Source organism: Microcoleus sp. EPA2, assembly GCA_020882975.1.
Classification (GTDB): Bacteria; Cyanobacteriota; Cyanobacteriia; order Cyanobacteriales; family Microcoleaceae; genus Microcoleus.
In genome coordinates this window covers 72709-113188 of sequence record JAHRFD010000020.1, presented here as the reverse complement: position 1 = coordinate 113188, position 40480 = coordinate 72709, and the positions used below count along the sequence as shown (strand labels likewise).

General features: G+C 44.7%; 35 protein-coding genes and 2 pseudogenes. 17 read left to right on the top strand and 20 right to left on the bottom strand.

Annotation, left to right across the window (positions count from 1 at the left end; genetic code table 11):
- Positions 1-254 precede the first annotated feature (254 nt).
- Entirely contained in the window at positions 255-1460 is a 1206-nt protein-coding gene (locus AAFP14_RS17865) for a glycosyltransferase family 87 protein (RefSeq protein WP_341733576.1), read from the bottom strand.
- Positions 1461-1742: 282 nt separating this feature from the next.
- Here AAFP14_RS17865 and AAFP14_RS17860 point away from each other — a divergent pair, with 282 nt between their 5' ends.
- Positions 1743-2225 carry a flavin reductase family protein gene (locus AAFP14_RS17860; protein ID WP_340525592.1) on the top strand — a complete coding sequence of 161 codons (483 nt, stop codon included), beginning with the start codon at positions 1743-1745 and terminating at the stop codon, positions 2223-2225.
- Positions 2226-2278: 53 nt separating this feature from the next.
- Positions 2279-2476, top strand: coding sequence for a hypothetical protein (locus AAFP14_RS17855; RefSeq protein WP_341733575.1), 198 nt, complete (start codon positions 2279-2281; stop codon positions 2474-2476).
- Here AAFP14_RS17855 and AAFP14_RS17850 read toward each other — a convergent pair.
- Positions 2422-2661: pseudogene (locus AAFP14_RS17850) on the bottom strand (pyroglutamyl-peptidase I family protein); the annotation flags it as partial. The gene AAFP14_RS17855 and the pseudogene AAFP14_RS17850 sit on opposite strands and share 55 nt — an antisense overlap.
- Positions 2662-2927: 266 nt before the next feature.
- Here AAFP14_RS17850 and hisH point away from each other — a divergent pair.
- On the top strand, positions 2928-3560 hold the full coding sequence (gene hisH / locus AAFP14_RS17845; protein ID WP_341733574.1) for an imidazole glycerol phosphate synthase subunit HisH: 633 nt from the start codon (positions 2928-2930) through the stop codon (positions 3558-3560).
- A gap of 72 nt (positions 3561-3632) precedes the next feature.
- Here hisH and glgX read toward each other — a convergent pair whose 3' ends face one another.
- Together glgX and AAFP14_RS17835 are read right to left on the bottom strand one after the other, a co-directional pair.
- A complete protein-coding gene (gene glgX, locus AAFP14_RS17840; RefSeq protein WP_341733573.1) occupies positions 3633-5849 on the bottom strand; it encodes a glycogen debranching protein GlgX in 2217 nt (738 codons plus the stop codon).
- Positions 5746-5964 (bottom strand): annotated as a pseudogene (locus AAFP14_RS17835) (zinc ribbon domain-containing protein); the annotation flags it as partial. The pseudogene AAFP14_RS17835 and the gene glgX, both read right to left, overlap by 104 nt.
- A 369-nt stretch (positions 5965-6333) precedes the next feature.
- On the opposite strand from AAFP14_RS17835, the gene rsmD reads away from it, so the two are divergent.
- The 4 genes from rsmD to hpsO all read left to right on the top strand — a co-directional run bounded on the left by rsmD (position 6334) and on the right by hpsO (position 11047).
- On the top strand, positions 6334-6876 hold the full coding sequence (rsmD, locus tag AAFP14_RS17830; RefSeq protein WP_341733572.1) for a 16S rRNA (guanine(966)-N(2))-methyltransferase RsmD: 543 nt from the start codon (positions 6334-6336) through the stop codon (positions 6874-6876).
- 256 nt (positions 6877-7132) lie between these two features.
- Positions 7133-8596: a phosphoglucosamine mutase gene (glmM, locus tag AAFP14_RS17825; protein ID WP_341733580.1), complete on the top strand. Its 1464-nt coding sequence runs from the start codon at positions 7133-7135 to the stop codon at positions 8594-8596.
- A 266-nt stretch (positions 8597-8862) separates the two neighbouring features.
- Positions 8863-9837 (top strand): hormogonium polysaccharide biosynthesis glycosyltransferase HpsN, encoded by a 975-nt coding sequence (gene hpsN / locus AAFP14_RS17820; RefSeq protein ID WP_341733579.1) that lies wholly within the window; start codon positions 8863-8865, stop codon positions 9835-9837.
- 31 nt (positions 9838-9868) lie between these two features.
- Positions 9869-11047: a hormogonium polysaccharide biosynthesis glycosyltransferase HpsO gene (hpsO, locus tag AAFP14_RS17815; RefSeq protein WP_341733571.1), complete on the top strand. Its 1179-nt coding sequence runs from the start codon at positions 9869-9871 to the stop codon at positions 11045-11047.
- Here the strand turns inward: hpsO and AAFP14_RS26715 are convergent.
- A complete protein-coding gene (locus AAFP14_RS26715) occupies positions 11044-11349 on the bottom strand; it encodes a transposase family protein (RefSeq protein WP_472851066.1) in 306 nt (101 codons plus the stop codon). The two genes, hpsO and AAFP14_RS26715, sit on opposite strands and share 4 nt — an antisense overlap.
- A 169-nt stretch (positions 11350-11518) precedes the next feature.
- On the opposite strand from AAFP14_RS26715, the gene AAFP14_RS17810 reads away from it, so the two are divergent.
- From AAFP14_RS17810 to AAFP14_RS17795, 4 genes are all read left to right on the top strand, one after another.
- Complete coding sequence (locus tag AAFP14_RS17810) at positions 11519-11929, top strand: MAPEG family protein (RefSeq protein ID WP_341733570.1); 411 nt, start codon at positions 11519-11521, stop codon at positions 11927-11929.
- An 85-nt stretch (positions 11930-12014) separates the two neighbouring features.
- The gene (locus AAFP14_RS17805) at positions 12015-12197 is read left to right on the top strand and encodes a hypothetical protein (protein WP_341733569.1); all 183 of its coding nucleotides are present in this window, start codon (positions 12015-12017) and stop codon (positions 12195-12197) included.
- Positions 12166-12477 carry a hypothetical protein gene (locus tag AAFP14_RS17800; RefSeq protein ID WP_341733568.1) on the top strand — a complete coding sequence of 104 codons (312 nt, stop codon included), beginning with the start codon at positions 12166-12168 and terminating at the stop codon, positions 12475-12477. Before AAFP14_RS17805 ends, AAFP14_RS17800 begins: the two co-directional genes overlap by 32 nt.
- A gap of 59 nt (positions 12478-12536) precedes the next feature.
- A complete protein-coding gene (locus tag AAFP14_RS17795) occupies positions 12537-12710 on the top strand; it encodes a hypothetical protein (RefSeq protein ID WP_341733567.1) in 174 nt (57 codons plus the stop codon).
- A gap of 238 nt (positions 12711-12948) precedes the next feature.
- On the opposite strand, the gene murD is transcribed toward AAFP14_RS17795, so the two are convergent.
- Both murD and glyS read right to left on the bottom strand, forming a co-directional pair.
- Positions 12949-14295 carry a UDP-N-acetylmuramoyl-L-alanine--D-glutamate ligase gene (murD, locus tag AAFP14_RS17790; protein ID WP_341733566.1) on the bottom strand — a complete coding sequence of 449 codons (1347 nt, stop codon included), beginning with the start codon at positions 14293-14295 and terminating at the stop codon, positions 12949-12951.
- A gap of 184 nt (positions 14296-14479) precedes the next feature.
- Positions 14480-16810 (bottom strand): glycine--tRNA ligase subunit beta, encoded by a 2331-nt coding sequence (glyS, locus tag AAFP14_RS17785; protein ID WP_341733565.1) that lies wholly within the window; start codon positions 16808-16810, stop codon positions 14480-14482.
- Positions 16811-16955: 145 nt separating this feature from the next.
- Here glyS and AAFP14_RS17780 point away from each other — a divergent pair, with 145 nt between their 5' ends.
- Positions 16956-18089: a HetZ-related protein 2 gene (locus tag AAFP14_RS17780; protein ID WP_341733564.1), complete on the top strand. Its 1134-nt coding sequence runs from the start codon at positions 16956-16958 to the stop codon at positions 18087-18089.
- Between the two features lie 562 nt (positions 18090-18651).
- Entirely contained in the window at positions 18652-19749 is a 1098-nt protein-coding gene (locus AAFP14_RS17775) for an ATPase, T2SS/T4P/T4SS family (RefSeq protein WP_341733563.1), read from the top strand.
- Between the two features lie 171 nt (positions 19750-19920).
- On the opposite strand, the gene AAFP14_RS17770 is transcribed toward AAFP14_RS17775, so the two are convergent.
- From AAFP14_RS17770 to AAFP14_RS17740, 7 genes are all read right to left on the bottom strand, one after another.
- Complete coding sequence (locus tag AAFP14_RS17770; protein ID WP_341733562.1) at positions 19921-20553, bottom strand: ribonuclease D; 633 nt, start codon at positions 20551-20553, stop codon at positions 19921-19923.
- A gap of 144 nt (positions 20554-20697) precedes the next feature.
- Positions 20698-21207 carry a CAP domain-containing protein gene (locus AAFP14_RS17765; RefSeq protein ID WP_341733561.1) on the bottom strand — a complete coding sequence of 170 codons (510 nt, stop codon included), beginning with the start codon at positions 21205-21207 and terminating at the stop codon, positions 20698-20700.
- A gap of 173 nt (positions 21208-21380) precedes the next feature.
- Complete coding sequence (gene trpB / locus AAFP14_RS17760; RefSeq protein ID WP_341733560.1) at positions 21381-22622, bottom strand: tryptophan synthase subunit beta; 1242 nt, start codon at positions 22620-22622, stop codon at positions 21381-21383.
- Positions 22623-23301: 679 nt separating this feature from the next.
- The gene (locus AAFP14_RS17755; protein ID WP_341733559.1) at positions 23302-23688 is read right to left on the bottom strand and encodes a helix-turn-helix domain-containing transcriptional regulator; all 387 of its coding nucleotides are present in this window, start codon (positions 23686-23688) and stop codon (positions 23302-23304) included.
- Positions 23666-24004, bottom strand: a complete 339-nt coding sequence (locus AAFP14_RS17750) for a type II toxin-antitoxin system RelE/ParE family toxin (RefSeq protein ID WP_340517719.1) — start codon at positions 24002-24004, stop codon at positions 23666-23668. The genes AAFP14_RS17755 and AAFP14_RS17750 overlap by 23 nt, the downstream gene beginning before the upstream one ends.
- 4 nt (positions 24005-24008) lie before the next feature.
- On the bottom strand, positions 24009-24386 hold the full coding sequence (locus tag AAFP14_RS17745) for a helix-turn-helix domain-containing transcriptional regulator (RefSeq protein WP_341733558.1): 378 nt from the start codon (positions 24384-24386) through the stop codon (positions 24009-24011).
- Positions 24355-24702, bottom strand: coding sequence for a type II toxin-antitoxin system RelE/ParE family toxin (locus AAFP14_RS17740; protein WP_341733557.1), 348 nt, complete (start codon positions 24700-24702; stop codon positions 24355-24357). Before AAFP14_RS17740 ends, AAFP14_RS17745 begins: the two co-directional genes overlap by 32 nt.
- A gap of 239 nt (positions 24703-24941) precedes the next feature.
- Here AAFP14_RS17740 and AAFP14_RS17735 point away from each other — a divergent pair, with 239 nt between their 5' ends.
- The 3 genes from AAFP14_RS17735 (at position 24942) to AAFP14_RS17725 (ending at position 28324) form a co-directional block, all read left to right on the top strand.
- Positions 24942-25310, top strand: coding sequence for a translation initiation factor (locus AAFP14_RS17735; protein ID WP_341733556.1), 369 nt, complete (start codon positions 24942-24944; stop codon positions 25308-25310).
- Between the two features lie 135 nt (positions 25311-25445).
- Positions 25446-26039: a recombination mediator RecR gene (recR, locus tag AAFP14_RS17730; protein WP_341733555.1), complete on the top strand. Its 594-nt coding sequence runs from the start codon at positions 25446-25448 to the stop codon at positions 26037-26039.
- 122 nt (positions 26040-26161) lie between these two features.
- Positions 26162-28324, top strand: coding sequence for a prolyl oligopeptidase family serine peptidase (locus tag AAFP14_RS17725; RefSeq protein WP_341733554.1), 2163 nt, complete (start codon positions 26162-26164; stop codon positions 28322-28324).
- A 39-nt stretch (positions 28325-28363) separates the two neighbouring features.
- Here the strand turns inward: AAFP14_RS17725 and AAFP14_RS17720 are convergent, their stop codons facing one another.
- From AAFP14_RS17720 to AAFP14_RS17695, 6 genes are all read right to left on the bottom strand, one after another.
- Positions 28364-30049 (bottom strand): mechanosensitive ion channel family protein, encoded by a 1686-nt coding sequence (locus AAFP14_RS17720; RefSeq protein ID WP_341733553.1) that lies wholly within the window; start codon positions 30047-30049, stop codon positions 28364-28366.
- Positions 30024-31136, bottom strand: a complete 1113-nt coding sequence (locus tag AAFP14_RS17715; RefSeq protein WP_341733552.1) for a mechanosensitive ion channel family protein — start codon at positions 31134-31136, stop codon at positions 30024-30026. Before AAFP14_RS17715 ends, AAFP14_RS17720 begins: the two co-directional genes overlap by 26 nt.
- Positions 31137-31208: 72 nt before the next feature.
- A complete protein-coding gene (locus AAFP14_RS17710; protein ID WP_341733551.1) occupies positions 31209-32822 on the bottom strand; it encodes a mechanosensitive ion channel family protein in 1614 nt (537 codons plus the stop codon).
- A gap of 142 nt (positions 32823-32964) precedes the next feature.
- Positions 32965-34524 (bottom strand): Na+/H+ antiporter, encoded by a 1560-nt coding sequence (locus AAFP14_RS17705; RefSeq protein ID WP_341733578.1) that lies wholly within the window; start codon positions 34522-34524, stop codon positions 32965-32967.
- Positions 34525-34689: 165 nt separating this feature from the next.
- Positions 34690-35556, bottom strand: coding sequence for a GGDEF domain-containing protein (locus AAFP14_RS17700; protein ID WP_341733550.1), 867 nt, complete (start codon positions 35554-35556; stop codon positions 34690-34692).
- Positions 35557-35624: 68 nt separating this feature from the next.
- On the bottom strand, positions 35625-37397 hold the full coding sequence (locus AAFP14_RS17695) for a DUF389 domain-containing protein (RefSeq protein WP_341733549.1): 1773 nt from the start codon (positions 37395-37397) through the stop codon (positions 35625-35627).
- Positions 37398-38181: 784 nt separating this feature from the next.
- On the opposite strand from AAFP14_RS17695, the gene AAFP14_RS17690 reads away from it, so the two are divergent.
- The coding region (locus tag AAFP14_RS17690; RefSeq protein WP_341733548.1) for a DUF4347 domain-containing protein at positions 38182-40480 on the top strand (2299 nt) is incomplete at its 3' end.

Below are 40480 nucleotides of genomic sequence, written 5' to 3'. Positions count from 1 at the left end.
TGGGGCGCAACTTATAAACATAGTTTGTCAACAATCTTCCTCACCTCCTTGCTTACATCTTAACGTCTTTCTCTGCTTTTAAATGTTACGAATTAAGAAAGATTCAAGGCGGTTGAAACCGCCCGTGTCGCTTGCATCTCAGGTCTAAAGACTCAGAGTTTTCCGCTTGCCGAATGTTTTTTTATAAGAGTTTTGAGTAGTGAGTTGTGAGTGGAAGTTTAAAATTATCTTCGTCCCTCCCAACTCACTCCAAATCAAGCAATTTCTGGCTGCAACCTTTGATGGGATTTAGCTTTGATGCTGAAGAACAACAGACTAATCAAAAGTATCAAAACCACAATTGTTCTCCAGTGAACTAAAAAAGGAAGACCCGCAGCCAAAAATATGCGTCTGGGAAAAAATAGCAGAAATACTAGACCTATCATGCCGATAGCAGCTTTTTGATTGCCGTAGCAATACAGCCACAGAGATGTCACTATGGGGAGCAAACCAACGTAATCGTAAACATGAGTATACCCTAAAAATGTAAACGATATACCCATAAGTACAGCAAAGATATCTTCTCGGTTGATTTTATTGCGGAATACCCACAACAAAGCAGTTAAAATCAATCCCAAAATCTTGATTCCTGGTAAATTCCAGCCAAAAAAAGCCAACAGACTTTCCATACCGACTTTATCTTGAAACCCTGGCTTATTGAAAGTTACAACTAGGTAACTATCTTGAATTCCTTGACGCCATGCTTCCAGGGTGCCAATTGGCCCGCCGTAGAATACCAAGGGATAAGCACTCATAACTACCACGGTTGCCAGGGATACAGCTAATATTTTCCATTGGCGTTCTAACAAAAACCAAAAACCTAGCAATAAGCAGATTTGTGGCTTAAAGCTAGCTAAACCCAAACAGATCCCCGCTAATACATCTTTTTGTTTTTGGCTGAAAAACCAAGCACCCATGGTAGCAGCAAAAGATATCAAAGAAGTTTGACCCATCCATACCACATGAGTGGTGAATGGGTTGCCAATAATGATGGCAGCCATTACCCAACGGCCGAGTTGATGTCCACGATGATTTGGGGATCTATTTATCGTCTCCAGTGTCATCACCACGATAGCTGCGATCGAGATCAAGTTGAGTCCTAGCCAGACGAATTTGGCAACTGAGTAATCAAAAAGACCTACAAACAGACAAAATATTGCGGATTGAGGAGGATAAAAGAAACCGCCATCCTCAAAGCCTGGAATTTCCTTGACTCCGGCTACACTTTTATTTAAAAGATCGAGCTTGTAGGGATTCAAACCCATCAACCAAGCACGTCCAGCAGCGTAAATCGTGGCACCGTCAAAATTGAGCGGGCTGTTGATATCTCTGCCAATCCCTATTATCCCAAAACAAATTAGAGATAATAGGCTGAATCCGACTATACCTAAACCAAAGTTCCGCTTAAATGATTCTGTCATCAGCATATCTCCGAATTGCTTTAAAATTTGAAGATGGAAAAAAAGCTACAAATTTTAACTTGATAATCTTGCAATTAAGTATATACTTACATTCATCTAATATGCAAATTAATGAAAGTTAATCAAATAAATAGGGATGTAGCAGCAAATTTTGTATCAAAAAAAGCAATATTGGCAGTCTCAGCATTCGTGTCGCTCCGATCGCCCTTGAGACAGTTGGTTTATGGGGTCTCCAAAAGTTAAACTTGGCGGTGTAAAGTTATCGATCGAACAGGTAAGCCCGTGCTAGACGAACAAGCGAAAAAGACCATCCTCCGCAAAATCCCTCATGGACTATACATCTGCGGTGTCAAAGACGGTGAAGAAGTCAACGGCTTCACCGCTAGCTGGGTGATGCAATCTTCCTTTACTCCTCCCTTAGTGGTGAACTGCGTCAAGCAAGACTCCAAATCCCACGCCATGATTAAAGCTAGCGGTGTCTTTGCTTTGAGTTTCCTGGAAGCAGGACAAAAAGAGTTAGCCCAAAAATTCTTTAAGCCCCAGCGCCGGGTAGGCAATAAATTTGAGGATGTAGAATTTTATGCCGGGGCCGAAACTGGTTGTCCGATTATTTCGGATTCTCTGGGTTATCTGGAGTGCAAGGTTGTCGGCGCTGTGGAACACGGCGATCATACGGTGTATGTCGGTGAAGTTGTGGCTGCGGGGGTTCACCGGGAGGGCGAACCCTTGCTGCTAGAAAGCACTGGCTGGAATTACGGCGGCTAGAAAGTTGGCAATTGGCAATTGACTGTTGTCAGTTGTCAGTTGTTATTGGTTAGTTGTTAGTTGTTAGTTGTTATTGGTTATTGGTTATTGGTTATTGGTTAGTTGTTATTTGTTGTTGGTTGTTGGTTGTTGGTTGTTGGTTGTTGGTTGTGAGGCGAGTTAAAAGCACTGAAAAATCGGCGAGAATTTTGTCGGTATTCTTTGGTGTTAATATTGGGACGTGTACGAAAACACATTGGGTGTTCAGTTGAGAGTCAGCAAGGTGTTTTAATACTGCATAATAAAGGGCTTCACACACAAACTTTCCGGCATTATGACTAATTTTAATATTTGGTAAATCAGCAATTAGATATTCGAGATTAACGGCTGTTTTGAGAATATTTTGGTCGCAGCAAGCGCAGGATTCTAGGGTTAATGTTTGGGAACGTTCTGCCATGCCACAGCAGACGATTAGGTCTGGTTGGAGTTGGTTGATTTCGGCGATCGCCAAATTGGGTGCTTCCTGAAAATCTACTGGCAGTTTTCTCAAGAAAGTCAAAGAGTAAGGCAAAGATTTAATCTGGGAAATCCGGGCTAATAAGTCGTCAGAAGAGTTGGATTTTTGATGAGGTTGCCAAGTGTCGAAGGATGTTAGCAAAATTTTGGTATTCATCAATAATTTTGGTAATATAGTTCCATTGATAATATAAGGCAAGTAAGTCAATGTCTGTCATTGCAGTAGTGGACTATGACATGGGCAATCTGCACTCGGTCTGTAAAGGCTTGGAAAATGTGGGTGCAGTGCCAAAAATTACGGACGATCCGGCGATGATTGACCAGGCTGATGCCGTAGTTTTACCGGGTGTGGGTTCCTTCGATCCGGCAATGCAGAATTTAAGAACCCGCGGATTGATAGAACCGATAATCAGTGCGATCGCCTCTGGAAAACCTTTTTTAGGCATCTGTTTGGGTTTGCAAATCCTGTTTGAAAGTTCCGAAGAAGGTGTAGAACCGGGTTTGGGAGTGATTTCGGGAACTGTGCGACGGTTTAGTTCAGAGCCTGGGTTGACAATTCCGCACATGGGATGGAATCAATTGCAATTTGCTCAGGATTTGTCGCTGTGGCAAAATTTGCCGGCTCAACCTTGGGTTTATTTTGTGCATTCTTATTATGTCGATCCAGTCGATCCGAAAGTGCGATCGGCAATGGTGACTCATGGTAGTCAAAATGTGACGGCGGCGATCGCCAAAGATAATCTGATGGCTGTACAATTTCACCCGGAAAAGTCTTCGAGCACGGGATTGCAAATGTTGTCAAATTTTGTGATGCAGGTGAGGGAAAAAGTAGCTGCTTAAAGTCGATTAAAAACCCGGTTTATTGAAGAAACCGGGTTTTTAGGAAAGCTGTAAATTCTTAAGAATCGGAGCCTATAGTGACCGGGGGTGTCCATTTAGACATTTTAAAATCACTATCGCTCGCGCCGTCACAGGAATCTTTTTCCGTTTTGTATAAATTATCCTTTGAGATTCCACAAATTTCGGTTCGGCGGTGTCGAGAACGGCAATCCACTCCAAGCCCTGAAACCGAGGGGGAATCACGAAATCGATCGCCTCCCAGTGAGCATTGAAAAACAGCAGAAAACTATCATCAATAATCCGTTCGCCACGAGCATTTGGGGAGGCAATCTCTTCACCGTTGAGGAAAATTCCGATCGCCTTGGCATACCCTACTTTCCACTGTTCATCAGTCATTTCCCCGCCGTCGGGGTTGAACCAGGTAATATCGCTGACTTGGGAACCGTGAATGGCACGTCCTTGGAACCACTTACGGCGACGAAATATGGGATGTTCGCGCCGCAAACGGGTTAACTGGCGCGTAAATTCGAGCAAGTCAGCATTTTTGTACTGCAATCCCCAATCCACCCAAGAGATTTCGTTATCCTGACAATAGGCGTTGTTATTGCCGCCTTGACTTCGCCCCATTTCATCTCCAGCCACCAGCATCGGAACACCTTGAGACAGCAGTAACGAAGTCAGGAAATTCCGCTGTTGTCGTTCTCGCAGCAACTGGACTTGGGGATCGTCGGTGTCGCCATCCCCAGCAGAGGGGTCAAAACAGGGTGCAGATGCTCCTGGTTCTAGGGCTTGGGTTGCTGCAAGTTCGATCGCCGTGCAGTTCCAGGATCGATTGTAGTTTTCCCCATCGCGACTGTTTTCGCCATTGGCTTCGTTATGTTTCTGGTTGTAACTGACGAGATCCTTGAGCGTAAATCCATCGTGGGCGGTGATAAAGTTGATACTGGCATGGGGTCGCCGTCCGTTACTTTCGTAGAGGTCGGAACTCCCAGTAAAGCTATAGGCAAACTGAGACAGAGTTTCGTTGGTTCCCCGCCAAAAGTCCCGCATGGTATCGCGGTAGCGGCCGTTCCATTCCGACCACAGCAAGGGGAATTGGCCAACTTGATAGCCACCTTCGCCGATATCCCAGGGTTCAGCGATTAACTTGACCTCGCACAAAACGGGGTCTTGGTGGATGATGTCAAAAAAGGCGGCAAAGGTATCGACGCGATCGGTTTCCCGCGCTAAAACCGTCGCCAAATCGAAGCGGAACCCATCGACGTGCATCTCCAACACCCAATAGCGCAAGCTATCCATAATCAGCTTCAACACTTGGGGATGGCAGACATTCAGAGAGTTGCCACAGCCGCTGTAATCCATATAGTAGCGGGGAGCGCCTTCGACGAGGCGGTAGTAAGCGGCATTGTCAATGCCACGAAATGAGATGGTAGGGCCCATGTGGTTGCCCTCTCCCGTGTGGTTGTAGACCACATCGATAATCACCTCAATTCCAGCAGCGTGTAAGGCTTTGACCATCCCCTTAAACTCATTCACCTGTTGACCGGTGTTGCCACTGGCACTGTAGCCGGAGTAAGGCGCGAGATAGTTGATCGAATCGTAGCCCCAGTAGTTTCGCAATCCCTTGGCATCCAGAAAGCCGGGACAGCCGATGAAGTGATGGACGGGGAGGAGTTCGACTGCAGTAATCCCCAAGGATTTGAGATGGTCGATGGCTGCGGGATGGGCGAGTCCGGCGTAGGTTCCCCGCAGGGCTTCAGGAATGTCGGGATGGAGTTTGGTAAAGCCTTTGACGTGCATCTCGTAGATGACTGTTTTGTGCCAAGGGAGTTGGGGGTGAGTGTCACCTTCCCAATCAAAGGATTCATCGATGACAACGGATTTGGGAACTAAGTGAGAATCGTCTAAGGCGCTATAGGATAGGTCTTCCTTTTCGTCGTCCCAGTCATAGCCGAAGATTTCCCGTCCGTGAACCACGTCTCCTGCGATCGCTTTAGCGTAGGGGTCGATCGACAGTTTGGCAGGGTTGAAGCGATGTCCCGCTAAGGGGTCGTAGGGACCGTGGACGCGAAACCCGTACAATTGACCGGGTTTGATGCCAGGAACATAGCCGTGCCAGATGAAATTATAGACTTCAGTCAGTGGCAGTCGAGTTTCCCAACCTTGTTCATCGAACAAGCACAATTCAACCCCTGTGGCATTTTCTGAAAACAGGCCAAAATTTGTGCCTTCGCCATCCCATTTTGAACCCAAGGGATAGGGTTTTCCGGGCCAAAGTTTTAAATCCATAGAATCCAAATCGTAATCCTCTGATACCACAATTAGAGCAATCTTGAGATGTGTAATTGGGCGAAACGGCTGCAACTGCCCGATCCCAGATTTGTGCGTAGTAGTCCAGCTCTAGAGTGAATTTATATTTACTAGCATCATATCACTAACCTCCCGATGTTTACCTCGATCGCTCAAGGACTCAACTTTATGAATCTCTGACTTATCACCAGTTCAGATGAGACTCTCAAAATGTTTTGGGTGCGCTCAAATCAAATCAGCCAACCCATCCGCCAGCAGCATATCCCAAAATCTCTACCCCCATAATGCCATGAATTTTTGCCGATTTTTCGCCGAGATTATTGCTTGATGATTCTTGTTTTTGCTTCAAAAACTAGCCGAATATAGTTGAGATTGAACGCTTATGTGCTATAAGTAAAATTACATTCAAACTTCTGTTTTCCCATCTAAAAAAACAGAATCTACTTTAAGATCGGAATTTTAAATGAGCTTGAGAATCTGTGGCAATCGCCAACTAAAAACCCTGCCCGGACTCGCAACTCGCCCCACACCTGCGCGAGTCAGAGAAGCTTTATTTAATATTTGGCAAGGGACGATCGCCGATTGCAGATGGCTTGACATTTGTACCGGTAGTGGCTCCATGGGTGCAGAAGCTTTGTGTCGCGGGGCTTTGAGTGTCACTGGGATTGAACAGTCGGCGAAAGCTTGTGCCATTATTCAGCAAAATTGGCAGCAAGTGGCAAAGTCATCCCAAGAATTTCACATCTTGCGGGGAAGTGCGACTGCGAAATTGGCGACTCTAGCCCGACAGCAGTTCGATCGCATTTACTTCGATCCGCCCTACGCCAGCAACTTGTACGAGCCTGTCTTGAATGCGATCGCCAGCCAAGAAATGTTAGCACCCCATGGTGAAATAGCGATCGAACACAGTCGCCAGCGCGAGGCTGTCCCCATTTCCGGCCTCGAAATTTGCCGCCAAAAATTTTACGGCAATACAGCCTTAACCTTCTACACTCGCAGTTGTTGAGCCATGCCAATGGTGACTGTTAGTCCGGCGACACCGCCTCCTGCAACTAAACTGGTATCCTAGAACCGGCCGAGCAACCTGAAAGTTTAATTAGATGGCGTATATTCACAGATAATCAAACTTTTGTCAGGGTAGTCTTAAGTCTCAGGTTGCTGGAGCTATTCCAGAAATAAATCGACTTAACGCTGAAAAAACAGACTTTCAGTTGTACCATAAACTGCAAAGTGTGAGTGTGAATATTCCTAAAGGAGTGAATATGGTTCAGACACCTTCGCGCCATCGCGGCAGCGAAATTCAGGCTGCTAACTCAGTACAGCCAGCCAAACGCCCAGAGACTATTTTGGTAGGAAACAACCTCCCCCTGCCAAATACCAAACTGTTCGGCACAGACGGCATTCGTGGCAAAGTAGGAGAATTGCTGAATGCACCGCTAGCAATGCAAATTGGCTTCTGGGCAGGACAAGTTTTACGCCAAAATTCCCCCAACCAAGGCCCGGTGATTTTGGGCCAAGACAGCAGAAATTCCAGCGATATGCTGGCAATGGCACTGTCGGCGGGTTTGACAGCCGCTGGTTTAGAAGTCTGGAATTTGGGCCTGTGCCCTACTCCCTGCGTTGCCTATCTGGCAAGTGTTACCGAGTCCATGGGCGGAGTGATGATTTCCGCTTCCCACAATCCCCCAGAAGATAACGGCATTAAGTTTTTCGGTGCCAATGGCACGAAGCTGTCTCAACATTTGCAAGAACAAATCGAAGCGGGCATCCGAGGGGCCAAGGTTCCCATTGCTAGCTTGGCTTGGGGCCATCATCACCACCGCCCAGAGTTGGTTAAAGATTATGCCACTTCCTTGGAAGGTTCACTGCAAGGAGTGAATTTGCGCGGAATGCGGATCGTGTTGGATTTGGCTTGGGGGGCGGCGGCGCGCTTGGGTGAGGCGGTGTTCGCGCAAATGGGGGCCGATGTTATCTGTTTACACAACTCTCCTGATGGCGATCGCATTAATGTTAACTGCGGTTCTACTCATCTCGACAGTTTGCAAGCTGCTGTTTTAGAGCACAATGCTGATTTGGGATTTGCTTTTGATGGCGATGCCGATCGAGTTTTGGGTGTTGACAACGAAGGTCGATCGATTGATGGCGATTACATTCTTTATCTCTGGGGTAAGAATTTGCGGCAACGCGAACAATTGCCAGAAAATTTAATTATTTCTACTGTAATGGCTAACCTCGGCTTTGAGCGAGCTTGGGAAGAATTGGGGGGCAAATTAATTAGAACTGCGGTGGGAGATCAGCACGTTCATGCTGAAATGGAGCGCACCGGTGCGATGTTGGGCGGCGAACAGTCAGGACACATTCTTTGCCCTCATTACGGTATCGGCGGCGATGGTTTGTTAACTGCTTTGCACATGGCTTCCCTGGTGCGGGAGTCTGGAGAATCTTTGGCACAATTGGTGGATGGCAGCTTTGAAACTTATCCCCAATTGTTGCGCAATGTCCGTGTGGACGATCGGGAAAAACGCCTAAAATGGCATGAATGCGAAGCTTTGCAAGGAGCGATCGCCCGTGCTAAAACTGCAATGGGAGAAGAAGGACGGGTGCTCGTCCGCGCTTCTGGTACTGAACCTTTGATCCGAGTCATGGTGGAAGCTTCCAGCGCAGAATTGGCTAATTTCTGGACTGAAAATTTAGTTTTAGCAGTTCAGAAATACCACACTATTTGATGAAAATTGGGCAGGGGAATAGGGCATGGGGAATTGGTAATTGCTAACACTCTTCCTCTTCCCAGTGTACTTTCCCCATTTCTTATATCAAATCCGTTGACATCGGAATTATTATTTCTCTCTTCTTTTTCTCTGTGTCCTCTGTGTCCTCTGTGGTTTAATCATTCCGATACAACTGGAATTAATATGATTCATCTCTCTCCTTTCATACTCTGTGTTTTCTGCATCCTAGAAAGGTTAAATGATTCATAAAAAAACTTAAAATGATGATGATTTCTGTTGCCATCCCCACCTACAACCGCGAGCAAAGCCTGCGAGAGACGCTGGCTGATTTGATGGGGCAAGATTATCACAATTTTGAAGTCTTAGTAATCGATCAAACTCCCATCCATGAATCGGAAACTCAAGCTTATTTAGAACAATTGGCTAATGCTGGTAGGATTCGCTGGTTTCGGGTAAATTGGGCGAATTTGCCTGGTGCTCGTAATTATGCGGTGCGGCGCGCCGTTGGAGATATTATTTTATTTATTGATGATGATGTACAGTTGCCAAAGGGTTTTTTGGCTGCTCATGCTAGCAACTATTTAGCCCAACCGGATATCGGATGTGTGGCGGGTAGGGTGTTTGACAGAATGAAATTGGGCGATTCTGGGGGTGATTTGGCGATCGAATATTTGCCACCCGAAGCGATGGATGCAGCGATTGGTTGGTATTTTATCGACTTGGTACATACTATACAACCACAGCAAGTGCTGTCGGCTAGAGGTTGCAATATGTCATTTCGCAGGGTGGTTTTTGCCGAGTGCGGTTTGAGCTTCGATGAGCGGTTTGCAGGTAGTGCGGTGCGGGAAGAGTCGGATTTTTGCTTGAGATTGCGATCGACTGGTTTTAAAATTTGGTACGATCCCAATGCTTGTTTAGTTCATTTGGGAGAAGAAAGCGGCGGGTGTCACGACATAAGTACGCGATCGCTCGAATATCAACTCACATTTTATCACAACCACTTCCTAATGGGATTCAAAAATTTAACAGTATTTCAATGCCTAGGATTTTTCACCAAACTGTTTGACTGTCACGTTTTCGGCAATCCACCTTGCTATAAAAGTCGATCGCCCCTTAAAATCCTCACCAGATTTGCATTTTACATTCTCGGTTTTCTCAGCGCTATCAACACCGTAATTCAGTCGATCGCCAGAGACGGACAAATCTACACCCATCAAGATAACATTAACGCTAAATAATTTGTATTCCCCATCCCCCCATTTCCAATAAATGAGAATCCTCGTTGCTAGCCACACCTATATTGTTGACATTAACCGGGCAAAATTCAAGATTTTAGCAAACCTTGAACCGGGCATTCAAGTAACAGTTATAGTACCGCAACGCTGGAAACCCGGAGGCGTACAAAATAAAACCATAACAAGTGAATTTTATCAAGAAGGGTCATTTAAAGTAGTACCAATTTATAACTTTAGTCAAAACAATCAAGGCTTACTCACCTTTGGGAAAGATTTAATTAAAATTTTACACCAATTTAAACCGCAGATTATCCAAGTCGAACAAGGTTCAAAATCCCTAGCCTATGCCCAGTTAATCTTACTAAATAATTTGCTCAATCTCAAAGCAAAAAATATCTTATTTACCTGGTGGAACTTATCCTATGAATTGAAATGGCCTATTTCCCTGTTAGAAAATTGCAATCTGCAAAACACCGATGGAATTATTGCCGGCAACCTAGACGGGGCTAAAATATTGCGCCAGCGGGGCTACACAGGTGCACTGCAAGTAATGCCACAACTGGGAGTAGATGAAACTTTTTTTTATCCCACTTCTAAAGATGCTGATTTATCACGAAAATTAGGGATTAAACCTACAGATTTTGTAGTAGGCTATGTAGGGCGGTTTGTCGAAGAGAAAGGATTGTTAACTTTGGCGACAGCTTTAGCAGGCTTGAAAAAATACCCTTGGAAATGGCTGTTAGTAGGGCAAGGAAAATTGCGATCGCAAATTACCGAAAAATCTCTTGAATGGGGAATCAGCGACAAAATAATCTGGGTAGAAAGCGTTTCCCATGAAGCTGTACCCCCATACATTAACTTGATGGATTGTTTAGTATTGCCATCCCAAACAAGTTATAAATTCAAAACTTTAACAACAGTAGGCTGGAAAGAACAATTTGGTCACGTTTTAATCGAAGCCATGGCTTGTCAAGTTCCAGTAATCGGTTCCGACTGCGGCGAAATTCCCCACGTTATCGGAGATGCAGGCTTAGTATTTCCTGAAGGAAATGTAGAGAAATTGCAAGAATGTTTGCATCAATTAATGGAGCAGCCAGAGTTGGTGTCAGATTTGGCTAAACGCGGTTACGATCGAGTCATGAAGAGTTATACAAACAAAGCTTTAGCTCAACAGTTATTAGATTTTTACCAAAAGTTACTTACCTCAGATTAAAAAATCAAACTATAGCAATCCTTTGCCACTTCTGAAAAAAGGATGGCGATAATCTCAAAATCTAATGATTGAATTATGTTTCTCAAAGTCGAGTCTGACGGAAATCTAACATCGGGTGACAGCTTAAATAATTTGATGAGGGTTGCTCGATGATTTGTGGTAAAATCAACCAAGGGCTTATAGCCCCAATATCCCGTACAACTGCCTAATAAAATTATTGTTAGTATCAGCCATAAAGGATGTCTGATTCCTCTCGGTTGTCGATGGTCGGGAACAGATTTAATTGCTTCAATTAAGTTCATTGTTGATGCACTCCATGACTGATAGTCTTCCAAGTTGTGAATACCCGATCGCCTATTCTATGATACCTTTATCCTGTGACAATTAATCCACCCTGCCTTGGGGGGGGTGGGGGGTGGCTTCTGCTGTTTGCCTTATAATTAAGATATCTACTCCAATCATACCTGAATCATGATCGCAGAAACAAACGCCATACTTTGGCCAAGCCTAGTTACCGCCTCAGCACTATTACTCTATTTTATCGTCACGATTAACGTCGGTAGAGCTAGATTCAAATACAAAGTTTCTCCTCCCCAAGTGACAGGCAATCCCGACTTTGAGAGAGTATTGCGAGTTCAGCAAAACACCTTAGAGCAAATGATATTATTTTTGCCATCCCTGTGGCTCTGCGCGCAATTTATCAGCCCCATTTTTGCCGCTGCCGTCGGTGCAGTTTGGATAATTGGACGCATTTTATTTGCTTGGGGTTACTATCAAGCGGCCGAAAAAAGAGCCGTGGGTTTTGGAATTAGTACCTTAGCCACTGTAGCTTTACTTGGCGGTTCCTTCACTGGCATCATCATGTCGATCCTGAAGCTTTAACAATCGCTTAATCTCGTTTCTACTCGTTCCCTAGCTCAGCCGGGAATTTTCCTGTTACCCAAGCGCCTAAATTTTTGGAGTAAATATGTCAGAAATCAATAAGCCTGTCTTTCAAATTACCCCCCAACTTTTTCAACAACTTGTTGAATGGCAAGAAAAAATTGCCGAAGAAGATGAATTAGCCCTGAACTCAGAAGCAGAAAAATCAACTGAGGTGAAACATCCGAGGGAAAGTCATGAAGAACATTCTCAAACAGATAATTCCTAGCTTGTGGCTGGCTGCATCTTTTGGATTTCCGGTTGCTGTGTCAGCCCAAGTGTTGACACCCAGCCAACTTCAGCAAATCAATAGCGGTTTGTTTCGTTCTAATTCTCAAGATTTTTTTCTCCGGGGAAATCGTCAACTCGAACAGGAACTTAAAGTTTTATCGAAGCAGCGTTTAAATTCGGAGGTGAAAATTTTGGAGATTGAGAAAAAAAAGCGCTCTGAGCGTTGTCACCCAGACTTTAAAATATCATCGCGCAATTTTGACACAATCAAAGAGTAAAAGATGTTTGCAGGTACTATTAAAATGAATGGGAGGCAACTATTCCAGATTTAGTGTTAATGGATCGACAAGTAATGACCAAGTTGAAACAAGCCATGTTGGAAGCGGCAACTGCTGCTCAATTGGCCGCTATCATTATTGATTTCACTCATGAGGAAATGATGGTAGTTTTTCATGGACTCGAATGGGAACAGCAGCATAGGATTAAAGCTATTTGGCTGGGTGTGGCTTAAAATATGTAGTAGCCGCAAATTCGCTTTGGTGATTGCTCCCTTCGACTCCGCTCGGGGAGAAATCACCAAAGTTTTTTATATCAATTCCGGTTGTATTGGAATTATTTAACCACAGAGAACACAGAGGACACAGAGAAAGAAAAGAGAGAAATAATAATTCCGATGTCAACGGGTTTGATATTAACAGCCTTTGCAGTTGCTATACAATCAGGAGGAAAGTCGTGACTACGAAGCCAATCTAAGCTAGGGTATCGAGGCATAATTGCCGGAAATGGTCTCCCCGTTCCTCGAAGTTTTGGTATTGGTCGAAGCTAGCACAGGCTGGGGAAAGTAGCACTACTTTTGCATTATTTTGTTTACCTAATTCTGCTGCTCTTTTAATTGCTCTTTCCATTGTTTCTACGATTTCCCATGCGTTGTAATTTGCTTGTTCGAGCCGATCGCTAAAAATACCCGCAGCATCTCCAATCAACAACACCCCAACAGCTTTTGCTTTGATTGTATCAATCCAAGCGCTATCTTCGCCTTCTTTTGGATCGCCACCGGCAATTAAAATTGCTGGGGCGCTGACTGAGGCTAATCCGACTTGGGCGGCGTCATAATTGGTGGCTTTGCTGTCGTTGATGAAATCTATGCCTTCCCAGGTGCAGATGTGTTCGAGGCGGTGGGCTACTCCGGGGAATTTGCTAATGGCTTGGGCGATCGCACTTTTATCGATTCCCGCTAAATTAGCCGCTGCTACCGCCATCAACAAGTTTTGCAAATTGTGTTCTCCCACCATTTTCAAAGTATCAGCGGGCAGAATTTTCTGGTTTTGAGCGATTACCCAACCGTCTTTAATGTAAGCCCCAAAATCTTTATTTCCTAACAGTTCTGTTTCACCTTTGACGCTTGTCCAACACGCATCAGGCCAGTTGTCAAGTCCTTTTTCCCGCAAATACGGATCGTCACCATTCAACACTTGGAATTGGGATTTTTTCAGCAGTTTGGCTTTAATGTTGTAGTAGTTTTCTAAAGTTTTGTGGCGACTGAGGTGATCGGGTGTGAAAGTCGTCCAAATGCCAATTCGCGGTGCTAGAGATGAGGAAGATTCTATTTGATAGCTGCTGATTTCGGCGATGACCCAATCTGGCTGTTTTTCGGAAGCAGCTAATTCGCACGCAGCATACCCTATATTGCCACAAGCGGGTGCATAGAGTCCAGCTTCGGCAAAAATTGCTGCGATTAAAGCTGTAGTTGTAGTTTTCCCGTTAGTGCCGGTAATTCCTACCCACGGTGATTTGAGATAGCGCCATGCTAGTTCCATTTCTCCGATGGTTTCAATCCCTAATTTTCGGGCTTGGATTAATGCTGGAATGTCCCAGGGAACTCCGGGACTTACTACTATTAGTTGTATAGATTCGTCGGGTTGAAAGGATTGACCTAACTCTACTTTAATGTCTTCGAGAGCTAGTTCTTGTTGCTGTTTGAGTAAGTTTGGGGAAGATGAGCGATCGCTCAATGTTATTTCCCATCCTTGGCGTTTTAGCAGTCTGGCGGCTGCTATTCCTGATTTTCCTAGTCCAATGATATGAGCGATCGGCATAATTTGTGTGATAGAGCGAATTTTGCTGGTTTTGTCCTTTTGTATGGGTTACGGTTTTTTTGGGATTATTTAACCGCAGAGGGCGCAGAGGGCGCAGAGGAGGAGATCAGAGAATTTGATGTTTCCTATGCCAATGGATTTGATATTACATCAAAAGGTTTGGCTACTTTCTAAAATTGGCTATCTAAGATCGATTGACGATCGCGCCAAAGTCTGCTAGGACTCGCGCGTGATTCCGCAACAATCCTAATAAATTCAACCGATTTCGTTTGATTTCGGGGTCAGAATCCATCACCAAAACGCTTTCTGGCCCGTCGAAAAAGTTGCTGACAGTCGGAGCAATTTGAGTTAAACTATCTACTAATAGCTGATAATTCCGAGTTTGCTTGGATAGTTTGGTTTGTGGTACTAATTGGACTACTGCGTCGTAAAAAGCTTGTTCGGAAGATTTTTGAAATAATTCTGGTTTCACCGCTGTTTTTGGTTCCAATTGGATTTTATCCAACTCTCCTTGAGCCGCCAAACGAGTTGAACGATTCACTGTTTCGTAGATTTTATCCAATGTATTGTCATTGCGGATTTGTTGCAAGAAAAGCGATCTTTCTAAAGTGTCCAATAAATCTCGCAATGCTCGTTCGGTATATTCGGGGTCGTTTTCTCCCAAAACAGCATTCACCAAATCGTAATCTACATTCTTTTCTTCTTCCAGCAAAGTCCTAATTCTTTGCAGGAAAAACTCTGATAATTGTGACAGTAATTCCGGGTTTGTTTGTGGGCGAATATCTGTAAATTCTGCTACTACTTGCGCGAGTAATTTGTGTAAATTTACTGGCAACTGAGCAGTCCAAATAATGTTGATAATGGCGTTGGCGGCGCGTCGTAAGGCAAAGGGATCGGAGGAACCTGTGGGCAACATTCCTAAGCCGAAGATGCTGACTAATGTATCTAGTTTGTCGGAGATTCCGACTATTTGACCTGTGAGAGTTTGGGGCAAATTGTCGCCTGCACCTTTGGGCAAATAATGTTCAAAAATCGCTGTGGCTACTGCTTCTGATTCGCCGCTGGCTAGGGCGTATTTCTGCCCCATGATTCCTTGCATTTCGGGCAGTTCGTAAACCATTTGGGTTACTAGGTCGGCTTTGCAAAGTAAGGCTGCTCTGGCGACATCGGCTTGCTCTGTCTCTGGGAGTTGCAGTTGGTTGACCAGGAGACTGGCTATTTTGCACAGGCGATCGACCTTTGCACGTACAGTCCCTAAATCTTCCTGGAAAGTCACTGTTTCTAACTTGGGTAAATATTCTTCTAAAGGTTTTGCCAAGTCTGCTTTGTAGAAAAATTGACCGTCTGCTAATCTGGCGCGCACTACTCGCTCGTTGCCGGCGGCAATGATGGCTGATTTGGCTGGATCGCCGTTGGAAATTGTAATAAAGTAGGGCAGAAGTTCTGGGTATTGAGGATTTTTGAGAATCGGAAAATACCGTTGGTTGGTGACAATAATTGTGGTGATTACTTCGGGTGGCAATATCAAAAATTCGTCGTCAAATTTGCCGACTACGGCGTTTGGCCATTCTACTAAGTCGGTTACTTCTTCTAGTAAATCATCGCTGATGTCTGCGTAACCGCCTTGTTTTGTGGCGGCGGCTTCTACTTGGGCTTGAATTTGATTTTTGCGCTGTTGGCGATCGACTTCAACGTAAGCTGCGCGCAGACACTCGACATAATCCTCTGCTTGGGGAATGGAAACCCCCCCCGTCCCCCCCTTAGTAAGGGGGGGTGTAGGAATCATCGATGTCTCCCCCTGAGTCAGGGTGGCTGTAGGAATCGATGTCTCCCCCTGAGCAAGGGTGGCTGTAGGAGTCGATGTCTCTCCCTTAGCAAGGGGGGGTGTAGGAGTCGATGTCTCTCCCTGAGTCAGGGCGGGTGTAGGGGGGGTGTACAAAACTCGGTGTCCTTGGGAAATTCGATCGCTCTTGACTGTATCCGAACCACTGACTAATGTAATTGGCAGTACATTATCATCAAGTAGCGCTACTAGCGATCGAATCGGGCGCGGAAACTTTAAATCTCCGTCGGCCCACCGCATGAATCTTTTGCCTTCCAATTTGTTAATCCACACCGGCACAAGTTCAGCTAAAATATCCGCTGTCCTCCGCCCCGGAATTTTTTTTAGTACAAATACAAAATCGCCCTTATCTGTGGGGCGAACTTCCAAAGCCTCTATTTCCACACCCTGCTTTTTGGCAAAACCTTCGGCTGCTTTCGTCGGTTTCCCATCTTTAAAAGCGGAACTAGCGGGGGGGCCTTTTATCTCTTCTTCTCTGTCTAATTGTTGAAGTGGCAGTCCTGTTACGAGAACGGCTAAACGTCTTGGAGTAGCGTATACATTAATTGAGTCGTTTGTCAAGAATTGTTCGGCAAGAGTTGCAGGTATCAATCGCTGCCATTGTTGGGTACTATCGCAGACGAAGGAGGCGGGTAATTCTTCTGTACCGAGTTCTAATAAAAATGCAGCCATATCGCACCGTAATGGAATTTAGTTTAAGGTAATTTATCGGATCGCGCGTGGGCGTTGCCCTCCTACACGATCGTATATCTTCAAAAGACTCAAAAATTCAGCATACCACGTAAAATCGGGGAGAAAGATCATATCTCAGCAGCACATGACTTTGGCCGAAAAACTAGCACAAGATTGGAAGTCTCGACTGGAAAAAGATTGCCAGGACGAAAATTTGAGCACTCGCCAGAGTGTGGTTCGCTGGCTGTTGGGACACCAGCCAGATAGATTTGATACACTCCATCCTACTCAATTGGCGATCGCCACTGGGGCGATCGACTTTTTGTATCGAATTTTGATTTCTCGGTATCTGGGATTGCCACCAGAACAAGCTTACCGCAACTTGATTGGGCGACTGGGCGGTTTGGTGGTGTTGCGACAAAAAATCCAAGCGTGGGTGTCTTTGAGTCGCGACAGACAGCGGAGTGTGGTGGATGTGCTGCAAGAAGTGATTCAGGAAATGCTCAATTCCGATCGATATCTTCAGCAGCAAATCGCCTGGATTGCTGAATGTACCTCAGACAGACGCTTGCGAAATTCTTTGCTGCTAGCAACTGTAGAAGAATATTGTTTGCGCCCGATCCGCAACCAGCCCCTGCTGGTGTATCGTTTTGTCAACTACCTGCGGCGTTCCCAGCGGGGCGGCTTAACCCAAGTCCCAGCAGGAGACTGGGTGCGGCTGGTGTCGGAACAGGTACTACCGGATGATACAGATGAACCTGTCAGCCTACTAGACGAACAGGCGATGTCTGACTATGTTGAAACTCAAGCTTGGGAGGAACGGCAAGCTCAGCGCCAGATTGTCCAAGCAGAGTTTGAGGCTTATTTGGCCGCCCAAGTCGATCCGCTGGCCTCTCAGTGGCTGCGGCTGTACCTGCAAGGGCGTTCTCAGGAAGCCATCGCCGAAGCTTTGAATGTTCCGATTAAGCAAATTTATCGGTTGCGAGAAAAAGTTAGCTACCACGCGATTCGGGTGTTCGCAGTCAAACAATCCCCCCAATTAGTCGCTAGTTGGCTGGAAACTTCTCTGCAAGAACACAGTTTGGGTTTGACTCCTACTCAGTGGGAGCACTATTGGCAAAACCTGACTCCCGCTCAACGGCACTTGATAGAATCGCTCAAAGCAGGTAAAAGTGTAGAGACGATCGCCTCTGAACTGAAATTGAAAACCAATCAGGTTATTGGCGAGTGGACTAAACTCTATTTAGCAGCTCAATCTCTTCGCAACGATCGCTCCTGAATCTGTTGCAGACCATTGCTAATAGTTAATTAGTTGTAACATTTTGCTTCTATGCTCGATACAAATCAGTTCCCGATCCGGTTTATTTTGTGTCAATTGCTAAATTGAAAGTGACGCGATCGCGATCGGCGGCCTTAATTGTCCGCAATTAACTGCGACTACTGCTTGGTAGGATAAGATACTAACAGCACGATCGACTTCTCAGGATTTTCTACCTAATCCTAAATTAACTATTACACTCACGTATCTAGCAAGCAACGCCTCCGCGCGATGCTGCCAAATGTGGGCCCTGACAAATAATGATTTGAAGTCAATTGAAGCGGTTGTCTATAAATTATCAGTTGTGGTGCATATTTAAAACTTGTGAATTAGTCGCAAAACTCTCTTAAGATGGGAGGATCGATCCCAGGGGCGACTTGGACTCACGATTTTTATTCAAAAGAACATTCAGGCTTCAGACTTATGCCCTGTCAGGGAAGTTACAGCGTTTAATTTGATGGATGAGGTTGGTGTGTCGCAAAAAGCGCGATCGCGCTTGTCCCCGACTATTACTTATTGACTAATGGTATACACATCTCCAACAAACTCAACGACGGTCATCAACACCGATCGAATATTTCCATTAATCGATACGGTTGTCCCCTTTGAAGCCTGTCTTTACTATCAAGTTTTGCCTCTATCTCTAGAAGGTAATATATTAAAACTGGGCGTAGTCGATCTACAAGATGACTCGGCTTTAGACTATGTACAGCGAATTTTAGCTTACATGAATTGCTCTGTTACCACGGAGCAACTTTCATCAGAAACTCAGCACTCAATGCTCTCAGCGTACTTATTGCACGCTAACCAACCAAGAGAAACAGTGCCCACAGCCACCATAGCAACTTCTATCCAGACGAATCCCACTCTGGAGAACAAGACAACGTTAAATTCCCCCCCAAAAGTAGAAACAGTGCTGTCAGGGCCAGAACCCGAACCTACTACCAGGTTGGGCTTAAAACCTGCGCCAAAAGTAATTAAACCAGCTTCTTCTGAGGTTTCCTACCCAGAAATTCGGTTGCCAGTTTTGGAGATAGAACCCTTGCACTTGTCAAGTCCCATGGAACATTTGGCAAAATTACCCGCGCGACAATTGCTGCATGAATTGCTGGGCAAAATATTACTAGAAGGTATCGGCCGCCTGTTTTTTGAGCGACAGCCGTTGCAAGGCCGGATTCTGTGGAGTCAAGACGGCATTTTGAAATCAATGCTTGAAGATATCAATCCCCTATTGTTTCAAGAAGTCATCGACGAGTTGAAGCGGATGACAGATATGCCTGTGAGTAGGGTAGAACACATAGAACAGGTGGAAGTTGAGCGAATTTATCAAGAAACTCATTTGTTATTGCGCTTGCGGGTGATGCCTGCCAACGGCGGCGAAGAAGCCACGCTGCAAGTGTTGCGGGGGGCTGCTTTGAGGTTTTATGAGCAGCAACAGTTGTCTAATTTGAGTCGGGATGCACTAAAATTAGCTCAGGAATTGCAGCGAAAAGTAAATCAAATTCGCGATCGCACTCGACTTGCTCCCTTGCCCTTAGATGGTTTACCGGCCTTGGAAAAAGTAATTAGAAATGTTGACCATCAAATAGAAGCTTTGATGCACCAAAACCATGTTGAATAGTAATATATAGCCTTTCTAAATAATATGAGGTACTTTTAACTGGTTCCGAGGAAGAGCCTGGAAACCGATGTCACTCTTGCTCTGCCTCGCCCCAAGCTACCACAAAAATAGGAGGCAGAGTAAGAGCCTATAGGTTTCTAGGAAGAGCCTGGGAACTCGTACACCAGTACATCATCCGTGCTCAAAAACATCTTTGTATTGCAATAAATCCAAACTTACAAAAACTGGCAAACACTGAAAACATTGCTGTGCAACTTCCCAACGTTCCTCTCGCTGCAACATCGCCGTTAACTTCTGTTTAGCACTCAACAAATAGAGGACATCGTTCCCCGCATATCGCAGTTGTTCCTCGGAAAGATTGTCAAAATTTCCCCAATCGGAACTTTGAGAAGTTTTATTTAGTTCTACCTTTTCCAGTTCAAGAATTAATTCTTTCAGTCCGTGTCTGTTGGTATAAGTTCTCGCAAGTTTACTAGCTATTTTAGTGCAGAAAACCGGGGCAATGTCAATCCCTAAATTGTAACGCATTGTTGCCATATCGAAGCGGGCAAAGTGAAATACTTTTTCAATATTCTCAGCTTCCATTAATTTCTTTAAATTCGGCGCTTCTTTTTGGCCTTTAGCAATTTTGATCGCGACAACTTTACCTTCTGGGTTGCACAACTGCACCAAACACAGCCGATCGCGCCAGGGCATCAAACCCATTGTTTCGGTATCAACAGCGATCGCCCCTGCGGTCAAATAGTAAGATAAGAGAGAATCGGGAAGATCGCGATCGCACACTTGAAAATTAGGAAATTCCATTATTTAAGAATTGGGAATGGGGAATTGGGAATTGGGAATTGGGAATTGGGAATTGGGAATTGGGCATTTATTATTTGTTATTTGCTGTTCTGCTACCAATAACTCATAACTAATGACTCATGACTAATGACTAATGACTTTAAATTAACGACTACGGACAAAAAGCTGAGTAAAATAATACTCCCCTTTCGCATTTTTCGCAATCCCAATCCCAGTCAAATTAAACTGACCCTCCATATTCTTACGGTGGCCATCACTCTTAATCCAACCATCAACAGCATTACGTACCGGGTCGCTGAAGCCCATATTGTAAGCCACATTTTCAGCTACACTTTGATAGGGAATCGAGATCGCCTTAGCCCGCCCCTCAAACCCGTCGTGGCTAAACTTAACCTTCCCACTTGCCATATTTTCGCTATGAATCCTAGCTTGCTTAGTAATTCGCGGATCGATACTAAGTGGCGGCAACTTCTTAGAAGCTCGATATTGATTAACTTGTTGGTTTACCGCTGTTTCTAAATCAGTAATTGAGCTAGAAGCAAGATTAGTATTCTTCATGGGATTTTGTGGCTGCGATTCTGTAGGAATAACTTGGGAACAATTAGGCAGGATTGCTAGCAATCCCAGGGACATCAAAACTAAAGATTTGTACATGACATAAACCGAGAGAGCAAGTTAATTGTTATACCATTTTTCTTTCATATGTGCTATGGATGAAGTCTTAGCCCCCCCTTAATAAGGGGGGGTTGGGGGGGTAATATCTAGCGCTACTTTATGAAATTGGTATTACTAATTCCTACAGAGCGATCGCCCAAAATTCCGTTAAACTAGATATTCAGAACCTTCGCCACAGTCTGCACATCCTTATCACCACGTCCAGAACAGTTAAGCACAATCCGCGGACTGCCGGTTAACTGCGGACAAAGAGTCTCCAAATAGGCGATCGCATGAGCAGTTTCCAAAGCCGGAATAATCCCCTCCAACTGCGACAACCGTTGAAAAGCATCCAAAGCTTGTGCATCAGTAACACTGTAATATTCAGCCCTACCAACATCCTTCAAATAACTATGTTCCGGTCCCACACCAGGATAATCCAAACCTGCACTAATCGAATGAGGCTCAATCACTTGGCCCTCATTATCCTGCAACAAATAACTCATCGCCCCGTGCAGAACACCCACAGTTCCCTTAGTCAAAGTAGCCGCGTGTTTATCAGTTTCCACACCTTCTCCGGCTGCTTCAACACCAATTAACCGCACAGTTTCTTCCCCAACAAACTCATGGAAAAGACCCATAGCATTGGAACCGCCGCCCACACAAGCTAATAAGATATCCGGCAAACCACCCCACTTTTCTAGACACTGAGCACGGGTTTCTTGACCGATAATCGCATGGAAATCGCGCACCATCATCGGGTAAGGATGGGGCCCCGCTACCGAACCTAGAATATAATGAGTTGTTTCGACATTTGTTACCCAATCGCGAATCGCTTCAGAAGTAGCATCTTTGAGAGTTCCCGTACCCGCAGAAACACCCCGAACTTCCGCACCCATCAAGCGCATTCTAAACACATTTAAAGCCTGTCTTTCCATGTCGTGAACGCCCATGTAGACAACGCATTCTATCCCGAAGCGAGCGCAAACAGTGGCAGTAGCAACACCATGTTGACCGGCTCCAGTTTCGGCAATCACGCGCTTTTTGCCCATGCGTTTTGCGAGCAATGCTTGAGCCAAAGCATTGTTAATTTTGTGAGCACCAGTGTGGTTTAAATCTTCGCGTTTGAGGTAAATTTGCGGGCCAGTGCCGTCTGGTTTAGCGTAGTGTTCGGTGAGGCGTTCCGCGAAATACAATGGACTGGGGCGGCCTACATAATCCTTGAGTAATTGTTGGAGTTGCTGTTGAAATTCCGGCTCGCTGCGGTATTTATGAAAAGCCGCTTCGAGCTCGAATAAAGCCGGCATCAAGGTTTCGGGGACGTATTTGCCGCCGAATTTGCCAAATCTACCGAGGGAGTCGGGGCGTTGGGCGGTGGTGGTTTCGGTGGTGAGACGCAGGGGTGTGACTGTCACGGACTTTGTGGGGATAATGGGACAGATTTTATTATATCGAGTCGATGGGGCGGGGCGGTGGGCGATCGGGTAATTTTGCGAGGGGGTAGGCAAATCGCTGTGATGTCGATTCGGTCGTTGACCCCCTCGATATATTACTGGGCAAGGGTTTGAGCGATTTTTTTCGGGGAATTTGCGCTGTTTGTCAAGACAATTTTCGACCCCCTCGCAAATGGCCTCTGGACACATTGCGCTGTATGCGGTGTATAATGAAGCTCTCCCCACTCGCTGGGGAAACTAATTGAATGGAAACGCGACGTTCTGGAAGTTGATACCTTCCATCAGTGTCAGGTCCCCACTCGCTGGGGAAACTAATTGAATGGAAACTTTCATATCCTCGGGGTGGAAGATATACCCTAATCTGTCCCCACTCGCTGGGGAAACTAATTGAATGGAAACTTAACAATTATAAATTCTGTTTTTGCTAATCCAACGCAATTTTGTCCTTGGGCGGGGGCGGGTTTATTATATTTTTGGTTTCCGACGTAGACTATTTGTAAAACCCGCCCCTACGATGACCTGTAGGGGCGGGTTTTACGAATAATATTTAATACCAACAAACAATCTAGATAAACCCGCCCCCACCCAGCCGATAGTCTAGATTAACCTCATGTGCGATCTATAAAAAAGCTACAATCAGCTATAAATTAGCTGTTTCCCGCGATAACTTTGATTCCTCAATCATCGTTGATTCCGACTCAACGCCCAACTCACTATCTTCCACAGTAATTCCTAATTTAAAACCCAACGCTTCCAGCAACTCTACAAAACAATAAATTTCCGAACCATAACTTGCTGTCAGCATCTTATCAAGCCTTTCATGATACTGCTTAGCCGCATCCGAAAGAGCATTCATTCTGATTCGAGCCTCAATTACCTTTCTAATTGCATTTCTGAGTAATTCAGGTTCAGCATCTTTCTCTTCCAAGATAGCCTCAAGATACCCAGCAGATTCTTCCGGCTCTTTCAGAGATTCAATGAGGTACTCGCGGTAGCTATCACTCCTAGGCATTTTCACATTGTTCATAATCTTTCCAGTATTCTATAGCTTGTTGAATGTTTTGTGCTTGGGTGCTTTTATCCCCAGCTATGAGGATTACCACAATTGTCAAACCAACTTGTCCGAAGTAGACGCGGTAGCCGGGGCCATAATTAATTCTGAGTTCAAAAACTCCTTCTCCCACCGACTTAAAATCTCCGAGATTACCTTGCTCAACTCGGTCAAGCCTAGACTTGATTCTAAATCTAACATTGCGATCGCGCAGGGAATCAAGCCACTCAGTAAATGGCGCTCTACCCTCTGCTGTAGTGTAACGTCGAATTTCCCTGGGTTGTACTTCCATAATTTTACCACAGTCGATCGCCAATTTCTATAATACGGCGATTAGCAGTACATTCAGCAGGCAATTCACCATCTTCCACAGTAATTCCTAATTTAAACCCCAAGGCTTCAAGCAACTCTACAAAACAATAAATTTCCGAACCAGAACTTGCTGTCAGCATCTTATCAAGCCTTTCATGATACTGCTTAGCCGCATCCGAAAGAGCATTCATCCTGATTCGAGCCTCAATTACCTTTCTAATTGCATTTCTGAGCAATTCAGGTTCAGCATCTTTCTCTTCCAAGATAGCCCCGATAAAAGCACCAGCGTGTTCCGCATCTTTGAGTGATTCAATGAGGGACTCATAGTAGCTATCGCTGGTAGGCATTGTCATTTGTTTCATAGTCAGTCGAATACTCCTTCGCTTTTATAATGTCTTGTTCTTGGGTACTTTTATCCCCACCACAGAGCAGAAGCACTATTGTCGATCCTACTTGTCTAAAATAGATCCGGTAGCCAGGGCCATAGTTAATCCTGAGTTCATAGACACTATCTCCGACTGACTTATAATCCCCGAAATTACCCAGAGCAACTCGCTCAAGCCTTGCATCAATCTTAACTTGGGCCTTACCATCTCGTAGAGCATAGTACCACTCTAAGAAAGGAATCCTGCCATCGGGTCGGATATAACGTCGAATTTCCCTGGGTTCTACTTCCATAATTTTACCACAGTCGATCGGCAATTTATATCATAGGGCGATTAGCAGTACATTCAGCAGGCAACTAACTATCGTAGTCAGAACACGATATAATTCAATTGAAACCGGGAAATGTGCGCCCTTAATCCCACCAAAAAATCAATTGCTGTAGGGGCGGGTTTTACCAATAATATTTAATACCAGCCAACAATCTACATAAACCCGCCCCCCCACAGAAAATCTCCAAACACCAAACTACTATGAGTACATCAAAACCCAAAAACTCCAATCCAAACAACCAATCAGGAAAACGAATTGTTTACTCCGAATTTGGCAACATAGACAACTCCGCAGCCCTCCAACGAGGCATACAAGAAATCGCCCCAAATCAACAAAACCTCAAAATCGAAGCATCCCGAAAAGGACGCGGTGGCAAAACAGTCACAGTCATCAGCGGCTTTCAGGAAAAACCCGAAGCCTTAGCCACGTTAGCCAAACAATTAAAAGCTCAATGCGGCACAGGTGGCACTGTCAAAGATAACGAAATCGAAATTCAAGGCGAACACAAGCAAAAACTCCTAGAAATTATCACAAAACTAGGCTATAAAGCTAAAATTAGTGGAGGGTAAATTAGTAGGGGCGGGGCGGGTTTATGAGATACTTAGTTGTCAACATAGATAGTTGGTAAAACCAGCCCCTACATCCCGCAAATTATACAAGAAACAATCCACCGGAAACGATCTTACAAATTACCGCCGATTTTAATGTACACTAGACCTTTAGCCCGCTTGATCGAACAATTGCAGCGCTTGCCAGGAATTGGTCCCAAAAGTGCCCAACGACTAGCTTTACATATTTTAAAACGACCCCACGAAGAAGTGGAAACCCTGGCTCAATCCTTAATTGATGCCAAACAGCAAGTAGGCTTTTGTCAAGTGTGCTTTCACCTCTCTGCTGAACCTGTTTGCGAAATTTGTCACAATCCCAACCGTGACAATTCTACCATTTGCGTAGTCTCCGAATCCCGCGATGTCATTGCGTTGGAAAAAACACGGGAATACGGAGGTAAATATCATGTTATCGGCGGTGTCATCTCGCCCATGGATGGAATTGGCCCGGAACAATTGAACATTCAACCCTTAGTCAGACGTGTTAGTCAGCAAAAAATTGAAGAGGTAATTATTGCGATTAGTCCCAGTGTGGAAGGTGAGACGACTACGCTTTATATTGGCCGTTTATTGAAACCTTTTACACGGGTGACTCGCATTGCTTTTGGTTTGCCGATGGGGGGAGATTTGGAGTATGCTGATGAGGTGACTTTGGCCCGCGCTTTGGAGGGAAGGAGGGAGTTTGATTAGTTGAATAGGGGTAAGGGAAACGAACCGCGAAGACGCGAAGCTCACGAAGGCAGAAAGAGAAGAGTTTATAATTTGGTCAAATTCAAAGTTAAACTAAGCAAAGTTACCGAGAGTGAAAAATCATGGCTACATTCGATCGCCCTTTAAGTTACCCCACAACGCGCAAAATCGACCAAACCGACGATTACCACGGTGTCCCAGTATCGGACCCCTACAGATGGCTGGAAAATCCCGACTCTGAGGAAACCCAGGCTTGGGTGGAAGCCCAAAACGCAGTCACCTTTGGCTATCTCCAGGAAATTCCGGCTAGGGAAAAAATTAAGCAGCGACTGACTCAGCTTTGGAATTACGAAAGATATGGCATACCTTTTAAACAGGGCGATCGCTATTTTTATTACAAGAATGATGGTCTACAAAATCAATCTATTCTCTATACTTTAACATCCCTTGATGGTGAACCGCAAGTATTACTTGACCCGAATACTTTGTCGGAAGATGGGACTGTTGCTTTGGGTGGGATGGCTATTAGTGAAGATGGCAAACTTATGGCCTATGGTTTGTCTACATCCGGTTCCGATTGGCAAGAGTGGAAAGTCCGCGATGTGGAAACTGGCGCAGATTTATCAGACCATTTAAAGTGGCTTAAATTCTCCGGCGCATCTTGGACTCACGACGGTAAAGGCTTTTTTTACAGTCGCTACGATGAACCTAATGAAAAAAGCAAACATGAAGATGTTAATTATTACCAAAAATTGTTTTACCACAGGCTAGGTACTCCCCAATCGGAAGATGTCTTAATTTACGATCGCCCTGACCAAAAAGAATGGGGTTTTAGTGCTGGCGTTACTGAAGATGGCAAATATTTAATTATATCAGTTTGGCGCGGTACTGACCCCCAAAACCTGATTTTTTACAAAGATTTAACCGCCCCAGAATCCGCTGTCATAGAACTGATTAACGAATTTGAGGCGGAGTACAATTTTATCGATAATGATGGCTCTGTTTTCTGGTTTAAAACCGATTTGAATGCACCGCTCGGCCGCGTAATTGCGATCGACATCAACAACCCCCCAGCGCCATCCCTCGCTGGTGATGAAACCCCCCCGTCGCCCCCCCTTGGTGAGGGGGGGATTGATTTGTCGCCCCCCCTTGGTAAGGGGGGGATTCAGGGGGGGTTCACAGAAATTATTCCCGAAGCAGCCGAAACTCTTGGAGGAATTGGCATCCTCAACAATCAATTTGTCACTTCCTACCTCAAAGATGCCTACACCCAAATTAAAATATTCAATTTAGATGGCTCCTTTGTGCGACAAATTGCCTTACCTGGAATTGGTTCGGCGGGAGGATTTGGCGGTAAGCGGCACGACACCGAAACTTTTTATGCCTACACCAGTTTTACCACGCCTAATACCATTTACAGCTACAATATGCTGACAGATGAAAGCAAAATTTACCGCCAGCCCCAGGTAGATTTCAACCCGGATGATTACGAGACAAAGCAAGTATTTTATCCCAGCAAAGATGGTACCCAAGTACCGATGTTTATCACTCACAAAAAAGGTTTGCAGTTAGATGGTAATAACCCCACCTATCTTTATGGCTACGGTGGTTTTAGCATATCCCTAACTCCCAGTTTTTCTGTTAGCAGAGTTGTGTGGTTGGAGATGGGTGGGGTTTATGTGACAGCTTGTTTGCGGGGTGGTGGTGAATACGGCGAAGCATGGCACCAAGCAGGGACGAAGTTGAACAAACAAAATGTGTTTGATGATTTTATCAGCGCGGCCGAATGGTTGATCGCAAACAAATACACTCAGCCAGCAAAATTGGCGATCGCAGGTGGTAGTAATGGTGGTTTATTGGTGGGAGCCTGCATGACTCAGCGGCCTGAGTTGTTCGGTGCAGCATTGCCCGCTGTGGGTGTGATGGATATGTTGCGCTTTCACAAGTTTACCATTGGTTGGGCTTGGACTTCCGAATATGGTTCGCCGGAAAATGCAGTAGAATTTCCCGCAATTTATGGCTATTCTCCCTTGCACAATCTCAAATCGGGCACGGCTTATCCGGCGACGATGATTACCACAGCAGATCATGACGATCGCGTGGTGCCAGCTCACAGTTTCAAGTTTGCTTCGGCTTTGCAAGAAATGCACGGGGGAGAAAAACCGGTGTTGATTCGCATTGAAACTAAGGCTGGACACGGTGCTGGTAAACCAACGGCGAAAGTGATTGAAGAATTGGCTGATGAATGGGCTTTTTTGGTGCGGGAACTGAGTATTAACGCTTAGAAAGCCAGCGCTGGAGGGTGCGATCGCCTCTAGTTATGTTCAGATAGTAACAGGGGACTGCACATAAATCGTCGGGTTTTCCATTGTAAACACAATACCGTGGACTGATAGAGATTTGGCAATTTCAGCACTTGCTAGCTCTAGTAGGCGTTTACGCACCTCCATCGCATTATCTTGAGAGCCTAAAATTGCAAAACTCACCCTTAATCTTGTTCCCGAACCGTCGGCGAGAGCAATATTTGTGCTGTTACCATCAATTCCTGATAGGAAAGCAGTTTTTTCCATTATGGCTTGCTGCACTAGGGCATATTCTCGTTCTCCTAAAACACTGGCAAAGTCCATATACAGTAACACCATGATTTTTTTAGCCAGGGTAACGTTTTCAATTTCTACATTTACTAAAATGGAATTGGGCATCACAATAATTGTCCCAGTACCAAGAGAACGAATTTTTGTCGATCGCAAACCAATACTTTCTACTTTTCCCAACTCTCCTGCGGGTAGACGGATATAGTCACCAGTCACAAAAGGACGATCTAAATACAGCACTAAAGTAGCAATCAGTTGTTCGAGAATTTTTTGGGCTGCAAAGGCGACAGCTAAACCAACTAACCCCAAACTCGCCACCAAGCCAATCAGGTCAAAGTTGACGCTGCGGGCAAATGTCACCAGCGCCACCATAAATATGAAGATGTTAAATACGGTTTCAAATACCAAAATGGCATCATCGCTACTGGGACTAAATTTTGCCCCTAACTTGAATCCATAGGTACGCAGGTAGCGGCTACTAAGCTGTGTGGATAACCAATACAAACAGCCAACTAAAATTAAACTTGCAATCGGTTTTAGCAGGTTATACACAAATGGTACTAATGTCTCTAGTAATGTCAGAGACCAAGTGATAGAAATACTGAGGACTGAAAATTGCACGAGGCGATCGCTGGGCTGAATAATCGCCAGATAAATATTTTCTGCTGATTGGATATCTAGCTTTTTGATGGCAAATCTTAATAAGGCTGGAGCGTAATGGCTAAATACAAAAGAGCCTCCTAATGCTCCCAAAAATATCACCCACTGGGGCTGAGAAAATGGGGAAACAATCTGATAGCGAATACTGCGTAATACCGGAAACCATTCCGAACTCGCTATGGCGATCGCTACCCAGGCACAACCAAAAAACACCTTGCTTAAAATCCCCATTTCCCATTTAAACAATTTGGAGACAATTAGAGATAAAAATCGCAATATAATAATAGTTGCTATGCTAATTAAAATCCATATACTTCTCTGCAAAATGTATTCACGACTTCGTTCTTTTTTAGCTTTAGCAACTGCTACTTCCAGAATATTTTGCCATTGTTTAGCTTGTTGAAATACAGAAAAGTTCGGTAGAACATCGTTAGCTGTAACTGTCAGGAGGTAATTCTTGTTTAAGGAAATTGAGGTAGCACTGGTATCAGAGTCATTACGCACATCAAAAGTTATGACTTTCTCGTTAGAAAGCGCATCAGACAACAAGTTATTAGCAAATTGGGTACGCTCAAATGCTGTAAACCGCTCCACAGGTTGCAAATGAAAAAGTGGAATTCCATCAACTACTACGGAAGAACGAGGGCCGCCAACACCTTGAGCAAAACCCCTGGGAGCGGTGAACAGAAACCAACCGAGCAGAAATAAAATTATCAGCTTCGTTGGCAGCTTAAATGGCAATTGGAGCATCCACATAAATCGTTGGTTGGTTAAGGGTAAAAGAAATATTATGTTTGTGGAGTTGTTTGGTAATTTGTTGGGTAGCCAGATCGAGCAATTGCCGCCTTAGTTCCATAGATAATTCATTAGAACCCAGAATAAAAAAAGAAATTTGGGCATGATTGTTACTGAAAGAAACCTCAGTGCTGCGCCAGTCTAAACCAAAAATGTCCACAGTGCTCTCCATCACGGTTTGGCGGATTAGTGCTTGTTTGTCAGCAGATAGCTGTTCGGGAAACTCTAGCATCATGATAGACATGACTTTCTTTGCGCCTGTATAGTTCTCTATGTTAACTTGAGTCAGAGAATTATTAGGAATAACTGTAAGAGTACCTTTACCAGATATCCTAATTCTTGTCGATCGCAAGCCAATACTTTCTACTCTGCCAAAAGTACCTTGTTTGCCTTGCTGTCCATCTCCTAAGCCAATATAGTCTCCCACCTTAAAAGGTCGATCTAGAGTTAAAACAATCCCTCCCAAAAGTTGTTCTAAAGTCTTTTGAGCTGCAAACCCAATGGCAATGCCGCCCACCCCTAAACTGGTAAGTATCCCGGCAACATTGATGTTATGGCTAATACAAAAAAATAAAATTAACGTGATAGCGATCGCAAAGTCTCCGAGATAGCGAATCAAAAAGATAGACTCGCCTCTTACTTTAGGGTTGGACTCAAAAGTTACGCCTAAAATTGTGGTATTAAAAAAGTCTCGAAATAGACTCGATAGCAGCCAACCGCCACAGAAAGTGATGCCCGCACTCAGGCAAAACTCCATCAATTTAAGCCATTCAGTGTGAGGGAGCAGAACTAAAATCACTTCCATCACCGACAGAATTAACGACATCAAAATTATGTTCCTAGAGGCAACCAATACACGAATATAATTCTGTGTCAATAAGTTGGGAGCTAACCAGTTTAAGGTTAACCTCAAGGCAGAAATTGCCACCATCCCTGCTAATCCTCCAACTCCTCCTGCTATAATAATTAGAGTAATTTGCAGGAAGCGATCGCCATTATCTAAAGGCAGTTGTGCGAGCATCAATAGCGCATAGAGCATTTTTGTCATGGGAAAGTTAAGTGCTTGATTTGATATCCAAAATTGTATTAGTTATAGCGTTGTTGTTTTGAATATCCTAGATTATTTTTCGATGGTTGAGTTATTTTCCGACTTGAGTAAACTGTTTCGTAAGGTTGCCTCAAGTTGCGGTGATAAAGCCAAAGGAATGCTCCCAGAACGCACGTGCAAATCTCGTTGAGGAAACGGAACTTCGATTTCACCCTCTCGAAACAGTTCTTCAATACGGAAAAATAAATCGCTCTTGACGCGATATTGTGCGATCGGTTCAGCAATCCAAACCCGCAGCTCAAAATCCAAGGAACTATCACCAAAACCCAAGAAAAAAATAATCGGTTCTGGATTCCTCAAGACATCAGAATGTCCCCTAGGAGCTTTGAGCAGAGCCTCCTTAACTTCACTGATATCACAGCCATAGGCAACACTAACCGGAATTCTAATCCGCGTCACAGAAGTCTCATAGTTCCAGTTAGTTACGTCATCCTCTAAGAAACGGGAATTGGGCAAAATAATCGAAATTTGATCTAGGTTGCGAATCACTGTACTGCGAGCGCCAATACGGATCACAGTGCCTTCAATGTTACCTACCTTCACAAAGTCGCCCACCCGAATCGGACGTTCAAAGAGCAAAATCATACCGCTACCAAAGTTTTTAGCGATATCCTGTAATCCAAAACCGATACCCACTCCCAACGCACTAAAGATAATTGTTAGAGAACTCAGGTCAATTCCCCATATTTGCATCAGCACGATCGTGCCTACAACAACCAGCAAATATTTGCCGATCGCAGCAACGGCTTCTTGACTGCCTCGACTGATGCGGGTGACTTGCAAAATTCGTAGTTTAAAGAAGTTGGAAATGGCACCGCTAAGGACAACCCATCCTAGGATCAGACTAGCTAAAATTAGCAGATCGGTGACTGAGTAATTGTTACGTCCTATAGACAGGGCTTTAGAGGTGAAAGTGCTGACTAAACTGCTAGTGAGAGTGTAACTCCAAATCCGAGTTACCGGAAACAGATTGGTAACGTAAAGGGCTGTGACAATCCAAACCGCCACTCTGCCCCCACACAGAGTTAAGTTAAATAATAAGTTCAAAGCTTTGGGGGAATCATTAACCCCAACTTCTTGGTTTGATGGTTCTACAAATCGCTGGATAATAGCTTGTCTGGCGATTTGCCACAGCCATCCCAATGCTTTGTGTAGGGCGATCGCCAGCGCTACAGTCGCCGCTGCCAGCATCAGCATATTTTGCATAAATCCGGCGCTTCTTTCATTTTGAGCTTGCTGCAAAGCTTGACGGAGTTGTTGAGCCCAAAGATTAGCTTGTTCGGTAGGCGTGCGATTTTCTTGGAGATCGGATTGAGTTACTGTCAGCAAGTATTTGCCATTAACCAGAATGGTAGGATATCGATCGCGAAATTCAGTTGTAACTTGAACAGTTTCTTGAGATTGCTCAATTTGTTTGAGTCGCAAATTGAGCAAATCGGCTCGTTCGGCGGCCGTCAATGAGTCAGCATCACTGACGCTAAAAACAGGACGACCATCTACCACAACAGATGTCGCTGTCCTCGCTGCTTGAACGGGTACAGCCTGCAAAACTAAGCTCAATGCTACGGCTGTGATGATTCCTAGTATTGGGTAACGAATAGATGAAAATTGCCGACGATTTAACATATTGTACCAATTTCAAAACATGACTTCTAATATTCGGCGATCGCTGTGCTTCTAATAGATTACAAACTAGACCTTGGCAGATCAAGCCCACTAAATGCAACCATCTAAGCGAAATTCACAAAGGGTGCGATGATTGCTATAGCTACTCTTCCATATTCTCAACCCCCAAAAACAGAGGGAGTTCTTGATTTAAGCGACCAGCCCGTACAAACTCAGCATAAGTATCGGCTTCGATCGCCAGCAATTCTCCTCTAAGCTGTTGAGCAATAAACGTCCGTAGATCGGGATATTCATTTTGCAGCCGATCGATTTCAGATTCTAGGCGGGTTAACTCTCCCTTAACCAGCGATTCTTGATACTCATAAAAGTCAGGCTCAACTCCTGGATGTTGCTCTATTTCACCCAAACGTTGCAGCACCCGACTCAGAGCAGCCTGACGGGCGATCGCCTCTAGATACTCTTGACGCATGGGCCCGTCGCCGAGAAGATCGAGTTTTTCGAGGACTGACCCAATAGTAAGTCCCTGGACGAGTAAGGTAAATAGCACTGTCCCAAAAACCGTTGCAATCACCACGTCCCGCCCCGGAAAGCTTTCAGGTACGCTTAACGCCAAAGCAACCGACACCGCACCCCGCAATCCTCCCCACCACAACACCGTCCGATCGCGCAGGGGAATTTCGGAGTTGGCGAAACGATTGCTCAGGCTCCCCAGTCCATAAATGGCGATCGCCCGCGTTAAAATTACTCCTGCAATCGTCACGCCGATCGCATCAAGATTTTCACCCAAACTCGCAAACCGAATTTGATCCCCAATCAGCAAAAAGACTATGGAATTGACAAAAAACGCTAAAAATTCCCAAAACTCACTCACAATGATGCGAGTGCGGGGATTCATGCCGATGCGAGAGCCAAAATTGCCCAAGATTAGCCCCGTCGTCACCACTCCAATCACCCCGGAGCCCCCCAAGTCCTCTGCAATCAAGTAAGTGCCGTAGGCCGAAACCAAGGTGAGGGACTGCTCCACTAGCGGCAAATCGAACCGTTGTGTCAGATAAGAAATGGCAAACCCGATCAGCCCCCCAATCCCCAGCCCAATGCCAACCACCGTTATTAACTGGATCAAAATAGGCCCAAGCGATAAATTAGCGGTTCCCTGCGAGAATGCCACCAAAAATCCAAAAGCAACAACCGCCATCCCATCATTAAACAAACTTTCGCCTTCCATCAAAGTGGTGAGACGCTTCCCAACCCCCAACTCTCGAAATAAAGCCGTCACCGAAACCGGATCTGTAGCTGAAAGGGTAGCCCCAATCATCAGCGCCGTTGCCAAAGAAAGACCGGCCAGTTGATTGAGACCAATTGCCACGCCAGCAATGGAAATGACGACACCTAAAACTGCATAAAGACAAATGGGAATTAAATCCTGTTTCAAGCTCGACCATTTCAAATTCCAAGCAGCTTCAAACAGCAGAGGCGGGAGAAAAATCAACAGAATCAATTCGGGTGAAAGATTGACCAATCGCACATCGACCAATGCCAGCCCTAATCCCACAATCACCAGCAGCAGTGTATAGGGAATTCTGCGAAACCAACTAAAAATTTGTGGCAGAGTGGCGACACTCAAAGAAACCGAAAGCACTAGCAAAAATTGCTTCAGATTTTCTTCGATCGCAACTTCCTGTAGACTCGTTTCTATCATAATTAGAATTCCTGTTTGCAATTATTTTATCTTTTTTTAATAACTATTTTACCAATAGTTTTCTCCAGTTTATGTGATACTTCCAGTCTAACATATTGAGTCATAATTCGATACGCTATTGCAGATTTTCTTTTGATTTATTCGGAATTGAATTGATGCAGAATTGTACTAGCTTTTATATGGAAAATTTGGATTGTATAAAGCATAATTGATTGAGTTTTTTCCTTGCTGTTTTACCATATACATTAAAGTATCAGCGGTTTCAATCATTTTGTTACCATCAGCGGGGATTTCGAGACAAGTTAGAACGCCAATGCTGAATGTTACATCCCACCTATTTTTACGAACTTCGTCCATCATATGACCTTGGATTGAGTTGATAACTGTGTGGGAATCCTCCCGATCTGTAACTGGTAATAGGATTGCAAATTCGTCACCACCCAGCCGTGCCACTACATCTGATTTTCGCGAGTGTTTGTCGATCGCTGTTACCACGGCACAAAGGACTCTGTTTCCCTCGTTATGTCCAAGTGTATCGTTGATAGTCTTGAAATTATCAATATCAATATAGGCTATCGTAAGTGGATAGCAGTACCTACTAGCACGATATATTTCAATTTCCAACTGCTCTTTAAATGCACGCAAATTCATTGCCCCTGTTAGAGGATCGGTACGTGCTAATTCACTTTCCTTTTGTCTGGAATCTATTAGATTTGATCGTAAGAGAACAATGATAGTAAAAATTGTCCCGCGTGAAATTAAGTCCCAAATATAGTAAATCCGATTGGAGTGGAAACGATGCAAATATAAATCTACGGAAATTGCCAGCAATGCACTAAAGATGGCGACGCTCGTCCCAAAACGTCGATTAATTGTCGCGGACAGCAGAATAGGTATGACATATACCAAGTCGAATCTAATCTCAGAACCAGAGAAAGAGTCGAGAATAGCAGTCAAAAACAGCACCAAAATTACTAAAACTCTTAAGATGTATTTCTCTTGTTTAGATTTATTTCCGTTTAAAAGTAGGTTCATAAAAAAATTGGTAATTGCGAAACAAGCGTGGCTTTATCCAGTTCGTGGATTACTAGGTTATTTATGACTTACAGTGAGGGATTTTGTGGCAATTTTACAATTGTTTTCAGTTGGACAATGGGTTTTGTTGCTGTTCCAGTTTTAATCATATAGCGATCGGACCCAATTTGCCATTTAGTTTGCAAGTAGCTACGGATAGCGCGCGATCGCTCCTGGGCGCGCGAGCCAATTTCAGATGGCTCTTCGCCAGAAGTCATCTCAATCTGTAATTTAGGATATTTCTGCAAGTTCTGAGCAAGTCGATCGAGTAATTGAGTTTGGTTAGCCGGAATTTCCGATTTATTTAACGCAAAGGTAACTGTTGCAACAATGGGCGCAATTCGATTGAAGTTGACCTGAGCTGTAGGGTAATTTAATTTCCTGCGGATCTCCTGCACCAGCAGTGCTTGTCCGTCGCGATCGAGATCTCGCTGACTCAAGTAAACAATCTCAATTTTTAAGGGTTCCACCGGGCTAGTAATGGCCTGATAACTCACCAATTGAGCTGGCAAAGGCAAACTCAGGGAATCGAGTGCCGACTCCACCGCGTTCAAAAAACTTGATTGCAATTCGGCAATTGTCGGAGGAGGCTCTGGCTTAATTTTTTCTGAAACTGTTGGCAACAAGTCGTTAGAAGCTATGGGAATCTGAATCAAATTTACAGCAATTGAGTCCAACGGCCTCCGCAGTTTCACCGACAGCAACTGCTTGTATTTCTCTCGTTCGGCTTCGGTGTAGACTTGGCTGGTAACCACCTGAAGTTGAGTAACCAATTTACGATTTTGTTGTTGAAATGAGAGTTGACTGATGTACGATCGCACTTTGCCATCAGCAAAGTTGCCAAAGTTTTTTTGCCAGATTTCTGTTGCGCCATTACGGAGTCGATTCTCTTGCTGCTTCCGCTCAATTTCGGTGCGAAGTTGACTGTAAGATTGATTTAGGGGAATCGAAATCAAAAAAATAGTCATCAGAATTAGCAGCAGGCGACTCGGTAAACTGCCGATGCGATTGAATCGCCCTGATGCAGGCATTCTATCTACCAACAACTGTATCCAAATGCTTTCGCGATCGCTTTGGCGCCATGTCCGAACTCGATCGCGCACAGTAGTGGTATCAATGTGCAGCGCCAAAAACACTACCATCGCCATAAAGGTAATGGCGACTAAGTTGGTAAAAAACAGCAGTCCTCCCCCTCGCGCCACCGCCAATCCATTTCCAGGGCTGAAGCTTACTGCCATGCCAATACCATAACCCACCACACACAGTGGGGGCATCAGTGCCACTGCGATCGAAACCCCAGGAATAGAAGTGACGACTCCTTTAGCTTCCTTGCAAATAGCCACTGCTCCCACCGCACCGGAAAACATAGCAATCACTAAATCTAGCAGATTTGGCTGAGTTCTCGCCAGAATTTCACTGGTCATTTCCTTAAATGGCAGAATCAATACCAACAGCACCGCAAAGGAAATGGCAAGGCCGCAGCTCAAAATTAGGTTAAAAAGAGCTCGCAGCGCTAAAATTACGTCTCCGGTGGCTAGGGCTAAGCCATTGGCCAAAATACTCCCCATCAAGGGTGAAATCAGCATCGCACCAATGATAACGGCTGGACTGTTCAAGACTAGACCTAGGGTGGCGATGCCAGCGGCAAACAAAACTTGAATCCAATAGCTCGCATCCGTTAGAGTCACCGAATGAGCAAGGTCTAAGTAAACCTGTTCTTTGCGAAGGTTACTCACACCTAAATTTTGAGCAAACCAGCGGCTCAAGCGAGGAAATGTTGCTAATATCCTTAACTTTGGCATTATATATCCTGAGAAACAATTGGTAGTTTTTCTTCATGTCTGAGGTTAGTCGATCGCTTCAAAACAGTCTATCGCTTCAGGGGTTGAGTCCTCGTCTGATTGCCCTTTGCTTTACAGCCGTCGATATTGTGCTTTTATCTCCCCGATAACTTTTATCAAGTCGGGGATCTAGCTATTTTTAATTTCCAGTGGGGGAATCGTAGGCTTGTTAATTTTTGCACCATTTTCTTGTAATTTTTCAATTTATGTGATATTATTTGGAGTTAATTATTCTCATAATAAGCTACATAACTATTAAACTATTAATTGTCAAGACCTATATTTTTTGACAGCGATCTAACTCTTCACATTCTTTATTTTAAAAATATTTTCCCTCCAGGTTGAGCGAGGTGATGTAAATATAAACACACTCAAAATAATTGCGAGTTCGCAATTACTGAAAGTTGTTCGCACGTATTGAGCTAATTGTCGATCGCCCCCTTAAAGCTCTGTCACCCTTGCAAAATCTAGACTAGAGCTACAGTTGAAATACCTGTAAGTGCTGATTTTTCTCAGATTTAGGGTGATTTTTTGTCTGAGGCGATCGGATTTATCCGATCGCACTTTCTGTATAAATTTTACTTATTTGAAAGAACTAAATAGTAGAAAACACGTAAGTATTTTATAGTTGACAACAATTTGTTACAAAACTTAATATTTTATTGTTTGTCGATTTTTCTAAGATCGGTTAGCTTAAACGAGGAAATTAAGTCTATCGGAAATGAATTCTACCAGCAAGTACATTATGTCTACCGTGAAAACACGCAATTATCAAAAAACTTTGAGTAACATCTCATGGGGAAGTTCCAGCTTGACAGCAAAATCACAAGAGAGCAAAGATCTAGTAATTTTTGACTCGCAAGTAGACAACTACCAACAATTAGTCAACGGAGTTAAAGCGGGATTTGAAGTAATTGCGATCGATGGATTCCGAGATGGCATAGCACAAATCAGTGAAATTTTGGGCGATCGCCACCACATCAACAACCTTCACATAATCTCTCACGGCGAAGCAGCAGCCATCAAACTTGGCTCAACAGAACTCAATATTCACAACTTAGAAACCTACAGCAGCCAATTGCAGCAGTGGGGAAAAGCACTCAACAAAGCAGCCAGCATTCTACTCTATGGCTGTAACATAGCCGCCAGCGAATCCGGCATTAAATTTATACAAAAAATTAGCGAAATAACCGGCGCAAATATTGCCGCTTCCAACAACCTCACAGGAAGCGCAGCACTAGGAGGCGACTGGAAATTAGAAATTACTACAGGACAAATCAATACCGAAATAGCCTTTGAAAAACAAGTCCTAGAAGACTACCCATCAGTCCTAGCTACCTTAGTCGCGGAAAACTTTAAAAACGATACAGTAATCGGGCCTTGGATCTATGGAATTTCTGGCACTTCTGCTAACCCAGGCTTAACTACAGGTGCAGCCAACCCCAATGGCGTTATTCCCAGTTTAGGGCTTGGCGATCCAGTCGGCTCAGGCGCTTTGAGATTAACAGGAGCTCTCGGTAACCAATCAGCTTATGTCCTTTACAACAACCCCATCTCTGCCACTGATGGTATAAGAGTTACCTTTGATTTATTTGCCTATGGCTCCACGAGCAATGAGGGTGCAGATGGTGTTAGTTTTTTCCTGATTGACGGAACAGCAACGCCAACAAAAGCGGGAGGCTTTGGCGGATCTCTCGGCTATGGTAGCAATAATAGTCTAGATCCTGCTCTGAGATCCGAAGGCATTGTAGGAGGTTATTTAGGTGTCGGATTGGACGAGTTTGGCAACTTTTCCGAGCCTCAACCGCTCCCACCAGCACGATCGACTTTTGGGCGTGTGGGTGGTCCCGGAATTAGAAAAGATTCAGTAGCAGTTAGAGGCAGTGAAAGCAGAACTTATGAACATTTAGGTTTTAATTTTTTAACTAACACTTCCATTTCTCTTGGCATAGATAATCAAACTGCAACCAGTCGGACCGCTACTAATACTAAAAGAAGCGTCCAAATTACATTATTTCCGGTGAATTCACCAACACCTAACCGTCTCGCAGTAGCCATAGACTTGGATCAGAACGGCAGCTTTGATGCGAGTGAAACACTGATCGACATCCCAAATTTGATAGCCGTAAACGGAGCAGTGCCACCTACCTTTAAATTTGGCTTTGCTGCTGCCACAGGTGGCGACAACAACATTCATGAAGTTAACAATCTCATCGTCGAAAGTATAAATCCGCCACCCCAAGCCGACATTTCCATTGCCAAACAAGGACCCCAGGTTGCCGCCCTAAACAGCGCCATTACCTACACAATTACCTCCACTAATATAGGACCGAGTACCAGCGACGCCAAAGATGTCCTAGTTCAAGATATCCTGCCCCCAGGCTTAACAGGAGTCACCCCATCCAACAGTGGCACATACAACCCCACCACCAGGACTGTCTCCTGGCCAGTGATTCCGACTTTGACCAGCGGTGGTAGCGTCACTTACACCGTCACCGCCATAGCTCCAGCAACACCCACCACCATCACTAACGTCGCTTACAGTAATTCCAGCACTTTCGATCCCGTTGTTGCAAACAATAATACTTCGCTACCAACCTCTAGGGCCATCACTACAATAACTGCTATTGCTGACCTAGCTACTACCAAAACCGGGACGAATAGTGCTCCATCAGGCTCCACCGTCAGTTATACAATCACCACAAAAAACAACGGGCCGAACACCGCCGATAACGTCACCATCACCGACAGCATCATTCCCGGCTTAACAGGAGTAGTTGTCTCCGACAACGGTACTTACAACAGCACTACGGGGATAGTCACCTTCCCCCTAGCCACCTTAACCAATCAAGCCAGCACCACCCGCACCATCAGCTTCATCGCACCCACAGGAGTCAGCGTCTCCAACACCGCCAGCAGTAGCTCCAGTGCGCTAGATCTCACTCCCAGCAATAACGCTGCTACAGTCACCACCGCTCTGACACCGAGCGCCGATGTCATTACCACCAAAACCGGGACGAATAGTGCAGCACCAGGTGCCACCG

What these genes read in the sequence shown, in the direction of transcription:
- hpsN (WP_341733579.1), top strand. Translation starts at nt 8,863, where the DNA reads ATGATGATTTCTGTTGCCATCCCCACCTACAACCGCGAGCAAAGCCTG.
- glmM (WP_341733580.1), top strand. Translation starts at nt 7,133, where the DNA reads ATGGTTCAGACACCTTCGCGCCATCGCGGCAGCGAAATTCAGGCTGCT.
- AAFP14_RS17725 (WP_341733554.1), top strand. Translation starts at nt 26,162, where the DNA reads ATGGCTACATTCGATCGCCCTTTAAGTTACCCCACAACGCGCAAAATC.
- AAFP14_RS17755 (WP_341733559.1), bottom strand. Translation starts at nt 23,688, where the DNA reads ATGAACAATGTGAAAATGCCTAGGAGTGATAGCTACCGCGAGTACCTC.
- AAFP14_RS17750 (WP_340517719.1), bottom strand. Translation starts at nt 24,004, where the DNA reads ATGGAAGTACAACCCAGGGAAATTCGACGTTACACTACAGCAGAGGGT.
- hpsO (WP_341733571.1), top strand. Translation starts at nt 9,869, where the DNA reads ATGAGAATCCTCGTTGCTAGCCACACCTATATTGTTGACATTAACCGG.
- AAFP14_RS17775 (WP_341733563.1), top strand. Translation starts at nt 18,652, where the DNA reads ATGGTATACACATCTCCAACAAACTCAACGACGGTCATCAACACCGAT.
- AAFP14_RS17810 (WP_341733570.1), top strand. Translation starts at nt 11,519, where the DNA reads ATGATCGCAGAAACAAACGCCATACTTTGGCCAAGCCTAGTTACCGCC.
- glgX (WP_341733573.1), bottom strand. Translation starts at nt 5,849, where the DNA reads ATGGATTTAAAACTTTGGCCCGGAAAACCCTATCCCTTGGGTTCAAAA.
- glyS (WP_341733565.1), bottom strand. Translation starts at nt 16,810, where the DNA reads ATGGCTGCATTTTTATTAGAACTCGGTACAGAAGAATTACCCGCCTCC.
- AAFP14_RS17770 (WP_341733562.1), bottom strand. Translation starts at nt 20,553, where the DNA reads ATGGAATTTCCTAATTTTCAAGTGTGCGATCGCGATCTTCCCGATTCT.
- AAFP14_RS17800 (WP_341733568.1), top strand. Translation starts at nt 12,166, where the DNA reads ATGAAGAACATTCTCAAACAGATAATTCCTAGCTTGTGGCTGGCTGCA.
- AAFP14_RS17805 (WP_341733569.1), top strand. Translation starts at nt 12,015, where the DNA reads ATGTCAGAAATCAATAAGCCTGTCTTTCAAATTACCCCCCAACTTTTT.
- AAFP14_RS17715 (WP_341733552.1), bottom strand. Translation starts at nt 31,136, where the DNA reads ATGACAAAAATGCTCTATGCGCTATTGATGCTCGCACAACTGCCTTTA.
- AAFP14_RS17865 (WP_341733576.1), bottom strand. Translation starts at nt 1,460, where the DNA reads ATGACAGAATCATTTAAGCGGAACTTTGGTTTAGGTATAGTCGGATTC.
- AAFP14_RS17740 (WP_341733557.1), bottom strand. Translation starts at nt 24,702, where the DNA reads ATGGAAGTAGAACCCAGGGAAATTCGACGTTATATCCGACCCGATGGC.
- AAFP14_RS17745 (WP_341733558.1), bottom strand. Translation starts at nt 24,386, where the DNA reads ATGAAACAAATGACAATGCCTACCAGCGATAGCTACTATGAGTCCCTC.
- recR (WP_341733555.1), top strand. Translation starts at nt 25,446, where the DNA reads ATGTACACTAGACCTTTAGCCCGCTTGATCGAACAATTGCAGCGCTTG.
- AAFP14_RS17700 (WP_341733550.1), bottom strand. Translation starts at nt 35,556, where the DNA reads ATGAACCTACTTTTAAACGGAAATAAATCTAAACAAGAGAAATACATC.
- AAFP14_RS17795 (WP_341733567.1), top strand. Translation starts at nt 12,537, where the DNA reads ATGGATCGACAAGTAATGACCAAGTTGAAACAAGCCATGTTGGAAGCG.
- AAFP14_RS17720 (WP_341733553.1), bottom strand. Translation starts at nt 30,049, where the DNA reads ATGTGGATGCTCCAATTGCCATTTAAGCTGCCAACGAAGCTGATAATT.
- murD (WP_341733566.1), bottom strand. Translation starts at nt 14,295, where the DNA reads ATGCCGATCGCTCATATCATTGGACTAGGAAAATCAGGAATAGCAGCC.
- AAFP14_RS17765 (WP_341733561.1), bottom strand. Translation starts at nt 21,207, where the DNA reads ATGTACAAATCTTTAGTTTTGATGTCCCTGGGATTGCTAGCAATCCTG.
- AAFP14_RS26715 (WP_472851066.1), bottom strand. Translation starts at nt 11,349, where the DNA reads ATGAACTTAATTGAAGCAATTAAATCTGTTCCCGACCATCGACAACCG.
- AAFP14_RS17710 (WP_341733551.1), bottom strand. Translation starts at nt 32,822, where the DNA reads ATGTTAAATCGTCGGCAATTTTCATCTATTCGTTACCCAATACTAGGA.
- AAFP14_RS17695 (WP_341733549.1), bottom strand. Translation starts at nt 37,397, where the DNA reads ATGCCAAAGTTAAGGATATTAGCAACATTTCCTCGCTTGAGCCGCTGG.
- AAFP14_RS17735 (WP_341733556.1), top strand. Translation starts at nt 24,942, where the DNA reads ATGAGTACATCAAAACCCAAAAACTCCAATCCAAACAACCAATCAGGA.
- AAFP14_RS17780 (WP_341733564.1), top strand. Translation starts at nt 16,956, where the DNA reads ATGACTTTGGCCGAAAAACTAGCACAAGATTGGAAGTCTCGACTGGAA.
- hisH (WP_341733574.1), top strand. Translation starts at nt 2,928, where the DNA reads ATGTCTGTCATTGCAGTAGTGGACTATGACATGGGCAATCTGCACTCG.
- rsmD (WP_341733572.1), top strand. Translation starts at nt 6,334, where the DNA reads ATGAGCTTGAGAATCTGTGGCAATCGCCAACTAAAAACCCTGCCCGGA.